This is a genomic window from Psychrobacter urativorans (assembly GCF_904846675.1).
In the GTDB taxonomy this organism is placed as follows: Bacteria; Pseudomonadota; Gammaproteobacteria; order Pseudomonadales; family Moraxellaceae; genus Psychrobacter; species Psychrobacter urativorans_B.
Genome location: NZ_CAJHBT010000006.1, coordinates 57,672 through 115,342 on the forward strand (window position 1 = coordinate 57,672; position 57,671 = coordinate 115,342).

The following is a 57,671-nucleotide window of genomic DNA, read 5'->3' on the forward strand; positions in this document are numbered from 1 at the left end:
CGCTGAATGCTTTGAAAAACTTACGCAAAATCTCTTGTTCTGATAAATGCTCAGCGCTTAACGAAAATAGCGTGGTTTTGTCACCTTGCACGTAAAATGCTGAGATACAGACAATGCGCTGTAGCGGTATGCGCATAAAATCGCGTCCGCTCTCTTGGATACGTATCGCTTGCAGCGCAGTCAGGGCATCAGCCTCATTTAAATCTGCTAATTGTGGATAAAGGCGGCGTGCAGCATCAATGTCAGCAACGGTCTCGATATCGAAAACCAGTACGGGATTGTAAGGTAGCGCATGAATCATAGCATTATCCTGATTTACCATTTATAAGGCTTATTTGCTAACGTTATCAGCAAGGTTGTTAACGTTGCTATCAATACCATCGGCAACACTGTCATCAACATTATATAAGCCCGTTGATAAATAACGGTCGCCGCGGTCGCAGACAATAAACGCAATCACGGCGTTAGGGTTAGCTTTAGCAATCTGTACGGCTGCCCACGCAGCAGCACCTGAAGAGACACCGGCAAAAACACCTTCAGTCTTGGCCAGTTTACGCATATAAACTTCAGCAATATGCTGGTCAATATCCATGACTTCATCGACTAAGTCTGCCTCATAAATACCAGGCATATAAGCGGCAGGCCAGCGGCGGATACCAGCAATAGAGGCTTCTTCATCAGGTTGCAAGCCGATAATTTGTACCGCTGGGTTTTGTTCTTTTAAATATTGTGACACTCCGGTAATAGTGCCAGTGGTACCCATAGAGCTGATAAAGTGAGTAATTTTACCGTCAGTCTGCTGCCATAGTTCAGGGCCAGTGGTGAGATAATGCGCTTGCTTATTATCTGGGTTATTGAACTGATCTAACACCACGCCTAAGCCGTCAGCTTGCATCTGTAGCGCTAAGTCGCGCGCCGCTTCCATACCTTCATCGACTTCAATTAAAGTGGCGCCATAGGCGGCCATCGCGTCTTTACGCTCTTGAGTAGAGTTAGTAGGCATCAAGAGGATGATAGGATAGCCGCGCATCGCAGCTACCATGGCTAGCGCAATACCAGTATTGCCACTGGTCGCCTCAATTAAGGTGTCACCGGGCTTAATATCGCCGCGCTGCTCGGCCTGATAAATCATATTAAAGGCTGGACGGTCTTTAACCGACCCTGCCGGATTATTGCCTTCCAATTTGGCAAGTAATTGCGCTCCATTAGTGATTTGCTCTTGTTCAGGCAAGCGCTGTAATCTGACTAAGGGCGTTTGACCCACGCAATCCGCAAGGTCGGTGGCTTGGGTAATGAAGTTAGCGTTTGTCATGGCGGTAGACGACATAAGGCATCCTTGTTGTTATCTTCAATAATAAGGTAAGGGTTAAAGAGGTGCTGTTAGCATCAAATAGAGGTAAATAAATACAGGCAAATAAAAATTACGTCATTATATCATTTTGTTTTTACCTGCGCTGATGGCATCAAGAGTTATTGGTAAATGGACAATATTTTAAAAAAGGATGAGTAAGCACATTGGTAGCATTTACCTTTATAAATACTGCTAAAATAGCCTTAATATTCTGAATGCCAGCTATATAGCCACAGCGGTATTGGATGCCATGTATCATTTGCACAAATGATATGGCAAAAACGTCAACGGAGTTCACATTTAGCATGGCATACAAAAAACGCTTTGATACCAGCAGCGCCTATGATCAGTTGATTATATTGGTGTTTTTGCCGATTTGTGTTTTGGCGGCAGTCGGTGGTATGTTGGTGTTTTATGAAACTATGCGCGCCAGTGAGTCGGAGCAAAAAGCCTTAGCGGAGGCTGTGTTGATTCGTTATAAACCGATGGTTACTGAGCTGATTCCGGCATTGCTTGAGCAAGAGCGCCAACAATTAAAAGACAATGAAAAAACAGCGGAGCAAATCGTCAATGGCGTGGCGTCTGCCAGTCAGTCCGCGCTCGAAACCAGTGTGAAGAATTCGCAGTTGCCAATATCGCAGGTGCACTCCGACCACTATATTAGCGCCCGTGGTGGCAGACTTAGCAGTGCCGTGCTCTCAGAAGGAGCGCTCGGTGGGGTAAAGACACCAACGGCATCTAGTACGGTAATCATTGATGAGAACCGTGCTAATTCTAATATTGCCCCACAGGGGGCAATGGCGACGCTGGTGGCCATTCGCGATAAGCTCAGCCGTATGCAATCTGAGCAGCACGTGCAGCGCATAGCCATCATCAATGAGAACAATCAAGTGCTAGCGACAGTGGGCTACGGCGTCAATGAAACTTGGCCAACGATAGATGCCACGCAAAATTTTTTATCGCAGCAAGCCACACCTATCGGTACCGCTTATGGCAGTGCATTGGGCGAGTTTGAGGGGCAACGGCTGTGGTTATTGGTCGATATGGACAATGAGCCATTATATATCGCCCGCTATCGTATCGCTATGGCGCTAGTGATTACTGGTCTATTGACTATTTTAATTTTATTGTTAAGTCTAAACATCTACGCCAAGCGCTGGATTGCGCCTATTTATGAGCTACGCCTGCAACTACAGCGAACCCATGTAGATAATTTATATAAGCCCATTCCGGTGGAATCTGATGGCGAGCTGAACTTACTACAGCAAGATTTGGTCAAGACTTTGCGGCGACTGCACTCAAGCTTTCAAGAACTAACAGACCACGCGGAACAAACCGAAGATGACTTGCGCCTCGCTTTTGATGAGATGGAAATGCAAAATATCTCCATTCGTAACTCCCGTGATGCGGCTATTTCAACCAGCCAATCTAAGTCAGCATTTTTGGCCAATATCAGCCATGAGCTGCGCACGCCACTGAACAGTATTGACGGTTTTATTAATTTGCTGGCGCGTCACGGTGAGCTGAACGCGGAACAAGATTTATACGTGCAAACCATTCGTAAATCCTCCGCGCATTTATTGGCATTGGTTAATGATGTTCTTGATTTTTCCAAAATTGAAGCGGGTAAATTGTTACTTGACCGTCACGAGTTTGATTTATATGACACTATTTATGATGTTGTCGATATGCTCTCGCCAGTGTCTGCAGAAAAAGGTCTGCGTGTTGCGGTATTATTTTATAACGATGTGCCGATGCGTATCAACGGCGATGCCTTACGCCTTAAGCAAGTGCTGACCAATATTGTCGGTAATGCCATCAAATTCACTGATAGTGGGGACGTGGTGGTGCGTGTCAGCTTGGATGATTATCAAGATAATTATCTCATGATTAGCGTCCAAGATAGCGGTAAGGGTATTTCTCTTGCCGATCAAAAAATGCTGTTTCAGAGCTTTAGCCAAGGTGATCCGTCTATCACCCGTCAATATGGTGGTACTGGATTAGGCTTAGTGATATCCAAGCAATTGACGCGCTTGATGGGCGGTGATATTGGCTTTTATGATAATGCGCAAGAAAATATTGCCAATCAAGGGGCGACATTTTGGTTTCGGATGCCCGCCCATGTTGACGTCTTAGAAGCGGCAACGGGTCAAACTATTGCGCTGCCGGTGCTTGCGCCACTAGCGAGCGCATCCGATGAGTTTCATGTATTGGTTTGGATTAACCATGCCGCGTCCCGTCAAGTGCTCAAAGCCAGCCTGCAAAATTTGCCCATTCATTTAACCCAAGCCAACTCCTTGCCAGGGGTCCTCGAATCGCTTAAAGAGCGCGGCAATTATTGGGATTGGGTGATTGTCGATAATGATACTAAAGATGACATGATGGCACTGCTCAAACAGATCCGTTTGCATTATCAAGGGAAACTTGCCGTCTTTGGCTATCAAGTTACCGCTGACCAAGCATTGCTCAACCGTTATCAAGCCAATATATTATATGAGCCATTAGATAAGCGCCAACTGTATGGCATGCTCGACACCCAAAAGAAAAGCCAAACGGTACAGAATCAAGCGCCGCGCTGGAATGGGGTGACGGTATTAGCGGTTGATGACCACTTGCCCAATTTATTAGTATTAGATGCGCTTCTTAGTGAGTTGGGTATTAACGTCATTACGGCTAATAGTGGCTTTGATGCGATTGAGCTGATTAGTAAACAACAAACCAAAAATATAAAAACCTCTAAAACCACTCCGCAAAACTTATCGAATAAAACTCAAATCTCTAAAGCAGAAGCCCGCGCACAAGTGAGTAAAGCGGCTACTAATTCTGGCAACAGTAGCAATAATAGTGAACAAAACGAAAGCTTGAACGATGATAAAAACAATGCTGATAAAAAACTGCATGCTAAAAATGATAGTGATAAAGATGATATCGACTTAATTTTTATGGACATTCAAATGCCGCGCATGTCAGGGCGCGCTGCTGCTGAGCAAATTCGTAAAATCGAAAACCCTGATAAGCGCATTCCTATCATTGCCTTAACCGCGCATGGATTATCTGATGAGCGTGACAAATTAATCACCAGCGGCATTGATGACTATGTCGGTAAACCCATTAGCCAGCCACAACTGCTACAAGTGCTACAAAAATGGCTAGGGCGCACGGCAACCTCACAGGCCAATACAGCAGCACCCACTAATTCTACGCCGCAGAAAATGCTACAAACTATGCCGCAATCACAATACGCTGCGCAAAATGCGTTGGCTCAAGACGACTCAAATCACAAGCTTGCCTTTCCAAAACTGTTAACAGAAAGTACGGCAGTCAATACCCTTGATAATGTAAGCCATGATTCCAGCACTAGCGTCGCGATTAGTACCAAGCCAAGTGCACGCCAAGCCGATAAAAATATGGCACGTCCGCTGTCGCTCAAAAAAATCCGTGATAACTATATGCGTGATATCAAGCCGCGTGACGACTATCTGCGTGAACCTAAACGCACGACTCAGCCACGCTATAAAAGCTTGCAATACCAAGACCAACCTCAAGACTCAGGGATTGAGGCAATGACTGAAGAGGAAAGTCAATCGTCAGACTATCCTCTATCAGATAGCCGCTTAAAAATCAGTGCTATAGACGATTTAGATATTTTAGATTGGCAAGATGCCTTGACGCGCTCAGCGAATAAACCAGATTTGGCCGCCACGCTTATTATTATGATGCTCGATAGCATTACTAGTGAAAAAGAGGCGTTAACCCAAGCATGGCAAGCACATGACCGCAGTGAGCTGGGTCAAATTTCCCATCGTATTTTGGGCGCAAGCCGCTATACCGGTGTACCGCAACTGCGACAAGCCAGTCAGAACCTAGAAGACAAATGCTTATTAAACAGTCAACACACCACGCCAGCACAATTTGCAATGCTCAAACCGCATTATGACGCCTTAATGCTAGCGCTGAGCAATTTACAGATGCTTGATTTGGGCCCTTATCCGCAGCTCAATTACCATCGTCTCAGTGAAGATGACATGACATGGAAAATGATTTAATGGTATTAACAAGTAGCTGTTTCATAAAATAGGGTGTTGATGAAGTAGGGAGGAGTTTAGCTATCAATAACACTTATTTATGAGGAACTGCTCCTAACTTTATGGTCAGTTATTGATAGGGCAGTGTTGATGTAAGCCTGCTAAGATTAATGAGTTATCGATAGTTGTCATTGTTATTTGTCTGCCCTACTATTCACCTACTACTGTTTTTGCTATTAAGGATTGTCGTCATGCACGCTGTTGCCACTCATCAGTATCAGACGCTACAAGTCAGCGTTACCGAAAATATCTTAACCATCACCTTAAATCGTCCGCACAAAAAAAATGCCATGAACCTTGAGATGATGCATGAGCTGATTAAAGTTGCGACACAGGTTAGCATGGATAAAAAACTACGGGCGGTCATTATTAACGGCACTGAGAATACCTTTTGTGCCGGTATTGATTTGGGTGATTTGAATCAACCCAAAAACCAAGCCTATGCCTTTTGGGAGCTGATTAAACCGTGCCAAAGTTTATTTCAACGAGTGTGTTTGGTTTGGCGTGATGTGCCAGTGCCCGCGATTTCGGTGTTAAAAGGTCACTGTCTTGGCGCAGGATTACAACTGGCATTGGCTTGCGATGTGCGTATCAGTCATCCCGATTGTAAGCTGTCAATTATGGAAGCCAAGTGGGGCCTAGTGCCAGATATGGGACTCACCCAATCGGCGCTGGGCGTGGTGCGTGCAGACGTACTAAAAGAGCTGGCGATGAGCGCTCGTATTATTGATGGAGAATGCGCTAAGCAATTGGGTCTCGTGAGCCATTGTAGCAATGCCCCGTTAGAGCATGCACAAATACTTGCTGCTGAATTTGCAGAACGCTCTCCCGATGCGGTGCTGGCTAGTAAGCGAGTTATTAATGCCATGTATCAGCAGTCCGCAATGACCCTTTATCAAGAAAAAATGTGGCAAGTAAAATTGATGCTCGGTCGTAATCGCAAGCTCGCCCTTAAAAAAGCCAAACAAAGCGCCACCACGTTTGTAAAACGGCAGTTCCGCTAAACCAATACGTTCTAGATTGGTTAATGCTAACGCTTTTAGATGAAAGCTGGTTGCTGAACTGCATATCTCTATTGAAATATCCGCAGGCAGTACGATATAACACTGTCTGTTATAACCTCATATTAATGGTCTGAAATATGTCTGCTCCAAAATCTACTCCGTCCCAGTCATCTACTGCTCAAAATCGAGTACGCTCAGCAGAATTACCCGTTGCATGGATTCTGATGCTTGGGCTCATTGTAGCCGTTGGCCCACTATCTATTGATATGTATCTGCCAGCACTGCCGGCAATGGCGGACAGCTTCGATGTACCGACTGCCTTTATTGCCAACTCCGTACCTGCCTATTTTGTAGGTCTAGTATTTGGGCAGCTGTTCTATGGACCCTTTAGTGACCGCGTTGGTCGGGTCAAGCCCTTATATATTGGCATGACCTTATATGTGATTGCCTCAGTGATTTGTGCCACGACCAATAATGAATATGTATTATTTGCAGGGCGTACGCTGCAAGCGCTCGGAGCTTGCGTAGGAGCAGTGGTTACTCGCGCTGCGATTCGAGATCGTCTAACCGCTAAGCAAACCGCAAAAGCATTTTCTATTATGGTGCTCGTGATCGGTTTAGCGCCCATATTAGCGCCATCGCTCGGTGCACTATTCCTGCGATTTTTTAGTTGGCATTCTATTTTTTGGTTTTTAGCAGCGTTTGGTCTGCTGAATCTGGTATTAACCAAATTCTTCTTCTTTGAGACCCTTACCGAGGAGAACCGCAACGTTAGGCCCGCTAAAGAAGTGCTCAGTCAATATTGGGATCTGCTCAAAGACCCGACCTTTAACTATCCGGCAATCGGCGGTGGCTTCTTGATGGGGGCGATGTTCGTTTATATTAGCGCCGCCTCTGAGTTATTAATGGATACGTATGGCATCTCATCGACCCATTTTGGCTGGATATTTGGGATGAACGCGGTAGGTTTTGTGGCATTGACTCAATTGAATCAATGGCTAACCAATCACTATCGTATTCTAAGTTTATTACGGTTTGGCGCGTTGATGCAGGTGACTGCTTCAGCTGGTTTATTTATTTTAGGACTTACCTTCGGTAGCGATTCTTGGTTGCCATTGGTTTTAATCTGTATCTTCTTTTGCATCTCTGGGTTAGGTTTAACGCAACCGAACGCAACTGCTATTGCGCTGGCCTTTCAAAAACGTCGTGCTGGGATGGCAAGTGCCCTACAAGGCTCACTGATGTTTTCAGTGGGTATTTTCGGTGGGGTATTATTGAATCTATTCCCAGTTAATCCTGTGCTTAAGCTTGGGGTCACGATGTTTGTGTTGATGAGTTTAGGTTGTTTATTAATTTGGCGCATAGACCGTAACTTAAATTTGGATGATGCTGAATAGTTAATCTAGCCAGTAATTAATCTAGCAATTGATTTAGTAACCAATTAATTAATAAAAAAGAGGGCGTGTTGAATATTCAATACGCCCTCTTTTTTTCTCAAATACTACCCATTTAATTTTGGAGTATTCGCTAAATAAATTTATGTCTCCGTATATCATTTTTACACCATTAACCTATGTTTATCTCACTTTATTTTTTAGCACAAATTAAGGTCTAAAAACTAATGGCATTAATAGAAAGTATTAAATAATAAGCAATTTAAAGTTTTGTATTAATATAATTATTGGAATTAAAAAATAAAAATAAGTTGATTTCTATCTGGTGTTTTGAAGATAAGTATTGCTTTCATGAAAATAGTTGAGTATTATCCGATGTAATATTATGTAATAATAGTTCATGAAAATGTAATTATAACTTGCTTTTATATTGCCTTGATTATTAATGAAGTACTTCAACGCTGTTCTTAAAGTCATGCTAGATAAGCTCTAAAAACAATTATTGCTCTTAAGCACGACCGCGATAAATCTCACCAGACTTATCTGTTGCCTTCGATTACACCCTATTTCTCTCCAGTCTTTTATTGCTGACTGCTCATTAATGTCGACTTATAATAAGTCAGCATTAATCTGATTGTCTGTAGTAATAATTTATTCGTCAAATATCGCTAATATTTAGTTATTAAAGTTGCTTTATAAGTTTTTTTTAAAAGACGAAAAATACAACAGCAGTAATTAAGATTGCTACAACAAATATGATACTGCCCGTCTCATTTTAAGGCAATTAAGGCGAGTAATAGGCAAGCTATCAATAATGCAGAATTTTCTAACCTCATCTCTATTCTTTAATTGAACAAGGAAGTTGATTATGGATGCACCGTTACCACCGAATTTAGAAATTCCTAAAAACCGTTATACCTCAATCATTGTTTCTGTTGTCATCTTCTTACTGCTAACGTCGGGGGTTTTGGCCACTAGTATTTATAACTCGCTTAAAATTCGTGATTTGCGAGCGGGCACTACCTTGAGTGCGAATCTTCGAAGCGATGTTCCAAGGTTAACTCAAGAAGTATATTTACTTAATATCATGCGGGAGCAACAACAGTCCATACCGGCGTTAGAGTTGCAAGCAGAAAAAATAACTGAGTTAACTGAAGATATTGATAAGGAAGTGACTACTCTCAATGAGGGTGGTAAGGTCACGATTCGTAGCGATGAAGATGTTTATGAACCTGCAACTCAACCTGATCAGGTTGAGTACGTTCAGAGTACCCTAAATCTGTGGACACCCTATAAGAACGCAGCGCTAAACTTTGTGAGCTCTGAGTCAATTTTAGATGTAAGCACTTTGGAGAATAGCTTTGGAGAGGCGACACAAAGTATTTATGACAATGCCACTGGTCTTACTAATAGTTTAGGTGATGAAAATGGTAGACGCGCTGGGTTCTTGAGAAACCTGCAAATCTTTGGTATTTCATTTGCGATTTTATATTTTATCGTGTTTGTACTGTACTTCGTCCGTAGATTGAAATCCTCTGATGAAGAGTTAATAACGGCGCGTCGTGAAACTCGAGAGATTATGGAAACCGTTAGTACAGGCCTGTTCTTGCTTGATAAAGACTTGAATATTGGTCAGCAGCATTCACGGGCACTCACTAACATTATGGGTACCAATAATTTGGCTGGCGAGAACTTTACCAATGTGCTGCGCGGACGCATCTCAGATAAAGACCTGAATACCACGCGTCAGTTTATTGAGCAGCTGTATAATCCACGCGTCAAAGAAAAACTAGTTGATTCTCTTAACCCACTGCATAAAGTTATGCTTCATAACACCTCAAGCGAGCAAGGCAGCGATAGCCGCTTTTTAGACTTTAAGTTCTCACGGGTTTATGAGAATAAAGATATTGCTCGTATTTTAGTAAACGTCAATGATGTCTCAGATGCCGTTTATTTAGAGCAGCGTCTTGAGAAAGAACGCACGCAAAATGACATGCAGATTGAGATGTTAACGACCATCTTAAATGTGAATCCAAAAATTATTAATGAATTTATTAGCAATACCAAAAATCATATCGATAAAATGAATAATGTTTTAAAAAATCCAGGCAGTTCACAATTTGAACTTGAAGGCAAACTCAATGCCATTTATCGAGAAATGCACAGTCTAAAAGGTGAAGCATCAGCGTTGAAATTGCATAGCTTTACTAAAATTGCCTCTGATGCTGAAGACAAGCTCAATGCGCTGCAAAATCAAGGCAAGCTATCGGGTAATGACTTCTTACCATTAGCAGTACATTTGGATGATCTGTTGAGTCTATCGAATACTATCGAAACCTTAGGCGTGCGTATCAGCCGTGCGACAGCACCATCATCGACATCGATTGCAGTAGATAACAATGCTCCAGAAGTAATGGGCAACATAAATCAGGCGATAGACCCCTCAATGAATGATGTAAGCGTTGATTTTGGCGATGATATTATTGATCTAAACGGTGGAACTGATGACAATCTATTAACCTACTATCAGGATTTTGCGCAAGATATTGCGAGCAGACAGGGTAAGCGGGTACAGCTAAATAGTGGCAGCTTGTCGCAAGTTACCATACCAGAGCGCCTAAAAACAGCAGTTAAAGAAATCAGTATCCAGCTGTTACGTAATGCGGTGGTACACGGTATTGAAACGCCTACTATCCGTCAAGCAGCTGGTAAGCCAGTCATTGGTAACGTTGGGCTTGAGATGCAAAGGACAGATCAGAACTTTATCATTACTTTGCAAGACGATGGACAAGGTATCGATTACGACGGTATTCGTGACAAGCTAATCAGTGAAGGCCGCTTTAGTGTCGACGAAGCGGACAAGCTTGATCGCCGTGAGCTACTAAACCAGCTATTCTCATCAGGATTTTCGACCAAAAACTCTACGGATGAAGATGGTGGTCGCGGTGTAGGTTTGGATATTATCAAAGCTCAAGTCCAAGAACATGGCGGTAAGCTCAACGTTAATAGCGAGCTTGGCAAAATGACACGTTTTGTCATTACCTTACCTAACGTTTAATTAAGGATAATAGATAAGTTATGCATAAGTTAATGATTGTTGATGACTCCAATATTATTCGCAACCGTATTCAGCGCGCGTATGATTCAGGGCAGTTTATGTTAGTTGCGACCGCAACCAGTGGCGTCAGTGCTATTGAAAAGTTCAATATTCACCATCCAGACGTTATCACTATGGATTTGACCATGCCACAAATGGACGGCCTGGAATGTATCGAAAAAATTATCGCCATTGACCCTGATGTACGCATCTTGGTAGTGTCGGCATTGTCCGATAAGTCTACTGGCATTGAGGCCTTGTCGTTGGGTGCTAGCGGGTTTTTATGCAAACCATTTTCAGCAGAAGAGCTTGTAGAGGCTTTGCAAGAACTCATGCAAGACTAATATCAGGCAGCGACCCAAGTAGATTTAATTATAAAAGAACAAAAACTATGAAAGAACAGAAGCTGCATATTTTTTTGAATATTATTACCCACTACTTTCAGCAGTTTGCTAATGAAGAGCTGATCGTTGATACCCCTTATTTGTTAGAAAACAAACAGCCAAAAATTCATGATTATACCGGTGTTATTGGTATATCCGGGGCACAAAAAGGGGTGGTATATTTTTCAGCGACTCGTGAATTATTAACTCGTATTCTAGACAGTATGGGGGAGACTGATAAAGGTGAAGACAACTTTGTCGATCTGGTCGGAGAGGTCGCTAATACTATCGCGGGCAATGCTCGTAAAGAATTTGGGGCAGGTTTTTATATTTCTGTACCAGTGGTATTTAAGGGCTCACCGCAAAGTATTATTTTACCTAAAGAGGAGCGTTCTTTTATCATCCCGGTCACGTGGCAAGGTCAAGTCGGGGAAATTGTAATTTGTTTGCAAGATTAAATACCGCCCCACAAATGATGAGCATGGATAATAAAATATTATGGTTAAAGTAGAAAAGTTAGGCGTATTCTTAAGCTCAATCAGCACCTTTTTTTTACAGATTGACAGCTCGCCAGTAGCTATCGATACGCCATATTTGCATAATAACAGAAATGCAGTAGGCTATGATTATAGCGGTATTATTAAAATATCAGGGCCGCTGGATGGCTGCGTTTATGTCAGCGCCTCTAGTAACATGCTACGTGAAGTCATCAAAGTGATGGGTGAGCCTGACTCATCACTTACGATGATGAAAGACTTACTGGGCGAGATGGCCAATACTATCTCAGGTAATGCTCGTACTGAGTTTGGCGCAGATTTCATTATCGCACCGCCAAAGATTGTTGATGGCGCCCCCAGCACTTCTCATTTACCAAAAGAGCGTTATAGTTATATCACCCCGTTCAGTTGGCGCGGGCATCATGCAGTCATTGGTATTTGTATTGCTTAATCTTACGTCAATAATTTGCAATCATTGCTGTAAAGCTAATAACTTGGAACTAAAAATGTGACTACAAAAAGCGACGTTTATATGTCGTTTTTTTGTGTGCGCTAAATAAAGCATTTGTTTTATCCATTATTGTCCATATATAGATAGAGTAGGCAGCGAGAACCGTTCTCGATGACTTGCGCTTTCCATAATAATCTTATACATACCCTAACAAATCGCTAGAGCTTGCTATACGTTCTATGATAAAATACAGCGCAGCTATTTCTATAATTTAGTTTATACTTACTTCTTAGTTTTAAGCTTTGATTTTAAAACTAAACTCAAATAATAGCTCTAATATATTTTAACCAACCAATGACACACACATCATGGCAAAAAATTGCTGGGTGTTCGGCGACTTGATTAATTTGCAACCGTACGGTCTCAGGCTAGTAAATAAAGCCTGGATCGTTAGCAGATGCGTGTCGCTGAATAGGCAGTTTTTGTGATGTGGAGGCATAACCCAACCAACAGGACATTTTACATGGCTAATCAAAATCCAACACAAGTATCAATGCGCGACTTATTACAAGCCGGCGCTCACTTTGGTCACCAAACACGTTTCTGGAACCCAAAAATGGGTCCTTATATCTTTGGTGCGCGTAACAAAATTCATATTATCAATCTAGAGCACACCGTAAAAGCCTTCAACGAAGCGCTAAACTACGTAAACGGCCTAGCTAGCAAGAAAAACCAAGTATTGTTCGTTGGTACTAAACGCGCTGCTAGCGGTATCATACGTGAGCAAGCTTCCCGCGCTGGTATGCCTTACGTTGACCATCGTTGGTTAGGTGGTATGTTGACTAACTGGAAAACACTACGCCAGTCAATCAATCGTCTAAAAGAGCTTGAAAAACAAGCAGAAGACGGTACTTTTGCTAAGCTTACTAAACGTGAAGCGTTAGAGCGTACTCGCGATATGGAAAAACTTGAGCGTTCACTAGGCGGTATTAAAGACATGGGCGGCCTACCTGATGCTATCTTTGTTGTCGACGTGGATCACGAAGCAATCGCCATTAAAGAAGCAAAAAATCTAGGTATCCCAGTTATCGGTATCGTCGATACCAACTCAAACCCAGATAACGTTGACTACATCATTCCAGCCAACGACGATGCTATCCGCGCCGTATCACTTTATGTGACTGCTATGGCTGATGCGATTATCGCTGGTAAAGAGTATGCACAGACTCAAGCCAGTGGCAAAGCTGATCAAGAGCAAGCGCCTGTTGCTGCTGATAAAGAGCCAACGCCTGTTGCTGAAGACGCAGCACCAGCTGATGCTATCGAACAGCCAGAAGAAGCCCCTGCGGTAAAAGCACCAGCCGAAGCACAAGCTGATCTATAGGAGTTAGCAACTGACGGTATAAAAAAGGATGCCTTGATAGTTGGCTTATCAGCATCCATATATACCGTTAGTAAGCAAGTATAAACAGATAATAGGCATGATGTAGTTTTACTCGTCATGCCTTCTTGTTAATACGTCACACAGAATTTAAGCATCTCCTAAATTTAAGCATCTCCTATACGTAACAATACTGAGGTAACTCTTATGACACAAGTAAAAGTATCTGCCAAAATGGTAAAAGAATTGCGTGACCGTACTGGTCTGGGCATGATGGAATGTAAAAAAGCCTTAGAAGAATCAAATGGTGATGTCGAAACTGCCATTGACAACCTACGCAAGTCGGGTCAAGCAAAAGCAGCTAAAAAAGCGGGTAATATTGCCGCTGATGGCGCTATCATTATCGCTCAAGGTGATAACAAGGCATTCCTACTAGAAGTTAACTGCCAAACTGACTTTGTAGCAAAAGACGATAGCTTCACCGCTTTTGCAGAAAAAGTGGCTAATATTGCGCTAGAAAACGACACGACTGATGTTGCTGCTATCGCTGAATTGCCTTATGGCGATGGTCAAACTGTCGAAGAAGCTCGCGTATCTTTGGTTCAAAAAATCGGTGAAAATATTCAGATCCGCCGTGTTGAAACGCTTGAAGGCGCTAACATCGCATCATACCGTCACGGTCTACGTATCGGTGTGGTGGTATCATTTGAAGGCGGCAATGCAGACACCGGTAAAAACCTCGCTATGCATATCGCTGCATTCAACCCTGTTGCAGTAGATGATCAAGACGTAGCGGCTGATGTACTGGCACGCGAAAAGGACATTATCGAAGCCAAAGCAAAAGAATCTGGCAAACCTGATAACATCGTTGAAAAAATGATTGAAGGTGGCCTACGTAAGTACCTAGACGAAGTCACTTTACTACGTCAGCCATACGTTATGGACAATGACAAAAAGGTCGGTGACGTATTGAAAGCTGAAGGCGTAAAAGTGCTGGGCTTTAAACGTTTAGAAGTCGGCGAAGGTATTGAGAAAAAACAAGAAGACTTCGCGGCTGAAGTTGCGGCTACGCAAGCATCAGCTAACAAGTAAGTCTTGATTGAATCTTTATAGCATAAAAAAGCCCGTTAAGTAAATAACGGGCTTTTTTATGTCTGTCGTTCAAGCATTTTCTGCTCGGTTTAGGTGCTCTAAATTAGCGTAAGGCGGCGTAAGCTGAATTGGCATAACTGGCGCTACTGCCATTGCTGCTAGTGCCATAACTGACGGTTTGCATCGCACCGCCATCGACACTCGCATTGCTAGCGCTCATGGTATTGCCAGACAGTGCTGAATCATTCTTATATAAACTATTATAGCGGCTCATGACTCTCTTAACATAATTGCGCGTTTCTTTGAACGGCGGTATACCTTTATACTTATCGACGTTACCTTCACCGGCGTTATAACCGGCTACTGCAAACTCTACATTGTTATTAAAGCGGCGCATGAGCCAAGCAATATATTTGGCTGAGCCTTCGATATTTTCGGCTGGATTCCATGCATTGCTGACTTTAAAGCGCCGCGCCGTCGCTGGCATCAATTGCATAAGACCTTGGGCACCAACAGGGGAGCGGGCATTAGGATTAAAGGCCGACTCTGTATGCATCATGGCTTTTAATAGCCCAGGATCAACGCCATGGCGTGCTGATGAATCACGAATATAGGAATCATAAGCATTGCGGCTACCACTATTACTCGCAGCGCTATTACCATAATTTCTAGCTACACTGCTACCATAGTTATTTGAGTTTTTATAGTAGGTAGTTTTTACTTTTTTAGTAAACTTATCAAAACTACCGCTGGGATTGACATTAGTGAGTAGTACTTGACCGACCTTATCTTTATATATGTACATATTACCAGCTTGCGCGCTTACAGCTACCGTAGATAGGGCAATAGTGGTTAATAAAATAGGAGACAGGCAACGACTAAATAAGGTGGCAATATTTATCATAGAGAGTTCACTTTTTATCGGATAATAGCAAATAGCTTTGCTTATAGGCGCATCAAAGCGGTTATCGTGATTGTCTGTATGAATGCCATTTCCCGACAAAAATCACATTTAACAAGAAACCACTTACAATAGATACAAAAAATAATACTGGCTTACTATAGCATAAAATGAATTTTTGCCCCACAAGAATAATTGGGAATACTACTAAAGCTACTTTTTAATTGTAAAAAAGTTCAAAGAAATCAAAATGCTAAGGACATTGGTTCTAAGGTTAAGTCTAAAACTGTTAGTTGTTATTCATGTTAGCTAGCGTCATAAAGGATAATTAAATGAGGCTAAATAAGCTTAATTAAATACCTGTCGCACTAATAAATATTGGCACCCAAACAGCAGTGAGTAGGCCATTAACTGCCAAACCAAACGCCGCATAGCGTCCAGCAGTAGGACTAATTTGCCAAGCTTCAACCGTACCAAAAGCATGAGCTGCAAGTCCTAATGCCAAACCTTTTGCACGATCGTCACTGATACCGCGAAATAAGAATCGTGCTAAAGTTGCACCTATTAGACCGGAGACAATAATAATTAGGTTGGCCATCGCTAATGGTGCTTTAATTAAACTGGCCACACTCAGACCAATCGGCGTGGTCACTGAGCGCGTGGCAAACGCCAGTATAGTGTCGTGGCTGAGTGAGAACATATAAGCCAATGACATCGGTAATAATGCGCCAACCACACTAGCAATCAATACAATGAATGACAGACGCTTAACGGGTAGACCTTTAAAATTCATGGCAGCAAGCGGTATTGCAAGCAGCACAGTTACGTAACCTAAGAGATAGTCAAATATCGGTTTGGCAACGCTGTAGTAATTATTATAATCCCACTGAAAAATAAACAAAAATACGATGACCAATACTATAGCGGTGATGACCATCGGCAGGCCCGGCAGCCGCCGCGCCAGTATACGTGCAGAAACGTGTGCCGCTAGCGTTAATAATATCGCAGCGATGGTGGTAATAATCACATTACTAAAGCTCATGACTACCCCTTCTGTTCAGAGACATTATCAGCATCAGGATCAGCCGTGTTACTCAACCAGTGGTTGGCGAGTATTCCTAGACCCCAAAGAGGTATCAGTGTACTGATTGCCATGGTTAGCATGACGCCCCAAAGCTCATCGCCTAAGGCAAAGAGCAATATGCCTGCACCAGCTGATACTGGCAAAAACGCAAAGCCGCTATCTACCAATAACATATTACTCGCTTTAGTCAGCCAGCTTGGTAAGCCTTTAATTAGTCGCCATGTTATCAAAATCAAAAACATCGCCACCATACCAACCACATTGGCCGCTTTTGCGATGCCCAATAAATCACAAACGACGACCGCTGATTCACGCACTACAATGACTATAATCAGCGTCAATATTAAAGCAATCCATAATGGCAGTTCGGAAGAATAGGTAGGCTTCATAAGCATTCCTTGCCAAGTTGACAATCAGTGAGAGAGTTTATAAACCTATAAGATAGGGTGTAACGTCATTAGCGCAGAAGGCCATGGTTTAGAGTATTGTATTGATTATAGATAGTAAAGAATAAAGAGCAATCAATAAAGACTTACGTTGACTTTGTTCGCTCGTTTTCTTTGATTATATAGCGTATAGGGCAGCGAATAAACCTACTTTCGGGTAAGATTTGATAGCAAAGTTAGGACCGAATTGAGGTTTTAAGCGCTATTGATATAAAAATATATTTAATTGGTAATGAAAAATACATTAAAAAATGGATTGAATACGTTAGCCAAAGTTCAGCTCGTACACTCAATCCATCATTAAATAAAGTTACCATTTAGGCTTAGGGATAACTTGCTGTATTGGTATCGTTCTCAGAACTAATATCAACCTCAGTATCAGCCATTCTTTATTCTGCTAAATAACCATCATCGGTTAGTAGTTCTTCAACCTCATCTGTATCGTTTTTCTTATCTTTATCGCCTTTTTCAAAATGCTCTAAGATTGGCAATAATAGTGTTGCTTGGGCTAATGGCAATACATCTAATGGTGAGATATTTGATTGACCTAATAGCTGTTGTAGTCTATCGCTCGGCAGACGAATGGTTAAGCACTCGTGCCCCGTATCGTCATAACTTTCTTCCAAGATAACACCCAGCTCATATAAGGTATTTTTGAACTGACCAGCATTATAAGGTAGGGTCAAATCAAAGGTAGTTAGCGTACCGGTCAGCAGTTGTTGTACCGCCAATGATAGCTCTTCCATACCGAGATTGTCTCTAGATGATACATAAACGCGATTGGGCTGGCCCTCGCTAGCATAACCTATGTGTGCAGGCTCATCAGTCAAATCAATTTTATTATAAATATTGAGGACCGGCACATCATTATCAATCTCAGCCAACACATCCTTGACCGCTTGGATTTGCTCATGCATATCCTCACTGGCGGAATCAATAACGTGCAATAGCAAGTCAGCCTCTAGGGTCTCCTCCAAAGTGGCATGAAAGGACTCGACCAATTCATGGGGCAAGTGACGTACGAAACCCACGGTATCGACCAAAACCACTCGACCAACGCCTTGCCAATCCAAGCGCCGTAAAGTGGGGTCCAAGGTAGCAAATAGCTTATCAGCGGCGTAAATATTCTCATCGACTAAGCGATTAAATAATGTCGATTTGCCGGCGTTGGTATAGCCGACTAATGAGATAGTAGGTACGTCTGACTTTTGTCGTCTTGCTCGACCTTGGGCGCGGGTTTGCCTTACTTTATCAAGTTTGGTTTTAAGCTGTGTTACGCGCACTTGCAATAAGCGACGGTCAGTTTCAAGCTGGGTTTCACCAGGGCCACGAAGACCGATACCCCCTTTTTGGCGTTCCAAATGCGTCCAACCCCGTACTAGGCGGGTTGATAAATGGTTGAGCTGTGCGAGCTCTACTTGCAGCTTACCTTCATAGGTACGCGCACGCTGAGCGAAAATATCTAAAATAAGACCAGTACGGTCGAGGACGCGGCATTGAATCAGTGCTTCAAGGTTACGTTCTTGCGATGGGGATAAGCTGTGATTAAAAAGGACGATATCAGCATCATATTCACTGACCAATTCAGCGATCTCTTGCGCTTTACCGCTACCAACGAAATATTTGGCATCAGGTCGTAGACGCGAGCCGGTTACCAGCGCCAAACGATCTGCGCCTGCTGAGTCTGCTAACAGCTCAAATTCGCCTAGATCATCAGGATCTTGCATTTGGCGGATGTCTAAATGTACTAAAATGGCGCGCTCGCCACCTTCATGTCTTTCAAAATATTCCAAAGAGTATCACCTATCAATTAAGTAAATTAATTATAAAAGTAGCATTCAGTTAACAACTTATATATGGCCTTATTACTTGATATTAAAGGGTGTTCGTGCAATTAGCGATAGTTTTATGTTACAGCCTTTATTAATGGATAGGCTGTTATTAAAGGGTATGGTATTAATGCTACGGCATTGACTATAGAGATTTGCAGACAATACTTCTTAAGGTTATAAAATAAGGCAAATGTAAATAAAGAATAATAACGGTCAGGAAGCTAAAACCAATGAGCAGAAACTGAGTGAACAAATCGTCACTGATTAGTAGAATTTTGCTATACTTATGGCGTTTTTTACAGATATTCAACCGCGAGGGATACAGATGCGCGACTCTAAGTCAGGCTTTTCGCTTAAACAACAATTAGGCCGTGGTAAGAAAATTGCTGGCATGACCACCACTATTGCGGGTGGTATGCGCACAGCAAAGCGTATTGGTGCTTTTCGGGAACCACCACGTGAAAAGCTACCGCGCTATATCCAAACCTTTTGTCGTAAGATGGCAGGTTCCTTTGGAGTCAAAGTGGTGCCGGTCGAGCCCGTACCGCAGCATCATGGTTTGTGGGTGTCTAATCATGTGTCGTGGATGGATATTCCGGTAGTGGGTAGCGTCAGTCCTGCTTTTTTCTTATCAAAAGCTGAGATTGGCGATTGGCCAATATTTGGTAAGCTGGTTCATGCCGCAGGGACGCTATTTATCCAGCGTGGTTCCGGAGATGTGGGATCGGTAGCCACGCAGATAGCCAGCTTTTTGACGGAAGGCTATTCGGTGATATTCTTCCCAGAAGCCACGACCACTGATGGCAAAAAGATTAAGCGTATTCATGGTGTGCTGTTGCAAGCAGCGATAGATGCTAAAGTACCGGTTCAGCCATTGGTGCTGTGCTACGTCAATAAAGACGGCACCCTTAGTGAGGAGCTGCCTTATTATGGCAAACTGACTATGAAAGCTAGCATTAAGCGCGTGCTTGATAGTAAAGATGTGACCGCCTATGTATTGCCGCTTGAGCCATTAGATCCAAACGGTCATACAAAAAGCGAGCTGACCAATTTGTTACAAAAACGTATGCAAGATGGCCTAGCAGAGTTGCATGCGCGGGTATTAATTACACCTGTTAATGTACCAGCATCCATTTTATAATCTGTGCCATAAACTATCGGGCTGGTTATAAAAAACAGCTAAGTTGAATAATAAAAAAGGCGTCAATCATAACGATTGACGCCTTTTTGTATGGTGTTAATTCAATACAGCTTTCAAGAAAGCAGCTTTTATACTAAAGCGCTTAAGGCGATGGGTTCGGCTGAGTAGCATGTACCGCTTCGATAGCCTCTAACACCTCTGCATCTAAGGTTAAATTGATGCTATCGATATTAGATTTTAACTGTTCAGTACTAGTGGCACCAATAATAGTACTAGTGACAAATGGGCGTGAACTGACAAAGGCTAAGGCCATCTGCGCCATATCTAATCCTGCATCAGCGGCAATCTTGGCATATTGAGCAGTTGCCAACTTCGCTTCTTCATTAATATAACGCTCATAGCGATCATATTCGGTCAAACGTGCGCCGGCAGGACGTCTACCATCGAGATATTTACCAGACAATACCCCAAAGCCAAGTGGTGAATAAGCCAGTAGCCCAACATTTTCCCGATGGGATATCTCAGCCAAACCGACTTCGTATAAACGATTCAATAAACTATATGGGTTTTGGATAGTAATTGGTGCGATTAAGTTGTTTTTATCCGCCTCCCACAGATAGCGCATAATGCCCCACGGGGTATCGTTTGATAACCCATAAGCACGAATACGACCTTTTTTAATCTCATCGTTTAAAGCCTGAATGGTTTCTAAAAATGGGGTCAAATCATCTAGCGATTGTCCAGCCATGTCGCTGTCATAGCCACGCTGTCCAAAAAAGTTGGACTGCCGTTCAGGCCAATGTAGCTGATAGATGTCAATATAATCGGTCTGCAGACGCTGCAAGTTATCATCAATAGCACTGCTGATTTGCTTGATATTAAAACGGCTTTGCCCGTCACGTAAAAAGCTCATCGGTGACATTTTGCTGGCGAGTATGACTTTATCGCGCTGTTTATTTTTACTAAACCAAGTGCCTATATAACACTCAGTATCGCCCTGTTTGTCTTTATCCGGTGGTGACGGGTACATCTCGGCCGTATCCCAAAAGTTCACACCTTCGCTCAGCGCCATATCCATCTGCGCATGTGCCTCCTCTTGGGTATTCTGCTGTCCCCATGTCATCGTCCCCAGACAAAGTTTGGAGACCTCCCCATTGATTTGCGGGAGCGTTTTATACTGCATGCGGATCTCCTTTTTAGTCTTAAATAAATAGTTTTATACTAGTCGTTATTCTAAAAATGGTTTGGTCTGTTATTAGCAGCACTTAAGTCTTAGCAGCATTTGAATATTAGCTTTATTTAAGCCATTACATTAATTGCACACTGGTGACTCCAGGCGGGGTAACTTTAAATATTTGGACTTTAAATAATACCGACTGTCCTGCCAGTGGATGATTAAAATCCACTTCGACCTCATCGTCATCGATCGCGCTAATGGTACCGGGCAAGGTGTTTTTGCCTTTATCCTCAAACTCAATCAACATACCAATCTCTGGATTATCAGCGACCAGTGCAAATTGGGTACGACTGAATGTTTGGATATTGTCAGGATTCCACTCGCCAAAAGCTTGTTCAGGATCAAGGTGCGCGCTGCGCGTATCTCCAGCCCGCAGGTTCATTAGTACTTGCTCAAACCCAGGCAATAAACTCTCATCACCGATGGTTAGGGACACTGGTACGTCACGGCTAAAAGTTGAATCAATAACAGTACCGTTTTCAAGTGTGACCTCAAAATGCAACTTAATAAGGCTACCGTAAGTAATGCGCGTGTCTTCATTAGGGTTGATAAACTGAGATTCGGTCATGGTTATAATGCCATCTATTGGTGAGGTTGAGGAGGCAGTGCCTGAATAATAATATGAGAAATGATAAGCCATTTTATGAATGATATAAGCGCAATTAGTGTAACTTCCGTGGTTTCATTTAAGCCATATTATTCAAATAGTGTAACATGTTGAGCAATATAGAATAATTGCTTGAGGACATCATGACAACCAAACAGCAAGGGCATATCAAAAAATGGCAAGACGACAAAGGCTTTGGCTTTATTGAAACTGAGGCGGGCGAGTCGGTATTTTTTCATGTGAGTGAGTTTAAAGCCCGTCGTCGGCCTAATGTCGGTGAGCAGGTTGTTTTTATCACTGCTCCAGACAAGCAAGGTCGACTTCAGGCGAAGCAAGTACAAGAGCTTGGCTTTGTACAGCAACAGATGGCGCAAAAGAACAAACAGATTCGTAAGCGTAATTCACAACGTAGACAGCAATCAGACTTTGAGGCTGGACAAAAGAAACGTTTATTTCTTGGGGTTGGGTTTTATGCGGTATTGATATTATTAGCAATTATGAACAAACTTAGCTGGCTAGTGGTCGGCTGGTATGCAATATTAGGGCTAATAACTTATATGATGTATGCTAAAGACAAAGCCGCTGCCCAAAGGGATGAATGGCGTACATCTGAATCGACCTTACACATTTTAAGTGCGCTCGGCGGCTGGGTTGGGGCAATGGTTGCTCAGACTTATTTGCGTCATAAGTCACAAAAGCCTGAGTTTCGGATGACATATTATCTGACGGTGGTGATTAACTTGGCAGGGTTGTTGTTTATTTTAGCGGGTGGGGATTTAGAAGGGTTGTTGTAGATAATACGTAGGGCGGGTTACGGATTCTCTAACCCTACAGACTTCAAGTTTTTCGGTAATAATAAAAAACCCGCTATAGAATACTATAACGGGTTTTTTATTTGCACCAATTTATACCAATTCACATCAGCTACTACGCTTTTTTTCCAAAAATAACATATCAATGATAATTAAAGCCACACCGATACTAATACTCATATCCGCAATATTAAAGATAGGATAATGCCAGACATCAGCGTTATGAATATGGATAAAGTCGATAACGTGACCATGCAGCAAACGGTCGATTAAGTTACCAATTGCACCGCCAAGTACCAATGCCAGACCTACGGATAATAGCTTGGCTTGGCGTGGGGCTTTGATAAGATAACCGATTAAGAATATTGACATAATGAGCGCAAGACCGGAGAAAAACCACTTTTGCCAGCCGCCCGCATCTGCTAAAAAGCTAAACGCTGCGCCATAGTTATATGCTAGCGTCCAATTGAGGAACGGCTCTACGACTGGCACTGGATCTTGAAAGTTTAGCTTGGTTTCCGCCAGCCATTTTGTCCATTGATCAAGACCAAGTACGATAAGAGATAGCAAATACCATGCCAAGGCGCGTTTGCCATTTGCAATAAGCTTAGGCGTTTTGATTAACCGACCTTTAGGAGTCGATGAGCTGCCAGTCGTCACATGAGCAGGTCTAGGCGCCTCTTGTCTATCATCAGAGCTATCCTCTTCATGCGAAGTATCAGCTGGCTTCTCATCTACTTCCTCAACTAGCTTTTTATCCAACGGCTCATCAACCTCGACGATATCTAAGTCAGTTTTATCGTTACTTTCTTCTTCAAGCAACGTATCAGTTGATTTCTCAACTACTTCCCCACCTAGATTTTTATCCAAATGCTCATCATCTTTGACAGTGTCTAAGTCGGTTTTAACGTTGTTATCTTTGTCATAGTGGGTACGGCGCTCACGCGTGTTAGGCGGCGTGTTAGGCATAGTGACGCACCTCGCCGTTACCGAACACGTTAATGACACAGCGTGCGCACAGTTCTGGGTGGGCGTCATCGATACCGATGTCATCACGAACATGCCAGCAGCGTACACATTTGGTACCATCGGCAGCGCTAACCTCCACGATTAAGTCGGCTAATTCATCCATACTATTTTCTGGGTTATTTTCGTTCTTACCTTCATTCTTATTTTTATTAATATTAGCAGGCGCAGCACTCATTGGCTGCAAGGTTGCGCTACTGGTAATTAATACAAAACGCAGCTCTTCACCTAATTTGGCCAAACTGTCATGCATCGTGCCATCGGCATAAAGGATTACATCTGCTGATAAATTCGCATTGATGAGTTTGTTGCCACGGGCAGTTTCGATATGTTTATTGACTATATCTTTGGCAGTCATGATGCGCTGCCAGTCATCAGAGCTAATGGCACTCAGCTCAAATTCTGGTAACTCGTACCACTTTTGGGTAAAGACATAACTATCTGAAGAATCATCATCCGTACCGTGCAGCACTTCCCATGCTTCTTGCGCAGTGAAAGATAAAATTGGCGTAATCCAGCGAATCAAAGCTTGGGCGATATGATGAATGGCGGTTTGTGCTGAACGGCGCGGCATGCCATCGGTCTGCGTGGTGTACTGGCGATCTTTAATAATATCTAGATAAAATCCACCTAAATCTTGCGAACAAAACGCAGTAATGTGCTGAGTGACTTGATGAAAGTCCATCGCATCATAAGCATCGATGATTTGTGCTTGTACCGTTTGCGCACGCTCAATGATGAATTTATCAAGGCTGACCAATTTGTTGATATCTACGCTATCGGTTGTTGGATTAAAGTCATCGGTATTGGCCAATAAAAAGCGCAAGGTATTACGGATACGGCGATACATATCGATGGCGCCTTTGAATACTGTTTTACCTGCATTCATCTCATAACGATAGTCGCTAGAAGCAATCCATAAACGCAGCATGTCCGCGCCAGTTTTATTAATCTCTTCTTGCGGCGTGATGATGTTGCCAAGAGATTTACTCATCTTGCGGCCATTTTCATCGACCACAAAACCGTGAGTCAAGACTTGCTTAAATGGCGGGCGTTGATACATCGCCTCAGAAGTTAGCAATGAGGTCTGGAACCAACCGCGATGTTGGTCGGAGCCTTCTAAATATAAATCTGCAGGATTGGTTAATTCATCACGCTGCTCAAGTACCGTAAAATGCGTCGTCCCTGAGTCAAACCACACGTCAAGAGTATCCGTCGCTTTATCATAATCAGCGGCCTCGCTACCTAAGAAGTCCTCACAGCTGGCATCAAACCAAGCTTCAACACCGCCAGCAGCGATTTGCTGTGCAGCAACTTCCATAAGCTCTAAGGTATTAGGATGCAGCTCACCCGTTTCTTTATGGGTAAAGAACGCAATCGGTACGCCCCAGGTACGCTGACGGGAAATACACCAATCTGGACGACCGTTCAGCATAGATTCAATACGATTTTTGCCCCATGTTGGTGTCCAATTCACTGATGGAATGTCAGCGAGTGCGCGCTCACGTAAGCCTTCAACTTCCATATTAATAAACCACTGCGGCGTCGCCCGAAAGATAATCGGGGACTTATGACGCCAGCAATGCGGATAGCTGTGCTCAATTTTGGTATGGCTCAGTAGATGATCGTTCTCATGTAAAGTCGCGATGATTTTTGGGTTGGCTTTATAGATATGCTCACCGGCGAATACCGCCGCAGTGCTTAAATAAACGCCAGTACCGCTGACTGGGTTTTCAACCGGTAAGTCATATTTAAGACCGACAATATAATCGTCTAAACCATGACCGGGTGCGGTATGTACTAAACCAGTACCACTGTCGGTAGTGACATGGTCGCCTAAGATTAATGGCACTTGACGGTCTTCAATAAGTGGATGCTGAGCATGCAGGCATTCAAGCTCGCGGCCTGTTACGGTCGCGAGTACGCCTTGATTGCTTAACTCTAGTGCCGTCAACGCCGTGTCGATAAGGTCAGTGGCTAATAACAAGTTGCCCTTTTCAGTAGCAACCACGCTATAGTCATGTTCAGGATGCACGGCAATCGCTTGGTTGGCAGGCAATGTCCAAGGTGTTGTCGTCCAAATGACTGCGGCAATGCTATCTTTTATCTCAGCGAACGCCGCGACCTTTTCGGTATCTAATACATCAAAGCTAACATAAATCGCGTCGGAGACTTTGTCTTGGTATTCAACTTCCGCTTCCGCCAATGCTGAGCTACAGTCCAAGCACCAGTTGACCGGCTTCATACCACGCGTGACATGACCGTTATCATAGATTTTAGCCAGTGCTCGCACGATATTGGCTTCTTGTGAGAAGTTCATGGTCAAATAAGGATTATCCCAATCCCCAAAAATACCTAAACGTTTGAAGTCTGCTTTTTGCAGCTCTACTTGGCTACTGGCATATTCGCGGCAGAGACCACGAAATTCTGTTGCCGAAACCTTTTGGCCGACTTTACCGACTTTTGCTTCGACCTTTTGCTCAATCGGTAGACCGTGGCAGTCCCAACCGGGAACATAAGGCGCATCAAATCCTGACAAGGTTTTGGACTTTACAATAATGTCTTTCAACACCTTATTGACGGCATGACCTAAGTGAATCTGACCGTTGGCATAGGGAGGGCCATCGTGCAAAATATATTTAGGCGCGCCTACGCGGGCCTGACGAATCTTGCCATAGACGTCGTCCACCTCCCATGCGCTTAGCCAATCAGGCTCACGTTTGGCCAGATTGGCACGCATTGGAAATACGGTATCGGCCAGGTTAAGGGTGTCTTTATAATCAAAGCTGGGCTTATCAGTAGCGTCTTTATTCATAGGTTTGTCAGTCATAGAAAGGTTCTTTATTTGAAGGATAGAGTTTGATTCGAAGAAGGGTGTTTGGTTTGCAAAAATCGATATGAATAGTAAATTAACAATAGAACAAATATAGGATAAAAAATCGGTCTATAAAAATGAGTGGCCAAAATAAGCAATTATAACGAAGCTATTATATGACAAAATGAGTAGGGTAAAAAGAGCTGTAGCACCGACTCTATATTTAAGTAGGATTTAAGTAAAAAAATGTACAACTGTACTTAACAACGGTTCGATATTGTGCTAACTTATTAGTTGTTAATAAAAGACTATGTAGTCTTAATAGTTATATGAATCCATAGCAGTCATTATATCTGATTATCATATTTTTAATATAATGACTAGCTACAGCCATATAAATTATGCTATAAACTAAGAGTAAATGACAACCGCGCTATTATTGACCATTATCTTATCATTAAATGAGGGTTAACGCTTATCATCACAAGAGAGTGTTGAATAACCTCTGTTATTGTCAGCTCTGTGATATTAGATGTGCTATAAGGTATAGCAAGCATATTGATAAATTGTCCATTTACAAACATATTTTCAAGATATCACTATCATCGCAACACGGTAATACCTTCAGTAAGACCATTAGCAGTAACCATCTAACAGCGATACTCTAATACCATTTTCCAAGCCGTCACTATCAGCAGATTAATAACACTACCTGCAATAGCGCCGCCCAGTAATCTTTAGTAGCCAAGCTACCACATACCTTTAACCATAACTATTTTGGCATTATGAAGCTGCCTTGGTATTGCGCGCATTATAAATGCTGCCTGACTATTTATTAATATCGATTAGTAACTTCAGTCATTAATAAGCACTGATTACTAATATCAACAACAATAATCATAGATGTACCTAAACGTGCTGACCCTATCGGTCACAGCCATAAGTAATGTTTAACGTTTCTGTTTATAGATTAAAAATTATTCACCGTATTTGTACTGACATTTAAAAACCAAATTATAAGTTCAGAGTTAAATTATAAGTCTTACCTAAAACAACAACCACGCAAGGAGCAATAATGAGAGTAGGTATCCCAAGGGAAGTTAAAAATAACGAAAACCGTGTAGGTTTGCCACCAAGCGGCATTAGTGCCTTAGTTGATGGCGGTCATGACGTTTATGTTGAGACCAATGCGGGTCTCGGTTCACAGTTCACCGATGCTGATTATAAAGAGGCAGGCGCGACCATCGTTGAAAACGCTGCAGAAGTATGGGATGTTGAGCTGGTCGTCAAAGTCAAAGAACCTCAACCTGAAGAGTATTCATATCTAACCGAAGGTCTGATGCTATTCACTTATCTACATTTGGCCAATGAGCCTAAACTTGCCAAGGTATTGGTCGATAATAAGGTGACAGCGATTGCTTATGAGACGGTTCAATTAGCAGACAATTCATTGCCGTTATTAACGCCCATGAGTGAGATTGCAGGGCGTATGAGTACGCAAATTGGCGCACAGTTCTTGCAGTCTTTTTATGGTGGTAAAGGTATCTTACTTGGCGGCGTGCCTGGTGTCCAAAGAGGCAAAGTTACCATTATTGGTGGCGGTGTATCAGGTACTGAAGCGGCCAAAATAGCCATCGGTCTTCGTGCTGACGTGACTATTTTAGACCTAAATCCTACACGTCTTAAGCAGCTGTCTGAGATGTTTGGTAGCGGTGTACAGACATTGATGTCAACCAAAGCCAACATTGCTGATAGTGTTAAAGACAGTGACCTTGTGATTGGTGCGGTACTGATTCCGGGCGCAGCAACACCGAAACTGGTATCTGAGGAGATGATCAAGTCAATGGGTGATGGCGGTGTGGTCATTGATATTGCCATTGACCAAGGTGGCCTGTTTGAGACTACTGACCATATGACCACTCACGATAATCCTACCTATACCAAGCATGGCATTATTCACTACGCAGTTGCGAATATTCCTGGTGCCGTCCCACGCACCTCAACTATGGCACTGTCTAACGTTACTTTACCGTACGTGACTGCGCTGGCTAATAAAGGCTTTGAGAAAGCTTGTAATGACAACGAAGCACTCGCCAAAGGCGTGAATACTGCTAAAGGTTACGTCACCTATAAAGCAGTTGCAGAAGCGTTGGATTATGATTACAAAGAGCTTAGCTCGTTAAATAAGTAGCCTATTCTTAGGTGATTTACGCTTAAGTGATCAGAGCTAACAATACTAACTAAAGTTAATGTTGTTAGAAGCCTGTGAAATGATTGTTTATCCCAGTATGACTATTGGTATAAATTTTCACTTAGCAGGCTTTTTTTATTACAACATATTGGTTCTAACACTACCATACTGAACTCAGCCACAATCTAAGTTTAAGTGACCATAACGGTTGAATACCCGTTAATCCTTGGGTCATCTCGCCGTCTTTTAAAATCACATACGATGGGGTGACTTGTCCTTGCCAATCAGCGAAAATTTCCCCCTCTTGATCATTGACTGTAGTGAAGTTATAGTTATGTTCGTTTAGATAGTTATGTAGCTCTTGATCGCTACCTGACTTTATAGCGATAGTGACCACTGGATAGCTTCCTGCGGCCGAAAGAGAGTTCACCGCTGGTGAGGTAGTGCGGCATATCGGACACCACGTTCCCCAAAAATATACCAGCGTTGGTTTATCTGCACTGAGGCTTGCCAAATCAACCATTTGCCCTTGGTAATCAGTCAGTTGCAACTGTGGATTGGCTGGCATGACCGGCTGACGCCACCAGTTAATCGCGGTATAAATAATGACAAACACTATGCCATATAACAGCACGGTCTTGAGCACTGATAGCAGCTTTTGCATTGGGCTTTTTTTTAATTCTAGCTTAGCACTGGTGTTGTCATTAGGATTGTCTATATTGGCTTTAGAATTACTATCAATAGTCATAGCATCTACTTTTTTAAGTGTATTGTCTTTGGTTAATCAGTTTTTAGATAAAAATAAACGGCTGAATCATCAGCCGTTTTATCAAAATAGTTACTATTAGAGTAGGAACTTCTTAGTAGAGAATCCACAATGCATTTAAGGTTTTTGGGCATGACCTTGTAGCGGATCTCCAGTGAGGACACTGCCAGTATTTTCTCGGCGTTCTTCATCAGTTAGCTTACTAGCGGAGACTTTCGCTTTTTTCTTCCATTTAAGACTGAATAAATCATCACGGCGATCAATTAGATTGTGTACTGACCCTTCGTTACGGACGTGGGTGAGCTTATCTAGATTGACGTCGGAGAAAAATACCATTTCAGTATTGGCAGTGGTTTCCGCCATAATAGCATCATGCGGAAAAGCAAAGTCTGATGGCGAAAAAACTGAGGACTGCGCGTATTGAATATCAAGGCTTTCAACTTGTGGCAAGTTACCGACTGAGCCGCACACCATAACATAGCATTCGTTTTCTATAGCACGCGCTTGGGCGCAGTGACGCACGCGCAAATAGGCATTTTTGGTATCCGTCCAAAAGGGTACAAACAAAATATCCATATCATCAAGTGCCAGCAGACGAGCCAGCTCTGGGAACTCAACATCGTAGCAGACTAAAATGCCAATTCGTCCAGAATCGGTATCGAACACTTGCACTTGATCGCCGCCTTCAATGACCCACGCGCTACGCTCATGCGGGGTGATATGAATTTTGCGTTGCTCCTCGACGGTACCGTCGCGACGGCATAAATAACTGACGTTATATAAGGTGTCGTTTTCATCTAACAGCGGCATAGAACCCACGATAACATTGACGTTATAGCTGACTGCTAAATGCGAGACTTCATTTTTAAACCACTCGGTATAACCGGCTAAGAAGCGAATAGCAATGTTTTGGTCCGTGGATTCGCATAGTCCCATTAAGGGCGCATTAAAGAACTCAGGTAGGCAAGCAAAATCTGAGTTGTAATCGGCCATGACATCAACAAAAAACTCGACTTGTTGCAGTAGCTCTTCAGGAGATTCGACCTCACGCATCTGCCACTGAATACCGCCAATCCGAACCTCAGACTTACGAGTATTGGGCTTATAATCTTGCGGCTCGTAATAAATATTTGCCCACTCAAGTAAGGTTGCAAAGCCTTTAGACTGTTTGTCATCAGGTAAATAAGCGGTCAAAATTCGCTTAACAATAAAACCATTGGATAGCTGAAAGGACAAGGCTGAATCATGAATTTCACGGGATTCAACAGCATCAATATATTCGCCTGGTGTTAAGTCTTTATGGTTATAATAATTAGGAATCCGGCCGCCAGCAAGAATAGCGCGGAAGTTCAACTGTCGGCACAGCTCTTTACGGGCGTCATAAAGACGGCGGCCAAGACGATAACCGCGATATTCAGGATCAATGAGGGCATCTAACCCATAAATGGCATCACCTTTGGGATTGTCTTTGATAATTTCCTTTAGCCCAATGAGATCATCATAAGTATGCGGATTAGAAAATCTAGCATAATCAACCCGCACCGAGAGTACCATACCAATCAATTGATCATGATCAAACAAAGCAATTTGCCCCTCTGGAAAAGCATCAATTAAGGTGTGAATGGTGTTTTTCGACCACGACCCACCCAAGTTGGCATAAACGCGATCCATTAATTCTTTTAATTGAGGATAGTCTTTCTTCTTAATTTCAGCAATTGTAAGATGAAAGTCATCGATTTTTTCTATTTTGCTCATAGTAATCCTGTATTAGCGGTGTGATGGCGCTAGATGGGCATCGCTGCTGTTGATTTCTTTAAGTTATCAGCTCTAATAAGTATAGAGAACCGTATTATAAACGCAAAAATCATCAGTGGGGTTATGGTCGGTAACAGCTGCTGCTAGACTTCAAGCTATTCCGTAATAAGCATCTAAGTTGTGGACTTAAAACGATATCAATAGTGTCACATTAAGGTTACAATATTTCAGCCATTACAATAGTTTGTCGCGTCTAGCGCCTAACTTCTCGCTTAGTTTATGCAGAAGATCTAAATCTTTGCTTATGGTTGTTATGATAACAAGCTTGGCGCGCAATAAAAGTGCAACGTAGTAACCGTTTGCTATGATTTTGTGAGCACTGGCAGTGCCATTTTATGATGGCGCCAATTTTATCGTGTTAACTTGAATATTTTATACTTATTCATTTAGGTTTTGCGCCGCTGAAAATGGCAGCTGATTAGGATTATTTTTTTTATGCCTTTAGGTCATATTGATACGGTAAGTACTTTAGAAGAACTAGACGATACGGCGCTGGTACAGCTGGTATATGTAAGTAGCCTCACTTTAAAGGGTCGGTTGAGTACGTCGATTTTTGCTGAGCTTGAAGGTCATGCCCGCGCTTATAATGAACAGCATAATATTACTGGCATTTTGTGCTATGGTAATGGCCATTTTTTACAATGTATTGAGGGTAACAAAGTACAAGTGTTAACGCTACAACAGCGGATATTCACCGATAAGCGGCATAAGAATTTAAATATTCTGTTAGTACAGGCTATTGATACCCGCAGCTTTTTTGATTGGCGTATGCGGTCGCTGTTTTTGGAGCGCTGGCTGTGGTCACCTGCGACCAAGCAACAAGCCACTCAGCTGTCACCGTTTTTACCGTTCGCGCCCCATGGGTGGTCATCTAAGCGAACTGAGCAGTTTTTACAGACTATTAAGACCTTTGATACGGCGCCGCATATCAAAGCGGCTGGCATTACCTATAATGCCTTGGGTAATATGGTCAGTCATATCGTCGCACCGCATCAGGCATTTTTAATGGTACAAGCCGTCTTAAGCGTGTTGATTGTCGTCGCTATAATATTACTGTTTTTATAATATAATATTTTATTTACCCTATAATTTCATTTACCTTATAAGAAGTGCAATAGAGAATGACGCTCAGTAGTGATACTGGCGTCATTTTTTCATTCAAAAAAGTGATTTAAGCAATTTTCTGACTCAATTTTGATAGGTAATGCCACTTATTACATATCAAAAATCTTGCCACGATTCATAATGTTATTAGGATCAAAGACTTGTTTGACATCCTTTAAATATTCAATTTCAATTGTACTGCGGCTATAGTGTAGATAAGGCTTTTTGGTCATGCCGACGCCATGTTCAGCAGATACTGAGCCACCATATTTTTGCACCGTTTCAAAAACGTATTGGTTGACCACCTGACATTCCGAAAAGAACTTATATTTACTCATGTTTTCAGGTTTAAGAATATTTAAATGCAAATTACCATCGCCGATATGACCGAACCAACAAACCTCAAAGTCGGGATAGTTACTGCTGACAATGTGGTCAATCTCGTCTATAAAATCAGGAACAAGGGTAATAAGCACTGAGACGTCATTTTTATAAGGGGTAAATACTGAGATGGTCTCAGATATATATTCGCGTAGTTTCCAGAGTTCTTCAGCTTGCGCGATGCTTTGACTCATGACCCCATCGACGACCCAACCTTGTTCCATACAGTGCTCAAAAATTGCCATCGCCTTATCCATAATGGGCTCATAAGGCGCTTCAAATTCTAACAAAGTATAAAACTTAGTACGCGATTCAAACGGCTCTTGCACTAGTCCATGCGCCATCAACTTATCAATCGCTACGCTGTCAAAGAATTCAAAAGCGGTCAGGTCAATTTTTGCTTGAAAGGCTGAGAGTATATTCATAATGTCAGTAAATTTATCCATACCTAGCACCATGACCGTTAAGTCCTGCGGTAGGCGCTCAAGTTTAATCTGCGCATGAGTGACCAAACCTAAAGTTCCCTCACTGCCAATAAATAATTGACGTAAATCATAACCAGTGGCGTTTTTGACCATCCCGCGATTGAGTTGCAATATATCGCCTTTACCGGTGACTACGGTCAGCCCCATAATCCATTGGCGGGTCATACCATAACGAATGACTTTGATACCACCCGCATTGGTGCCGATATTACCACCCATTTGACTAGAGCCTGCGGAAGCAAAGTCGACAGGGTAATATAGGTCTTTGGACTCAGCGAACAGTTGCAGCTGCTGGGTGACCACGCCAGCCTCGATTTCTACCAACCGATCAGCCGGATAAAAAGTACCGATATGGTTCATTTTATCCATACTAACAACAATCTCGCCATTGGCTGCCACTGCACCCGCTGATAATCCTGTACGGCCGCCACTTGGCGTCAACACCACATTGTGCTCATTCGCCAGTAGCACAATCACTTGAACTTGCTCGGTTGATTTTGGGAAGACAATAGCGGCAGGCGCAGGCGCGAAATGCTTGGTCCAATCTTTGCCCCAGTGCTCTAAGCTTTCGCCATCCGTCTTGATTTGAGAGCTATCAAATTGATGTACGTCGATAAGGGTGCTTAAGATTGCTTGGACGGCGACACTGTAATCATTTGCCATAGTAGATTCAGTCATGATGGTCTCAGATAGTAAACGTAACGTGATAAAGTAGTTTACCGTTAATATTATCCTACTGCTAGCCCATCTCTGATGGAACGGTAAAGCTCAGCTGGCTATCATGGTATAAAATAGTAACTATTTATTTAAGGGTATCCTCTAACAACCGCGCTTGATATTGTGTAAGATAAAAGGATTATTCCGTTTTATTCATCGCAGACTATTTATCAAATAGTTATAGGAAAGGTCTCACATGGCGCTATCATTACAAAAAGACAAAATCCGGTTTTTATTGCTTGAAGGTCTGCATGAGAATGCCCTAAAAGTTTTAGAAAATGCGGGCTATCAAAACATCGAGAATCTGAGCCACGCGCTAGATGAAGATGAGTTGATTGAGAAGATCAAAGACGCTCACTTTATCGGAATTCGTTCACGCACTCAGTTGACTCGCGCTGTGCTTGAGCACGCGCACAAGCTGATTGGCATTGGTTGCTTTTGTATTGGTACCAATCAAGTCGACCTTGAAGCAGCTCGTGAGTTAGGTATTCCGGTTTTTAATGCCCCGTTTTCAAATACGCGTTCAGTAGCAGAATTGGTATTGGCAGAAGCCATTATGCTGTATCGCGGTATTCCTGAAAAAAATGCCACTGTCCATCGCGGCGGCTGGGGCAAGTCGGCCAAGAATTCGCATGAAGTGCGCGGTAAAACCATCGGTATCGTCGGTTACGGCTCTATCGGCTCACAGCTATCAGTGTTAGCAGAAAGCTTCGGAATGAAAGTCATCTATCATGATGTGGTCACTAAACTACCATTGGGTAATGCGCACCAAGTTAGCAGCCTAAAGGAGCTATTGGGACAAGCTGATATCGTGACTTTGCATGTGCCTGATGAACCTAGCACCCGTTATATGATGAAAGCGGCGCAGTTTGCACAGATGAAAGAGGGCAGCTACTTCATCAATGCGGCACGTGGTACTTGTGTTGAGATTGATGATTTAGCCGCTGCGCTTGAATCGGGTAGAGTGTTGGGCGCTGCCGTTGACGTATTCCCAAAAGAGCCGAAGTCTGCTGATGAAGAGTTTGAATCTCCATTACGTAAGTTTGATAACGTCATCTTAACGCCGCACATTGGTGGTTCAACCCAAGAAGCACAGGCTAATATCGGGTTAGAAGTGGCAGAAAAATTCGTTCGTTATTCTGACCAAGGCGATACGGTGACGGCGGTGAATTTCCCCGAAGTTTCTATTCCCTTCAAAGAAGGCACCCATCGTCTCTTGCACATTCACCATAACGTTCCTGGTGTTCTGTCACAGATTAACCGACTGTTTGCTGAGTCCCATATCAATATTTTGGCACAAAGCTTGATGACTGAAGGCAGTGTTGGTTATTTAATGATGGATGTCGATTATCATGACTCAGATGCGGCGCTTGTCCAGCTCAAAGATGTGAAAGAAACTATTCGTATTCGCACCTTATATTAATACTGATATAGCTAAGATTCAGACACAGAGTTCTAATGAGCTGTGTTTTTCAAAAGGCTATTAACAGAAGCTGATACTATAATTCCGATGTCAATTATAAATAGTGTTTGGTTTGAACGAAGCAAGCCTATCTTATAAGTCGTAGCAGACAATTTATAAGATTGTCTGCTATTTTTTTGTCGTTTGAGTAAGCTTAATGTTGCTGTCACTACATTCCATATACATTTAGGTATACAGGTTAACATCACCTTCATTGTAAAGTGCACTTGATAAGTTATACTACATAGATAAGTTCGTTATCAAATCAGTTATTGATGTTAATAGTTCTTATTGATTCTGATGTACAACCTAATTTATGTTTATTGACTCGACCATTATTACTGCTAATAATAATTAAGAGACTGTCTATTAAAAAGGTATGGCCATTAGAAAGATATTGGTTTTATCAATGACGGGTTTATAATATATGAATCATTTAACGGTAAAAACTGTATAGAATATATACATATAACTCTTGTATTAATAACCAAATCTAACAAATCAACTAAATTAAGGGACGCTTTATGAAAATGAACATAATGAAAGCAGCCGCACTTGGTGGCGTATTGGCCATGACTGCAACTGCTGGTTACGCTGCTGACCAAAGCGCTTATCAATTATCAAGCCATATCTTAGATATCAGTACCGGTAAACCTGCGGCAAACGTTGATGTACGTTTGATGAAGCAAGTTAATGGTAGCTGGAAACTTCTTGATACTCAAAAAACGGGTAATGATGGTCGTATTGGTGAATTTTTGCCAAACCAAGGTAATATTGACAACGACGGTACTTACAAGCTTATCTTTGAAACCTCTCCATACTTTTCTACTCAAGGTGTAGAAACATTCTACCCGTACGTAGAAGTGAACTTCAAAGTTGAAGGCGATAAGCACTATCATGTGCCAATCACTTTATCAGCATATGGCTATAGCACTTACCGTGGTAGCTAAGTCTTAGTAAAAAAGCCTAGTTTTTGAATTTTAGAATAAAAAAAGAGATACTCCATTGAGCATCTATTTTTTTATGGCAGATAGTTTTACAGTCAAAATATATTTATAAGAAGCAATTAAAAACTTAACCTGATTTGGCTTTATTAGCCGCATCAGCTCGGCGGCGTGCTTCAATCTTAGCGGCTTTACGCTTCTCAATTACGTCAATGACTTCGCTACCGATATGCACTTCACCGCGCTTTTTGGCGAGCTGCATTTGGTACTCACGCTCACGGAAACGTGCTTTTTGCTCGTCCGTTGCCTTGTCAATACAATGCGGGCAAGACTCGCCTTTGATATAAGCGCTGCTCTTCATATCAGCTGCTGTGATGGGCATACGGCAAGCAAAGCACTGCTCATACTCGCCTTTTTCTAAGTTGTGATTGACCGATACGCGGTTGTCAAAAACGAAGCAATCGCCTTCCCACATGGATTCATCGCTAGGCACTTCTTCTAGATATTTTAAGATACCACCTTCTAGATGATAAACCTCATCAAAGCCTTGCTCACGCATAAAGGCGGTTGATTTTTCACAGCGAATGCCACCGGTACAGAACATCGCTACTTTTTTGTGCTTGCTCGGGTCCAGCTCTTTTGCCACGTAGTCTGGGAACTCGCGGAAGGTTTCGGTATTGGGATTGACTGCATTTTTAAAGGTGCCGATTTGTACTTCGTAATCGTTACGGGTATCGATTAGGATAACGTCAGGGTCTGAGATAAGGGCATTCCAGTCGCTAGGTTTGACATAGCGTCCAACCGACTGTAACGGGTCAATATTCTCCACGCCCATCGTGACGATTTCTTTTTTAAGCTTGACCTTAGTGCGATAAAATGGCTGCTCATTAGTATAAGATTCTTTAAATACAAAGCTACCAATCGCTTCAATAGTACGCAAATAATTAAGGACCTTATCAATACCGTGGCGCGTGCCAGAAATGGTGCCATTAATGCCTTCAGCCGCGATTAATAACGTGCCTTTAACTTCATTGTCTAGCATGGTATTCAACATTAGCTCACGATACTGCTCAAAGTCGGCAAAGCGCGTGAACTTATAAAGGGCAGCCACCACGATATTATTGGTGACGTTATCGTATTCGCTGGCGTGGCTCGGTGTTTTTGAGGCTTTAGGCGTATTTGCTGTATTGTGTTGGGTGCTACTCATAACGTTCTCCTGCTGGCTAAGTCGTAAACCTAGTGCAATCGTTTATTAAAAATGTGTTTTTTAAAAGGTTTCTTTATTTAAAGAAGGATTCATAACATTGGCGTAATTGTGGAATTGACAAAATGCTGGCGCAGTGTAGCAAATTTTGGGTCTTTTTTGGGTGTTTTCTATACTCAGTGACATAGATATATCAAACAATAAAAACCCAGCAATCGGCTGGGTTTTTATTAGCATAAGACTGAAGCTATCACTTATTTATTTTGAAACCAGCGATCCGCTTGGCTACGAGCCCTGACGATATCTGAGTTTGATAAGTTAAGCGCCAATTGACCGATTTTGCCACGTGCTTTGCTACGTACTTTGTCATCTAACATGCCATCACGAGCAGCTAAGTCATACCATTTATAAGCATCGACTAGATTTTTTTGTTTTTCATCTAACAAGGCAAGAGTATAACTGGCACGATTGTCACCGCGCATTGCTGCTTTTTCTAACCAGCCGCGTGCTTGCTGCAAGTTGGGCTGCACGCCTTCACCGCGTAGATACATGATAGCGAGATTGAGCTGGGCGGGGGCAACGCCTTGCTCTGCTGCGCGGGTATACCATTGGACAGCTTGCTGTGTATTCTGAGCCAGACCTTGACCTTTTTGTAAGCGTTTGGCTAAGTAGAACTGCGCATGATCGCTACCTTGATTGGCACGAGCAGTCAGCTCACTAACAGGCATCAGCTCAAAGCGTGAGGTATCTAGTGGCACATTCGCCACCAAGTCAGCATTGGCCAGACCAGCACAAGAGAATAAGGCGGTAAACAATGCGGCTTTTAACAATTTCATGGCAGCTCCAAAAGCAGGCGGTAGATAGGCAGGGTTTTATGCGATGTGATTAAGATAACAACTAATGGAGTTAATCATCATGTTGTCACATCTGTCTACGAGTAATGTATTTAGTGTTAAAAGAGGTGTTTACTCTTAAAATAGTGAGGCTGTTTGCGTGATGGGCTGCTATATTATTTATTACTATTAGTAACAAAATTAGGTCAAAAGCCATTATACAAATTCATGCCAACACCATAGATAAACGGTAGCAAAGGCACTATCGTTAACATTATTTTTCTAGCTTACCACTCAAACTTACGAAACTCAAATACTAATTACGCGGCTTAACAGCAATTTACGACTTATAGTCTGTAACAAAATCAGATAGTTACTGAGCGGTAAGAAAACCAGTACAAGAGGTTAAAGATTGGCAAGCTTATATAGAGGAGCTCATGGTTACACGATAGATGGCAACATCTGCTAATAGATTGGGCGCTTGCCGAATTAAGGTGGTCATCAGTGCTGAATGACCTTTATCAGAGTCGCTAACGGCAAAGCGATTAATAATATGAATATCATTCTGCGCGCACAGTTCTTCAAAGTCCTTAAAGGTACACAGATGAATATTAGGGGTGTTGTACCACTCATAGGGCAGCGCCTCTGAAACGGGCATCATGCCTTTTAGCCCCAGATGCAGGCGGTTTTGCCAATGGGCAAAGTTGGGGAAGGTGATCACCGCCTCACGGCCTACTCTTAGCATGTCGAGCAGTAACGTATCGGGTGATTTGACCGCTTGCAAGGCCCGCGCCATCACTACCGTATCGAAGCTATTGTCCGCAAAGCGTCCGAGACCATCATTGAGATCTTGCTCGATAATGGATAAGCCGTTGCCAATGGCCTCATTAATCTTATCGCTGTCAATTTCTAGTCCATAACCACTGACGCCCAGCTTCTGTTGCAAATGAGCGAGGAGCTCGCCATTACCACAGCCCAAATCGAGCACGTGTGACTGCGGGGCGATCCAGCGTTCAGCCAACTGATGATCCATTCTCACAAGCGTTCTCCTTTTGCAGTGCAGCTATTAGTCATAAATGGCGCGGTTAAAAAGCCTTTAACAGCACCCATATAGCGCGGAATATCGAATAAAAATGAATCGTGACCGTGCGGTGCATCGACATTGATATAGCTGACTGGTTTGCCCGCTGCCATAAGGGCATCGACGATTTCTTCTGAGCGCTCGGGTGCAAACCGCCAATCGGTGGTAAATGATACGATTAAATATTGGCACTGGGTATGCGCAAAGGTTGCTTTGAGCTCGTTATGAGCATTATCATTATCTGAATCTTTATCGAAATTATCATTCGTAGCTACAGCGTCATCACAGTTATTAGCAGAACGTTCATGATCAGATCTCTTGTCTGATGTAGGTTCTAAAGTGCAATCACGAGTAGGGTCAAAGTAATCTAAGGCTTTGGTCATCAGCAGATAGGTATTGGCATCGAAGTTTTCGCTAAAGCGTTCTCCTTGATAGCGCAAGTAACTTTCGACCTGAAACTCAACGTCATAGCCGTACATAAATTTGCCGGACTTAAGATCGCGACCAAATTTAGCCTTCATCGCATCGTCAGTGAGATAGGTGATATGGCCAACCATGCGTGCCAATATTAAGCCGCGACGTGGATAAGTGCCCGCTTGTAGGTAGCGTCCGTCTTTAAAGTCAGGGTCCGATAGAATTGACTGCCGCGCCACTTCATTAAAGGCAATATTTTGCGCTGATAGTTTAGGCGCGCTGGCGATAACCACACAGCGTTTGAGCCGGTTTGGATAATTAACCGACCATTGTAGCGCTTGCATGCCGCCCATTGAGCCGCCAACAATCGCATGCCAAACCTCAATGCCTAAGCGGTCTGAGAGCATCACTTGGGTCTTTACCCAGTCTTTAATCGTGACGAGTGGAAAGTCAGGGCCATAGGCGCGTGGCGTGGCATTGTCGTCTTCAGTACGATTTGGGTTAATGGTCGTAGGGCCTGTAGAGCCAAAACAGCTGCCAATATTATTGACGCAAACCACAAAGAAACGATTGGTATCAATGGATTTATTGGGGCCAATCATATTGTCCCACCAGCCTAATTTCTTATCATCCGCATGATGACTGCCTGCTGCATGATGACTGCCGGATAAGGCATGACATATCAATATGGCGTTTGATTTGTCATCATTCAGAGTGCCATAAGTCTCTACCACCAAATCAAATGAGGGAAGGGTGCGATTACACTCTAAGGTCAAGGGTTCAGCAAAGTGAAACGTTTGGGGCGTGACTATTCCGACTGAGCCCACTGAGCCCACTGAGCCAATTTGATGGGCAGGTAAATCAGGGTGGGATGGGTCACTGGTAATATCAGGACGTGCTCTCAAAGCTACCTCGCAAGACGACAGTCATCAATAAAATAAAAGCAGTACGGCAAAATGCCGATACGCTATGCCTGCCTATTGTATGGCGATGCGCGTATGAGCACAACCTCCATACCCGCTGTTTATTTTTGCGCTTATATTAATAACCCATTAGCCGCTTTTGCACTGCGTATATAGACGATAAAATGCTACACTAATACTAGCCTACCAGCGGTTGTGTCGATATAGTTCAACCACTATCATTAACATGAATCGTTGAGCTTAAATTAAGCACTGTTAATGATGGCTTAATAACGGTCAATAGTGGTTTAATACTGCTAGAAACACAATGCCCAAAATTCTTTACCCCATACCTTCCAATAACTACTTATAAAATGTGCCATTATGAAACCTGAACTGCCCCCACGTATTGCCGTCTTATTGATTAACCTTGGTACACCTGACGAACCTACTGCCCCTGCGGTACGGCGTTATTTACGTCAGTTTTTATCAGATCAACGGGTGATTGAGATTCCTAAACTTTTATGGGCGATTATCCTTAATTTATTTGTATTGCCCAGTCGTCCTAAGCGTGTGGCAAAGGCTTATGCCAGTATTTGGGATGGCGACTCGCCAATGCGTAATATTCTAAATGAACAAGTAGCGATGCTAGAGCCGCGATTGGCTGAACGTGCTGAGCCGTTTCGAGTGTCTGTCCATTCTGCGATGAGCTATGGCAATCCAGGTTTGTCTGATGTCATGGATAAGCTGCGTGGCGAGGGCGTCGACCACTTTGTAATGTTGCCCGTATTTCCACAGTATTCAGCAACTTCAACGGGCGCGGTCTATGATGCGATTACCAAATGGACGCTCAAGCAGCGTAATTTGCCTAACATCACCATAGTGAAAGATTACTTCGCACATCCACTTTATATTAAAGCACTCGCGGACAGCATTCGCCGCTTTCAAGCGGTTCACGGCAAACCTGAAAAGTTAATGTTTAGTTTTCATGGTATTCCGCAGCCGTATATGGATAAAGGCGATCCGTATCCTAGGCGTTGTAAATGTACTGCCGCACAAGTGGCGCAGGAGCTAGGACTGCATGAGGATGAATGGATTATTAGCTTCCAGTCACGCTTCGGTAAGCAAGAGTGGGTCAAGCCTTATACCGACGTGATATTAGATGAGTGGGCTAAGTCTGGCGTGAGCTCAGTACAGATTCTCAGCCCCGCATTCTCAGCGGATTGTTTAGAGACGCTAGAAGAATTGGCGATTGAAAACCGTGAGAACTTCATTAATGCTGGCGGGAAAGAGTATCATTATATTCCCGCACTCAATGCTGATGAAGCTCATATTGATTTGTTAGAAGCCATGAGCGCGCCATTGGTACAAGGTTGGGCGGGCACGCTTGATGGTTGGGCGTAGGCAGGCGAGTTGTATCTCTCATACCGATAAAAACACCGAACATAATGTTCGGTGTTTTTTTGTCTTTTAAGCGATAAAACAGTTTAAATATAACTATTTAAGCCATGCTGAATGCCAGTTTCTAGCCATTGATTTTAAGTCGCCATTTAGCTACAAATCTTCGATGTCGCTGTGTTCAGTCGCATCTTTATCCGCGACATCAACGATAGTAGGATAATCGCTGTCATCTAAATTGTCTTGGACTAATAGGTTTTCAGCACTTGCTTCATCGATATTTTGGCGATGCATTGGGGTCAGACCTTGAGTGGCATCAGTACCTACTTCTGAGTTGCTAAATCCTGCGCTATTGTCAATCACATCATCATTGTCGATGGTGTGTAGCATAGGATTGTCCAAATCGACTTGTTGGTTATTGTCGCCATCAATACGATCCATCTCTTCAGGGAGTGGGGTTTTTGAATTGTCCATGATGTATTCCTTAGTTTTTATTAGGTTCTGAATGATTAAAAAAGTCGTAGTTGAGGCTATTAGAATAAATCTGCACCAACCTATATGTGCTAACCAGAAAAGATGTGCTAACCGAAAAAGTTAATACAATTTTAAGTTATTTGTTCAGAGTATGATTATTTGTTCAGAGCCTAACTATTAGAAAGTCTGTTTATTGATTTTTTTCATCATCATTGATACTACTAGTAGTTAGAGGCCACAGATAGTAGTAAGGTGTCACATGATGTTCAAAAAATGTAAGATTGATAACCGCATTCAAGATTAAGATAAGAAAAACGGCCACCAGTATAGGGCAGCCGTAGTTAGGGTGTTGTATTAGACAGTATTACTCTTCATTTATACTGTTTGTTTCTGCTACTTTTTTTTCATTATTTACTTTCGCTCACAGTGTCAGAACTTACTTCGTTCCCACTCTGCTATTAACCCAGCGCAAAATTGGATCAGGCGAAACTTGTGAGAGCTTTTGTAATACTTTGGCTGGCATACCGATAGGGTAATGGGTACGTGATAGCTTACGATTAGGGCTACAGCTCAGTTTGCATAATTTTTTAGCGACATCATCAACCGTCAGATTGATACCTAAACGATTGATACTGGTGACATTTATATCTTTGGTCATGTCGGACTTGACCCAAAGTGGCATCACGTCGATAACCTTGATACCCAGCTCAGCGTACTCAATATTTAGCCCTTCTGTTAAGCCGCGTACAAAGAACTTACTGGCAGCATAAGGAGCTACTTCAGACTGACCATAAATGGCAGAGGCTGACGATAAATTGATGATTTTACCATTTTTGGCCTCCGATAAATAAGGGGCTAGCTTATGACAGCCAATGAGTACGCCTTTACAGTTGATATCAATCAAGGATAGTTGCTTATCTAAATCAGTCGTTGGTAGCGTGCCACTGACCAAGATACCAGCGTTATTAATCAGTACATCAATGCCGCCAAATCTATCAACCATATGCTCAATAGCAGTATCCCATGTCTCAGGCTCAGTCACATCGAGATGACCTTGGACGATACGCTTATCCTTTAGCGCTTTTTTAAAGACTTTGTCCTTAAGCGCACGCTCAAGCTCGTCGGTATCAATATCAAAAATACCCACGCTATGACCTTTTGCCAGCAGTCGCTTGGCAGTTGCTAGACCGATACCGCGTGACGCGCCCGTGATTAATATATTCATAATGTCTCACTTGATAGTTATCAATAATGATTGAATTGAGGTGCAACGCCAGATGGTAGCATTCAGCTACGCCTTTATTTAGCACCGTGGTCTTTTATTTTTTAGTATAGCAAACTATGAGTAAAAGACTATTAATAAGAGAGATGAGTTAGCTCCTCCTGTTATCCATTTGTATCTGCTTACCTGATTGAGGCAGGGCGCGGGGCAATAGTTACAGTTTGCAGTGTCACTTGTTATCAGTTGATACCCCAAAACCTAGCTTACTCGGTGCTTGTGCTTCAAAATATGCTAATTTAAATGTCCACAAATAAATAAAAGCAATAGCATAAATTATATCCTCGCTTAGCTCCTCAACCATCTGACCAAAGGTTTCAGGGAATACAATAGCGTGCTCCCCCATATATTGTAGTGTCGCCAACATGGCTACGACAAGGTATAGCCATACGGGAGTACGTTTTAGAACTGCCCAGAAATAACGCCATGAATAGATCAAAAAGCCGAGAGCAATGATATAAATGCCCAAAAGCACCATGTCTTCCCACCAATCATAAGATTGGCTCAGAAGCATAAAGTCACTTGGAACTAATATGTCAGACAAGTAGCTCAACTCACGACGAATAACCGTAAAAAATATCAAGACTGCGACTAACCAAAAATAACGACCTTGCTTGACGCGACTCTGTATCGAATACTGCGCGCAAAGTAGCAAGCACACCATTAAGAGGATATTACCGATAATTTCAATAATGCCATATTCAGTAAAAATGGTAATCTCTCCGTATATAAAAATGAGTATAAAATAATTATAAGAAACAAAAAAGTGAGCACGGTGGCTCACTCTAAACCATAAGTTATCCTAGGGAAAAGAATAACTTAACATCGGTTTGTTTCTTTTAGTTCTAAAGGCTAATGAGCCTCGTCCCAATTGCTACCAATATCAGTCTCAACTAATAATGGTACGGCAAAATCAACGTTCCAACCTGTTTCCGCTGCCGTGACTGATAATACCTCTTGCATGGCATTGGTAATCAGCTGGCTAATCTGGTCAGCATGGTCACTATCGACTTCGAACACCAATTCATCATGAACTTGTAGTAGCATTTTCGCTTGGGCTTTTGGTAACACCTTATCGACGGCAATCATCGCCAGTTTAATAATATCTGCCGCTGAGCCTTGTAGCGGGGCGTTAATGGCAGCGCGTTCAGCACCTTGTTTGACCATGCGATTGCTATGATTAATATCAGGGGTATAAAGCTTACGGCCTAAAATGGTCTCGACATAGCCTTTATCATGGGCGCTGGCACGAGTATTTATCATATATTCTTTAACGCTGGGGTAGCGATTAAAGTACATATCGATATACTCTTGCGCCTCGCCGCGGCTCATCTGTAATTGCTTGGCAAGTCCAAAGGCGCTCATACCATATAGCAGACCAAAGTTAATGGCTTTGGCATTACGGCGTTCGGTGGCGCTGACATCCTCGACACTTTTCCCCAATACTTCAGCGGCGGTAGCGGTATGAATATCAAGACCGTCATTAAAGGCGCGAGTCAGGTTCTCATCACCAGAAAAATGTGCCATCAGTCGCAATTCAATTTGCGAGTAATCCGCAGCTAAAATAACGCGCCCTTCTGGCGCGATAAAGGCTTGGCGAATTAGGCGACCGGTCGTTGTACGAATAGGGATGTTTTGCAAATTAGGATCTGTTGATGACAGTCTGCCGGTACTGGTCAATGCTTGATGATAACTGGTATGCACACGGTCAGTCTTAGAATCGGCAACATTATCAAGCGCATCGGTATAGGTATTTTTAAGCTTCGCTAAACCACGATATTCTAAAACGATATCGACTAGTGGATGGTCAATCTTGGACAATACCGCTTCGCCGGTTGAGTACTGACCAGACTTGGTCTTTTTACCACCTATGACGCCTAGCTTATCGAATAGCATTTCACCGAGCTGCTTAGGAGAACCCAAATTAAATGCTTCGCCTGCCACTTTATAAGCACGTTCTTCTAGCGCTATAATTTCTTCATCAAAGCGTTTGGATAATTCATTTAAAAATGGACGCTTAATCAAAATACCTTCAGCTTCCATTTGACACAATATCTCAGCCGTTGGAATCTCTAACTCATGTAGCAATTTTTGATTATTTTCATCATCGTCAAGTTTTTTGCTAAAAATATCGAACAGCTGATAAGTAATATCGGCGTCTTCACAAGCGTAATCACTAGCAATATCAATAGCGACTTGATCAAAGCTGACTTGTTTAGCGCCTTTATCGGCGACATCTTCAAAGCTGATGGTTTGGGTCTGCAAATAATGCCGTGCTAAGTCATCCATGCCATGACGAGTAATAGCAGCATTAATCACATAGCTGGCAAGCATGGTATCCATTGCCCAGTTGTTAGGCTTATCATGAATGCTGCCTACTAAGTCAATATCATAACGGCTTAAGATATGGGCATCATATTTAAGATGTTGACCGATTTTGCCTATATTTGTATTTTCTAATATGGGTTTTAGACGTGCTAATACGGTATCACGATCAAGTTGTTTAGACGTTAGCTCATCGCCTTCCAAGTTATGAGTCAAGGGAACATAATAAGCTTCGTGTGCCTGCGTAGCAAAAGACAATCCAACCAATTCAGCTTGACGCCAATACACACTGGTAGTCTCAGTATCGATAACAAAGTGCGGAGCGTTCTCTAACTGCGCAACTAAGCTGTCAAAGGCGGGCATATCCAAGATGGTATGCCAGGCTTTATCATGATTTTTACTGTTTTTGATATTATCAATTTTGGTTGATTGCAGCGACTTAGCGATTTGCGCTTGTGATTCGGTGTCTGCTTGAGTGGCAGCAACGCCTTGTGAGCCTTGGCCATTAGCCGGATGATTGGGGTGATCGAGGGATGCTAGCTCATTTTTAAATTCAAGCTCGCTGTATATATTGCGTAGCTCATCAATATGAGCACAAGGGTCAGTATTGATTTTTAGCTCGTTCCAATCGTGAGCAATATCCAAATCGGTAACGATAGTCGCAAGCTGTGCATTGAGTGGAATTTCATCGGCATGTTCGATTAGACTCTTTGCACCGCGGCCTTTAATGGTCGCGAGGTTTTGCAACATATTATCGATCGTGCCATATTCATTAAGTAAATCTTTGGCAGTCTTTTTACCAATACCGGGCACGCCTTTGATACCGTCAGAGGAATCGCCCATTAAGGTTAGGAAATCAATCATCTGATTGGGGTTGATACCAAATTTATCGACCACCCCTTGGCTGTCTGTCACTTTCCCTGTGAAGCTATCTTCTAAAATCACGCAGTCATTGACCAGTTGTGCCATATCTTTATCACCGGTTGAGATGACGACATGATGACCCTTTTCAACAGCGCGGTGAGCAAGCGTACCAATGATATCATCGGCTTCTGCGCCTTCGATACGCAGTAGCGGAATACCCAAGGCCGTCACTAAGCGATGCAGATAAGGAATTTGCTGGGACAGCTCGATATCCATCGGTGGGCGCGCCGCTTTATAATCTGTAGACAAATGATGGCGAAAAGTGGGCGATTTGGTATCAAAACAGACCGCCATATGGGTCGGATGATAGCGACGCATGACTTTTAGCAGTGCGTTTAACGTGCCACGAATGGCATTGGTATGTTGACCTTGTGTGGTTATCATCGGCGGTAAGGCATGATAAGTACGAAACAGATAATAAGAGCCATCGACTAAGATAAATGGTGGCTTGTCTTTGTCCACATGGCTGGTATCCATGGTCGCCACATTAGGCATAGTATCAAAGCTGGGCAGGGTATCTGGGTCAAGGGCTAGATGGGAGTTGTGGTCATTCTCGGTCATAAAAGTCACTTATTATTAGGTATCAGATAAATTAAGTATCAGATAAAAAGATGCCCCCATTATAACGATAAAACTGCTGATTGCCGAACTTCTCAATGCTTATGAGGGTTATCGCTGAAATGTCGCCAATAAAATCAAGTTATAAGTGCCGCCCATAAAAAAACCCAGCGTGTGCTGGATTCTTTTAAATAGCTTTTAGCGAGAGTGCGCTTAGCGTTTTTATCTATTTGCGCGCTTACTTCTAATTCTAATTATTTTACTTCTGAAGTCACTTCGCTATCGATATTATCGTGGGTGGCTTTAGAATACGGGCACACTTTATTAGCCTTTTCGACCAGCTTTTGGAACTCATCTGCTGATAGTTCGGTATTTTCAGCGCTAACGTGAATTTTGACCGCTAATTGAAAATCGAGGCCTTCACCTTTAAATAATTCTACCGATACTTCAGTTGTGGAGTCAAACTTTGCTTTTTCTGCTTGTTTGACCGCAGCTAGCGCCCCATCAAAGCAGGCCGCATAGCCCATTGCAAACAGTTGTTCTGGATTATTGCCTTCTTCACCAGAGCCGGGCGCTACCATGTTGATAGTCAGATCGCTGTCTTTAAGGCTGGCATTACCTGTACGACCGCCAGTAACCGTTGCTGTAGTAGAATATAGTGTTTTCATAACATGTCCTTTTCTATGAATTTTTTATAATCAATTTTAATAACTAAATTTTAAATAGCTCATTAAGCATAGCAAATCATGCGCTTAGCTCTATATAGCCGTAGTAAATGTATGATATGGATTTGTAAGTAAGACTTACAGTTGGCAAAGGGTAGTACAAGCTCGATATATAAGTTATAGCAACACTGGTGTAATATACATAAAACGCTCTGTAAATATAAATAGCAGAATACCTTGTTAATAAGGATACGTCTTAATGAAAAAAATAAACAAGCAGATACTTGTGCCTATCAGTCTCTCCTTACTAACGATCACGCTCGCTGGCTGTAATGATGATGATAATGCTATTTTTGGTTCAGGTAGTAGTAATGAGTTCACAGTCAGTAGTTTTGATAAAGGTATTGATCGTCAAACCAATAGGGAAGCGGTAGTACGTATCGATAGCAGATACCGCACAGGCGAGCGTGATGTTAAATCGACCAATATTGTAGGTAATTATAATAATCAAAATATCGATGATTTAGAGACATCTGTGGTTCTGGCAAACCAGTTTGACGGTACATTAGAAGATAAAAATATTGAAGTGAATAGCCGCACCGTTAAACGTCCTGTCTATGAGAAAAATAACAACAAGCAGTTTAATTATGAGACCACTTATAGAACAATTTCCTTATCAGGTGTTGATGCGCGCGACTATACTGCTAGCAACAACTTTGGTAGCAGTCGCGGCATTTTTACTGATTTGAATAATTACCCCAAAATCCCTACCAATCTTAGCTTCCCAGCTGGTTCAGTGTGCTACATTCCAGTAACCACCAGCGACCGCTCATTTTTCATCTTTAGTACTAAAGACAAAACAGGCTACCAGACGCTTGGTAAGTGGACTGAGAACGCAGAAAAACGGTTTAGTGATAACCGTCAATCTAGTACCACCACGCTCAATATTGGCTCAGGTAATAAATATAAAGCAGTACAGGTGAAGTTCTTTGCGGTCGATAATGATCCAGAATATTTGTCTAATGGTATAGATTACGATGGCAGTATTTATAATGCTGATTTCATTGATAGCACCCAGTCTCGACCTAATGAGGACAGTCTTCGCGGCGTCGTCGATTGCACCTTGGTGAATGATGTGGCGGCTGATTTTTTGGAAATAGAGATTAAACGCTATTATTAAAAATATTAAAAAACATCAAAAAATCCTTTTAATGTCGGTTCTTTTAGACTCATGCCAGTTATCAACTACCTAGAAGATAAAAACTCTGAGATAATCGTTGAGAAAGTAGAGCTTAATGAGTTCACAACGTATGATTGGGCAGATGTTCGTTCTTACCTTAGAATGTCAAGGCATTCTCTCTTTCTGCCCAGTGTTTCTCTGAACGAAATACGTTTTATTGTTAGGTTCCCTTCCACTGCATTACCGTCGCCACTCGGGTGCCCACTGAATAGAAAGTAAGATCAGATTCGGCTCCGAACACCTAACCGTCCGAAACGAAGCATTGGTCTTAGAAACGAACCATGTCCACGGGATCATTCATGCGCTGCTTTCCATGCACTCATTCCTCCAATATAAATGTCGAGCTTATCGAAGCCTCGGCTTGCCAGCCATCCTGCCGCTATCGTGGCCCGTTCGCCACTGGCGTATAGTGGCGTATAGTGGCGATTGCTGTCGAGTTCGTGCCAACGTTCATTGAGATGGCCGACATAGATGTGCTGGGACGCTTCGATCGCAGTGGTAGCCCGTTCGTCAGCGTCGCGGACGTCGAGTAGTGTCCAGCCTTTAGTGTCATTAAGGCGATTTTCAACCTCAGTTGTGCCAATCATCGGGGTTTGCTGCATTTCCTCCCCCTGCTTGGCAGCGGAGACTACGCCGACATAGCCACCCAAGACATTGTCGAGGGCGATTCGTACCAGATGTTCCATGGCAGTGGCAAGCTGTTCCTTATCGGATGCGATCAGCGCCAAGCTTTTTCCTTCACGGAAGAACCATCCAGCAAAAGCGGAGATCATGTCCACGGGTAGGCTCATCGCCCCAGGCAGATGACTGGAAGCATAAGCCATCGGCTCACGAATATCGACTAGATGATCAGCGTTGCAGTTATTAAGTTGCTGGAGCGAAAGGCTGCGCGGCCGGGTGACAGCTGGAGGCGCCTCGCCGCCCTCCATATTGAGTCGCTCCATCAGCCGAAAATAGGGCGGCTGGTAATGATTCTCGCTCACCTTGAGGCGGATGAATGCGTCGCGGTCCGCAATTTGCAAACGCGGGTTGTTCAATCTCTCATGGTCGACGGTGGAAAATTCGCGCTCTGCCATGCTCGATCCGCAGGACTGATCCAGCACCGTGTGCGGGGTAGACAATAGCCTGATCGCCTAGCGCCAGGATCTTTCGTAGCGAGTCGTAGGGCAGACCTGCAACCTCCTCGCGTCGGTCGGGGTAGAAGTCAGTGCGTCCGACATCCCCTATGAACAACGCATCGCCGGTGAATACGCCGACAGCTTTGTCTGGATAGGCTGTGTCGAACACGGCATAAGCAAGGTGATCGTCGGTGTGGCCGGGCGTTTCCAGTACGCGGATTTCAAGCTGGCCGATGGCGAAGCAATCGCCGTCGCGCACCGTCTGGGCATAGACAATGGGCCTTTCTGGGTTCGGCCCGTGTAGCACAACTGCGCCAGTAATTTTCGCTAGGATCGGCGCACCGGAAACTAAGTCTTCATTGCGATGAGTTTCGAAAATGTGGGTGATTTCTAACCCTTCTGCACGCGCTTTATCCACGTAAATCGCGCAGTCGCGACGTGGATCAATCACCGCAGCCTGACCGCCTGATCCCACTAGATAAGATAAGTGCGAAAGTCCCGGTGTTTTAATTTTTTCCAACAGCATAACCGTCTCCTTAAACGAACATTCTCGGCCTTTTCGGTAAAAAGGTTATTATGATAAATGCTAGCTGATCATATTTGGAATATCAAATAAGTTTCTTCTATACAATATTGAGCCTATAGACAGTGTCAATAAAGCATTTGTAAAATAAAGGGGAATAGTGTCTTGACCGTAAATTCGCGCCTCAGAATGCATTCTATCTACTGCTATTTCCTTCCAAATTTCAATGATAAGTTATTCATTATGAGGGCAGAGTCTACACCTTTGTCACTCAACATTAATAATATTGCTTCTTTGCAGTCAAGGTGAAAGGGCAATCCTCAAGCAGTAATGAATCCTACCTTGTAGGTTCTGCTAGATTCAAGCGGTGCATCCTCGCATGCCGCCTAATTTTGGGAACTCAGGGCTTTAAGCCGTCCATATCAATTCTAGGTGTGGTGCGAGATAACCGTGTAGATCACTCATTTACAGGAGAGTAAGGTTAGCTTTCATACGTCGACTTCCTTGATATAGATTTCGTTAGTAGCCGAATTTGTACGCGATTTTGGTAGTGTTTCGCCAGTAGTTCCGGCTTTGGCCTCGGCATTCTGTTCAGCAGAGGCTTTACTCTTGACGACACCTGCACGCAGGCGTCCAGCGTTTGCAATGACCATCAACGAACTAGCTGCCATCGCGGCCGCTGCTGCGAGCGGCGGTACCGTGCCGCCAACTGCAAGACCGAGCGCTAAGACATTATAGGTTACAGAGAACACAAGGTTTTGGCGCAGTATGCGGCGAGATTTTTGAGAAATTGCTATCGCTTCACCCACCGCGGTCATACCACCTTTTGCGATAACCACATCAGCTAGGGCTATCGTCGCTGGTGATGCATCAGTAGCCGCTATACCTACATCAGCGCGCACAATGGCAAGTGTGTCGTTAACGCCATCCCCGACGAAAGCAGTCGGGCCTGGTCCTGCCTCGACGAGTGTTGCCTTATCCTCAGGTGTGCAGGCAGCGCGAATCTCATTTTGTTTTAGTCCGGCTATGGCCCCAACATGCGCACAAGGAGCGGGCGCATCACCGCTTGCCATTCCGAGTATAAGACCGGAGGCTCTGAGTTGTGAAATCGTTGACGCTGCGTCGGGACGTAGCGTATCCCCAAGAAGAAATGTAGCCGCCCACTCGCCATCGGTCGCCATATAAACGGCAGTCAAACCTGTCTCGTGCTCTTCTTCAGGTAGGGTGATGCCATTACGAAAAAGAAAGCCGCGACTTCCGACCATCACCTCTGTGGCATCAACGGTGGCTTTGACCCCATCGTCAAACCGCTCAGACTTTGTTGCAGTTAATAGTTTTTGATCTTGCGCTGCTCGTCGTAGCGCCTGAGCTACCGGATGTATAACCTCGTTTTCAGCTGCTGCTACAAACGCTAATAAGCGTGCGCGATCGAGCCCTGAGCGCAGTTGCAGCTCTCGGAGTACTGGCCGACCTTCGGTCAGCGTGCCTGTTTTATCAAAAAGTACACGCCGCACCGCACCGAGGCTTTCCGATGCTGCATGTGTCCGGAAATGGATACCTGATGCCGCTGCCGCTCCGGTTGCAGCCAAATGCGAGACGGGTGCAGCAATAGCTACTGCACAAGGGCAGGCGATAATTAACACAGACAATGCTCGAAGGCTTGCTTCTTCTCCCGATAAACCCATGGTAAGCCCCACAAGCAGTGTGAGGGTAGCAAGCGTAATTGCGAGCGGTACAATAACCCGTGCCAGTCTATCTGCCAACCGGTGAATTTCTGGACGTGCGTGCAGTGCGTTCGCAATGTCGACACCCATAATATCGATCCGCCGTACGCCCACCTCTGCGGTAACGGAAACTTCAATCATGCGTGAAAGGTTGACGAAACCGGCTTCGACTGTGCCACCTTTGATGATAGCGCGCGGCGCAGATTCACCCGTCATAATACTGGTATCAAAGCTACTGTCGCTGGCAACCAGTTGACCGTCGAGTGGTACACGTTCACCAGCTGCAACCCGAACGCGATCGCCCGCGCGAATCTCCGAGGCCAAAACCTCGTGCACGTTTCCATCATCGCCGACACGGCGTGCTGTTTCGGGCAATGCTGTACGTAAGGCAGCAATAGCACGGCTGGACTGCCGCAGTGTCGCCATCTCCACCAGACGTGCCAATGTCAAAAGCACAACCAGCATTACTGCTGTATCAAACCACACCTCCGATCGACCTACAGAAAGCGACCAGACTGATGCGATCACGGCTCCTGTGACTCCCAGACCGACGAGGCTATCCATTCCTGGTACGCCTACACGTGCCGTCCGCCAGCCAGCCAGCAGAATAGGTGCACCGGCCCAGACCACGACTGGCAGCGCCATCGCTCCGGCGGCCATGGCAAGCGCACGTCCCGTTGCACCGGCGGCTATGTTATCAGGGTTCAGGTAGAGTAAAATGGACAGCACCATAGTCCACATGCCGAAGACAATTGCCACTACCAGTCGAGTGGCGACCCGACGCATTTCTGCGACGATTCTATCTTCCATTCCGTCGCCCGTGTCAGGCGGCGTCAAGCGGTAGCCCATAGCTGAAACCTTGCGCGCCACTGCACTAAGGTCGGTACCCTTGTCCCATGAAAGCGCAACGGATGCACCGGCAAAGGAAACCTCGGCGCTCGTCACACCTGGGACTTTGGTCATTGCACGGCTCACTGCGGCTGCACAACTTGGGCACCATAACCCATCGATGCCGATTATACCCCGATCTAGACCGTCCAGTGTGGCAGGATCGAATGCTGGCATAGTATCCATTGACTATTGCTCCGGTACAACGATGCCCGTGGCAGATGGGGCATTAGCGTGGTCAGCATTCACACCTTTACCAATGATCCGGCCGCCGACTTCACGACCATAATAGCCCTTATGATCGTGGAATTGCTCAGCCGATTCTGCGACGCTCATTTCTCCTGGTTGACGTGGGTCGGGCGGACGTTCGTGGCTGTTGACGTAAGCTGCAACGTCCCACGCCTCTTGCGCGCTCAGCGAGTAGGGCTTGCCCAATGGCATATTGGCATGAATAAATCCTGCAGCTGTATTTACCCGGTGCATCCCAGCTCCCCAGTTATAGGAGTCCGGGCCCCATAGCGGCGGAAACGCGTAGCGGCCGTTCATGTCCTGCCGTCCTTCGCCTTCGTCACCGTGGCAAACCGCGCATTGCGTCTCGAATACCTTTTTACCCCGTGCCGGATCGTAACCAGCCTCAGGTTCGTCCGGTACTGGGAAACCGGAGCCTGGCAAGTCGACCCGATTCGGCGCACCAGTTGCTAGCCAGTGAAAGTAGCTTTCCAAATCTTTGTAAATTTGATGTCCTGACGGCGGCGGGCCACCAGCCGGTCCTGCAGGGGCATTCATGGAATAAGTAAAGCAGCCGTTTACCCGATCCTCCATAGTATTAATCATCTCGTTCTTGCCGCGATAGGTCGGGTACATACCAGCCGCTGCCCACATAGGCGCGGAGTTCGCCTCCCTTCCCGCGTTGAGGTGACAGTTCGCGCAAGCAAGCGAGTTCCCCACGAACTCTGTGGCGTTCGCTCCTGGGTTAAGGAAAATCTCGCGGCCACGCCTGATTGATTCGCCAAATTCATCGTCCGGAATCTCATTATCGGCGGGCGGTAAAAAAAAGCCGTCTGAATCCGTCGGAATGTTCAGTTTTGCAACACTTTCATCCTGCTCACCCAATTCATCGCTTGTTTTGAGAAATGTTTCGCGTGCTTCCTGCGACTGTTCACCGGCTTGCTGCGCGTCGCCTACTTCTTCGGCGGTACCGAGAAACCACGCTGCTGCATCTATTCGATAGAGATAAGCGCCTCCAAGCACAAGGATCAAAGCGCCAAGCCCCGCGTAAAGCCAGCGTTGGACGGCGTTACCGCTCCGCGTTTCCTTTTCATACTGTTTTTCAGACATTTTCGATCCTCCTAATCAGCATCGGGGTTGCGGGACTGCGGTGGTGGCAGCGTCGCGAGATAGTCCGACACTGCACTCATATCTTGTTCCGAAAGCGACTGCGCTATAGAGTGCATGAGACCAAGCGGCGAGTTGACCCGATTCCCTTCTTTCCAAGCGGCAAGTTGTGTGTGTGTATAAGCGGGATGTTGACCCGCGATCGCGGGGAAAGTTTCCCCAACGCCCCATCCGAGCGGTCCGTGACACGAGAAGCAGGATGGCAGGTCAACTGTCCAATCGCCAGCCAGCGTCAGTTCTCGGCCGCGCTCTAGGTTGCCACCGAGAGAAGCTGTAGCCGAAGGAGCTGTCTTAAGCGCGGCATAATAGGTGCCAAGTGCAGCCATTTCCTCATCTGTCAGCGTTGATACGACATATTGCATGTTGTCATTGATACGTGCACCGCTCTGATAATCGTGCAGCTGCTTTACGAGATAGCCCGCTGACACGCCAGCCAAGCGGGGAATGTTCTGAGCGCCTTGGCCGGTGTCTCCATGACAAGAAGCACAGGACCAAGATGCATCGGCAGACTCTCCACTCCCATCGATCAGAGCCATGACGCTTTTTGGGTCGGCTTTTGCCGCAGCGGCTCCATAGCTTTCTGCTGCTCGCCAGTCGATCATCGCTCCATCCTCTGTAGGTTCTTTTTGGGTGGTTCCAGTCAGAGCGATTAAAAGAGCAACTAAAAGAGCACTTGAAATGGCAATAAGAATTATTGATACAACCATTTTCATTGTGTTTCCTCCTGAGCTTCTTCAGCTTGATCAGGCACTGCCATTTGGGCCTTTGCCTGGTTCTCAGCAACCGCTGTGTATTCTATGTCAAAAGCATTGTGGAGTTCGAACCCTCCTTGCCACGGGTAATCAATCTTGCTTTCAAGCGCTTTGCGGACGGCTGCAACTTGGTTTGATGAAACTGCATCAGCTTTGTTTGACCATTTGCTACGGATATGAGTCAGGATAAGGGCAATCTCCTCATTTTCGAGGGTCGCGTGAAAGGTGGGCATCCGTCCGTCATAGGTTTCGCCTTTGACCTCAATGAGACCTGTGATGCCACGTAGTAGGATCGCAGTTGGTACCTCTGCATTGGCTACGACGTACGGTGACCCGTCAAGCGGAGGAATCGCGTTCCGTACACCCGATCCGTTCGCCTGGTGGCAGGTCGCGCAATAGGTTCCAAAAAGCGCTGCGCCCTGTGCAGCCAAAAGCTCGCCTTCAGCCTCTCGTATTTCGGCAGTGTTCGCATCGGCGGATGAGACTCCTTTATCCTCTGCAGCTCGTACCAGTTGTGCGTCTTTACCGTCTTCAGTTGCCTGCGCATCAAAATAAAGCGTCACTCCGCCGGATATAGCAAGCGCGATGGCTATCGCAATGAACGGCCAGGGTACTGGGTTTTTGGGTTCGGTAGGTTTGAAATCATCATCGATGTTACGCGCAGCCGATCCAAAATCCTTGGTAAATTTATTCTTGGGTCGTTTCATTTTTCCATCCCCCTGTCTTCTGAATAACCATTGTCGCGTAATTCAGGGTTAGCGACGGGATAAGTCCGATCAAGGCTGACGAGGTAGTCTACAAGATCAAGCGCTTCGGGCCGCGCTACAACGACCTTACCTGCTGGGCGATTCTCGACAGGAAGTCGCACCACAACATCGCTCGCTTCAGCCTCTGTTTTGGTCTCAAATAAGAAGGGGTAACTTGGCATGATTGAGGTCGGGTGGATTGCACGCGGCTGATAGAGATGGGTCAGATGCCAGTCACGGCTGGGCATTCGTGCGCCGATGTTGAGCAGGTCTGGTCCGGTGCGCATAGTGCCTAAAAGATGGGGCGTGTCATAGGCGTAGTCTGAAGCAGTGGAAGGACGGCCCCATCCGCGTTGGACATCAGGTCCCTGCTCGGGTGCACGTGGCTGCTGACTGTGGCAATATACGCAACCGAGATCTACATAGGTCTCCCGTCCGCGTAGTTCGCTCTCAGTATAAGGCTCGAGACCGGGCGTGGCTGCTGCCGAGCGAATTTCGTCGCCAGGCAGGATGACAAGGAATACAGTCGCAAAAGCCAGAATAGCCGCAACGAGTAACATAAGGGGCATAACACGGTTCATTTTGGTCTCCTCACTGGTTCTGGTTCGGTTGTGTGCTTTCCTGACTCTCGATCAATCCAGGGCCTGCTTTCCATTCAACACCTCGGCCTACAAGGATCGCAATCATATTGGCCGCAAAAGCGAAATGTCCAAGCACCATCAAGGAT

47 protein-coding genes (2 of these 47 cut by a window edge) are annotated in these 57,671 nt (G+C 44.1%); 17 read left to right on the forward strand and 30 right to left on the reverse strand.

From position 1 onward, the window contains the following. Window positions 1–301: the 5' portion of a 3'-5' exonuclease gene (locus JMY06_RS04700; protein WP_201616631.1), read on the reverse strand. It extends 533 nt beyond the left edge of the window; 301 of the gene's 834 nt are visible here — the first part of the coding sequence; it begins with the start codon at window positions 299–301; the stop codon falls past the left edge of the window. A gap of 30 nt (window positions 302–331) precedes the next feature. Beyond that, window positions 332–1,327, reverse strand: a complete 996-nt coding sequence (gene cysM / locus JMY06_RS04705) for a cysteine synthase CysM (protein WP_201616633.1) — start codon at window positions 1,325–1,327, stop codon at window positions 332–334. Window positions 1,328–1,656: 329 nt separating this feature from the next. Here cysM and JMY06_RS04710 point away from each other — a divergent pair, with 329 nt between their 5' ends. The 9 genes from JMY06_RS04710 (at window position 1,657) to tsf (ending at window position 14,735) form a co-directional block, all read left to right on the forward strand. Beyond that, window positions 1,657–5,397 (forward strand): ATP-binding protein, encoded by a 3,741-nt coding sequence (locus tag JMY06_RS04710; RefSeq protein WP_413786885.1) that lies wholly within the window; start codon window positions 1,657–1,659, stop codon window positions 5,395–5,397. A 230-nt stretch (window positions 5,398–5,627) separates the two neighbouring features. Next, entirely contained in the window at window positions 5,628–6,440 is an 813-nt protein-coding gene (locus JMY06_RS04715) for a crotonase/enoyl-CoA hydratase family protein (protein WP_201616635.1), read from the forward strand. Window positions 6,441–6,577: 137 nt separating this feature from the next. Continuing rightward, the gene (locus JMY06_RS04720) at window positions 6,578–7,837 is read left to right on the forward strand and encodes a multidrug effflux MFS transporter (RefSeq protein ID WP_201616637.1); all 1,260 of its coding nucleotides are present in this window, start codon (window positions 6,578–6,580) and stop codon (window positions 7,835–7,837) included. 865 nt (window positions 7,838–8,702) lie between these two features. Further along, window positions 8,703–10,892: an ATP-binding protein gene (locus JMY06_RS04725; protein ID WP_201616647.1), complete on the forward strand. Its 2,190-nt coding sequence runs from the start codon at window positions 8,703–8,705 to the stop codon at window positions 10,890–10,892. Between the two features lie 20 nt (window positions 10,893–10,912). Continuing rightward, entirely contained in the window at window positions 10,913–11,275 is a 363-nt protein-coding gene (locus JMY06_RS04730) for a response regulator (protein WP_201527954.1), read from the forward strand. A 47-nt stretch (window positions 11,276–11,322) separates the two neighbouring features. Further along, window positions 11,323–11,772 (forward strand): chemotaxis protein CheX, encoded by a 450-nt coding sequence (locus tag JMY06_RS04735; RefSeq protein WP_201616649.1) that lies wholly within the window; start codon window positions 11,323–11,325, stop codon window positions 11,770–11,772. Window positions 11,773–11,812: 40 nt separating this feature from the next. Continuing rightward, window positions 11,813–12,262, forward strand: coding sequence for a chemotaxis protein CheX (locus JMY06_RS04740; protein WP_201527956.1), 450 nt, complete (start codon window positions 11,813–11,815; stop codon window positions 12,260–12,262). A gap of 523 nt (window positions 12,263–12,785) precedes the next feature. Further along, window positions 12,786–13,646 (forward strand): 30S ribosomal protein S2, encoded by an 861-nt coding sequence (gene rpsB, locus JMY06_RS04745; RefSeq protein WP_201527957.1) that lies wholly within the window; start codon window positions 12,786–12,788, stop codon window positions 13,644–13,646. 204 nt (window positions 13,647–13,850) lie between these two features. Then, window positions 13,851–14,735, forward strand: coding sequence for a translation elongation factor Ts (tsf, locus tag JMY06_RS04750; RefSeq protein WP_201527958.1), 885 nt, complete (start codon window positions 13,851–13,853; stop codon window positions 14,733–14,735). A 103-nt stretch (window positions 14,736–14,838) separates the two neighbouring features. Here the strand turns inward: tsf and JMY06_RS04755 are convergent, their stop codons facing one another. The 4 genes from JMY06_RS04755 to hflX all read right to left on the reverse strand — a co-directional run bounded on the left by JMY06_RS04755 (window position 14,839) and on the right by hflX (window position 18,959). After that, window positions 14,839–15,639: a lytic transglycosylase domain-containing protein gene (locus JMY06_RS04755; protein ID WP_201616651.1), complete on the reverse strand. Its 801-nt coding sequence runs from the start codon at window positions 15,637–15,639 to the stop codon at window positions 14,839–14,841. Window positions 15,640–15,988: 349 nt separating this feature from the next. Next, window positions 15,989–16,678, reverse strand: coding sequence for an LrgB family protein (locus JMY06_RS04760; RefSeq protein ID WP_201616653.1), 690 nt, complete (start codon window positions 16,676–16,678; stop codon window positions 15,989–15,991). A 2-nt stretch (window positions 16,679–16,680) separates the two neighbouring features. Then, on the reverse strand, window positions 16,681–17,109 hold the full coding sequence (locus JMY06_RS04765) for a CidA/LrgA family protein (RefSeq protein WP_201616655.1): 429 nt from the start codon (window positions 17,107–17,109) through the stop codon (window positions 16,681–16,683). Between the two features lie 446 nt (window positions 17,110–17,555). Continuing rightward, window positions 17,556–18,959, reverse strand: coding sequence for a ribosome rescue GTPase HflX (gene hflX / locus JMY06_RS04770; protein WP_201527962.1), 1,404 nt, complete (start codon window positions 18,957–18,959; stop codon window positions 17,556–17,558). Window positions 18,960–19,323: 364 nt separating this feature from the next. Here hflX and JMY06_RS04775 point away from each other — a divergent pair, with 364 nt between their 5' ends. Beyond that, the gene (locus tag JMY06_RS04775) at window positions 19,324–20,139 is read left to right on the forward strand and encodes a lysophospholipid acyltransferase family protein (RefSeq protein ID WP_201616657.1); all 816 of its coding nucleotides are present in this window, start codon (window positions 19,324–19,326) and stop codon (window positions 20,137–20,139) included. A 142-nt stretch (window positions 20,140–20,281) separates the two neighbouring features. Here the strand turns inward: JMY06_RS04775 and JMY06_RS04780 are convergent, their stop codons facing one another. Further along, window positions 20,282–21,322 carry an NADP(H)-dependent aldo-keto reductase gene (locus tag JMY06_RS04780; RefSeq protein ID WP_201616667.1) on the reverse strand — a complete coding sequence of 347 codons (1,041 nt, stop codon included), beginning with the start codon at window positions 21,320–21,322 and terminating at the stop codon, window positions 20,282–20,284. A gap of 124 nt (window positions 21,323–21,446) precedes the next feature. Next, entirely contained in the window at window positions 21,447–21,944 is a 498-nt protein-coding gene (locus JMY06_RS04785; protein ID WP_201616669.1) for an FKBP-type peptidyl-prolyl cis-trans isomerase, read from the reverse strand. A gap of 182 nt (window positions 21,945–22,126) precedes the next feature. Between JMY06_RS04785 and JMY06_RS04790 the strand changes: the two genes are divergently transcribed. Continuing rightward, window positions 22,127–22,777 (forward strand): DUF1294 domain-containing protein, encoded by a 651-nt coding sequence (locus JMY06_RS04790; protein WP_201616671.1) that lies wholly within the window; start codon window positions 22,127–22,129, stop codon window positions 22,775–22,777. A 126-nt stretch (window positions 22,778–22,903) separates the two neighbouring features. Here the strand turns inward: JMY06_RS04790 and lspA are convergent, their stop codons facing one another. Continuing rightward, complete coding sequence (gene lspA, locus JMY06_RS04795) at window positions 22,904–23,557, reverse strand: signal peptidase II (protein ID WP_201616764.1); 654 nt, start codon at window positions 23,555–23,557, stop codon at window positions 22,904–22,906. A gap of 199 nt (window positions 23,558–23,756) precedes the next feature. Beyond that, a complete protein-coding gene (gene ileS / locus JMY06_RS04800) occupies window positions 23,757–26,636 on the reverse strand; it encodes an isoleucine--tRNA ligase (RefSeq protein ID WP_227672172.1) in 2,880 nt (959 codons plus the stop codon). 1,075 nt (window positions 26,637–27,711) lie between these two features. Here ileS and ald point away from each other — a divergent pair. Beyond that, window positions 27,712–28,827 carry an alanine dehydrogenase gene (gene ald / locus JMY06_RS04805; protein WP_201616682.1) on the forward strand — a complete coding sequence of 372 codons (1,116 nt, stop codon included), beginning with the start codon at window positions 27,712–27,714 and terminating at the stop codon, window positions 28,825–28,827. 160 nt (window positions 28,828–28,987) lie between these two features. On the opposite strand, the gene JMY06_RS04810 is transcribed toward ald, so the two are convergent. Continuing rightward, complete coding sequence (locus JMY06_RS04810; protein ID WP_227672173.1) at window positions 28,988–29,491, reverse strand: protein disulfide oxidoreductase; 504 nt, start codon at window positions 29,489–29,491, stop codon at window positions 28,988–28,990. A 219-nt stretch (window positions 29,492–29,710) separates the two neighbouring features. Then, window positions 29,711–31,348, reverse strand: coding sequence for a carbon-nitrogen hydrolase family protein (locus JMY06_RS04815; RefSeq protein ID WP_201616686.1), 1,638 nt, complete (start codon window positions 31,346–31,348; stop codon window positions 29,711–29,713). A 495-nt stretch (window positions 31,349–31,843) separates the two neighbouring features. Here JMY06_RS04815 and JMY06_RS04820 point away from each other — a divergent pair, with 495 nt between their 5' ends. After that, a complete protein-coding gene (locus tag JMY06_RS04820; protein ID WP_201616688.1) occupies window positions 31,844–32,473 on the forward strand; it encodes a BLUF domain-containing protein in 630 nt (209 codons plus the stop codon). A gap of 149 nt (window positions 32,474–32,622) precedes the next feature. Here the strand turns inward: JMY06_RS04820 and JMY06_RS04825 are convergent, their stop codons facing one another. Further along, the gene (locus tag JMY06_RS04825) at window positions 32,623–34,056 is read right to left on the reverse strand and encodes an FAD-binding oxidoreductase (RefSeq protein ID WP_201616690.1); all 1,434 of its coding nucleotides are present in this window, start codon (window positions 34,054–34,056) and stop codon (window positions 32,623–32,625) included. A 235-nt stretch (window positions 34,057–34,291) separates the two neighbouring features. Here JMY06_RS04825 and serA point away from each other — a divergent pair, with 235 nt between their 5' ends. Next, window positions 34,292–35,518 (forward strand): phosphoglycerate dehydrogenase, encoded by a 1,227-nt coding sequence (gene serA / locus JMY06_RS04830; RefSeq protein WP_201616692.1) that lies wholly within the window; start codon window positions 34,292–34,294, stop codon window positions 35,516–35,518. 563 nt (window positions 35,519–36,081) lie between these two features. Continuing rightward, on the forward strand, window positions 36,082–36,507 hold the full coding sequence (gene uraH / locus JMY06_RS04835; protein ID WP_201527981.1) for a hydroxyisourate hydrolase: 426 nt from the start codon (window positions 36,082–36,084) through the stop codon (window positions 36,505–36,507). A 124-nt stretch (window positions 36,508–36,631) separates the two neighbouring features. Here the strand turns inward: uraH and JMY06_RS04840 are convergent, their stop codons facing one another. The 4 genes from JMY06_RS04840 to metX all read right to left on the reverse strand — a co-directional run bounded on the left by JMY06_RS04840 (window position 36,632) and on the right by metX (window position 40,869). Beyond that, window positions 36,632–37,708 carry a rhodanese-related sulfurtransferase gene (locus tag JMY06_RS04840; protein ID WP_201527983.1) on the reverse strand — a complete coding sequence of 359 codons (1,077 nt, stop codon included), beginning with the start codon at window positions 37,706–37,708 and terminating at the stop codon, window positions 36,632–36,634. A gap of 251 nt (window positions 37,709–37,959) precedes the next feature. Continuing rightward, window positions 37,960–38,541 (reverse strand): tetratricopeptide repeat protein, encoded by a 582-nt coding sequence (locus JMY06_RS04845; protein WP_201527985.1) that lies wholly within the window; start codon window positions 38,539–38,541, stop codon window positions 37,960–37,962. Window positions 38,542–38,959: 418 nt separating this feature from the next. Continuing rightward, on the reverse strand, window positions 38,960–39,577 hold the full coding sequence (gene metW / locus JMY06_RS04850; protein WP_201616694.1) for a methionine biosynthesis protein MetW: 618 nt from the start codon (window positions 39,575–39,577) through the stop codon (window positions 38,960–38,962). Beyond that, entirely contained in the window at window positions 39,574–40,869 is a 1,296-nt protein-coding gene (gene metX / locus JMY06_RS04855) for a homoserine O-acetyltransferase MetX (protein ID WP_320157847.1), read from the reverse strand. The genes metW and metX overlap by 4 nt, the downstream gene beginning before the upstream one ends. Before the next feature lie 450 nt (window positions 40,870–41,319). Here metX and hemH point away from each other — a divergent pair, with 450 nt between their 5' ends. After that, entirely contained in the window at window positions 41,320–42,339 is a 1,020-nt protein-coding gene (hemH, locus tag JMY06_RS04860) for a ferrochelatase (RefSeq protein WP_201616696.1), read from the forward strand. A 150-nt stretch (window positions 42,340–42,489) separates the two neighbouring features. On the opposite strand, the gene JMY06_RS04865 is transcribed toward hemH, so the two are convergent. The 5 genes from JMY06_RS04865 to JMY06_RS04885 all read right to left on the reverse strand — a co-directional run bounded on the left by JMY06_RS04865 (window position 42,490) and on the right by JMY06_RS04885 (window position 48,561). After that, a complete protein-coding gene (locus JMY06_RS04865) occupies window positions 42,490–42,807 on the reverse strand; it encodes a hypothetical protein (protein WP_201616698.1) in 318 nt (105 codons plus the stop codon). A 436-nt stretch (window positions 42,808–43,243) separates the two neighbouring features. Continuing rightward, window positions 43,244–44,032, reverse strand: a complete 789-nt coding sequence (locus JMY06_RS04870; protein ID WP_201616707.1) for an SDR family NAD(P)-dependent oxidoreductase — start codon at window positions 44,030–44,032, stop codon at window positions 43,244–43,246. A gap of 226 nt (window positions 44,033–44,258) precedes the next feature. Further along, a complete protein-coding gene (locus tag JMY06_RS04875; protein ID WP_201616709.1) occupies window positions 44,259–44,870 on the reverse strand; it encodes a hypothetical protein in 612 nt (203 codons plus the stop codon). A gap of 68 nt (window positions 44,871–44,938) precedes the next feature. After that, window positions 44,939–47,896 carry a DNA polymerase I gene (gene polA, locus JMY06_RS04880; protein ID WP_201616711.1) on the reverse strand — a complete coding sequence of 986 codons (2,958 nt, stop codon included), beginning with the start codon at window positions 47,894–47,896 and terminating at the stop codon, window positions 44,939–44,941. A 251-nt stretch (window positions 47,897–48,147) separates the two neighbouring features. Beyond that, window positions 48,148–48,561 (reverse strand): Ohr family peroxiredoxin, encoded by a 414-nt coding sequence (locus JMY06_RS04885; RefSeq protein WP_201616713.1) that lies wholly within the window; start codon window positions 48,559–48,561, stop codon window positions 48,148–48,150. 256 nt (window positions 48,562–48,817) lie between these two features. Here JMY06_RS04885 and JMY06_RS04890 point away from each other — a divergent pair, with 256 nt between their 5' ends. After that, window positions 48,818–49,738, forward strand: coding sequence for a hypothetical protein (locus tag JMY06_RS04890; protein ID WP_201616715.1), 921 nt, complete (start codon window positions 48,818–48,820; stop codon window positions 49,736–49,738). Between the two features lie 353 nt (window positions 49,739–50,091). Here the strand turns inward: JMY06_RS04890 and JMY06_RS11875 are convergent, their stop codons facing one another. The 8 genes from JMY06_RS11875 to JMY06_RS04925 all read right to left on the reverse strand — a co-directional run. Next, window positions 50,092–50,874, reverse strand: coding sequence for a rhodanese-like domain-containing protein (locus JMY06_RS11875; protein ID WP_265087872.1), 783 nt, complete (start codon window positions 50,872–50,874; stop codon window positions 50,092–50,094). After that, the gene (locus JMY06_RS11880) at window positions 50,840–51,442 is read right to left on the reverse strand and encodes an MBL fold metallo-hydrolase (RefSeq protein ID WP_265087873.1); all 603 of its coding nucleotides are present in this window, start codon (window positions 51,440–51,442) and stop codon (window positions 50,840–50,842) included. The genes JMY06_RS11875 and JMY06_RS11880 overlap by 35 nt, the downstream gene beginning before the upstream one ends. A 485-nt stretch (window positions 51,443–51,927) precedes the next feature. Next, entirely contained in the window at window positions 51,928–54,237 is a 2,310-nt protein-coding gene (locus tag JMY06_RS04900; protein ID WP_320157845.1) for a cation-translocating P-type ATPase, read from the reverse strand. Between the two features lie 3 nt (window positions 54,238–54,240). Continuing rightward, window positions 54,241–55,389: a c-type cytochrome gene (locus tag JMY06_RS04905; protein ID WP_201616719.1), complete on the reverse strand. Its 1,149-nt coding sequence runs from the start codon at window positions 55,387–55,389 to the stop codon at window positions 54,241–54,243. A gap of 11 nt (window positions 55,390–55,400) precedes the next feature. After that, window positions 55,401–56,159 (reverse strand): c-type cytochrome, encoded by a 759-nt coding sequence (locus tag JMY06_RS04910; protein WP_201616721.1) that lies wholly within the window; start codon window positions 56,157–56,159, stop codon window positions 55,401–55,403. Then, window positions 56,156–56,905, reverse strand: a complete 750-nt coding sequence (locus JMY06_RS04915; RefSeq protein ID WP_201616723.1) for a c-type cytochrome — start codon at window positions 56,903–56,905, stop codon at window positions 56,156–56,158. Before JMY06_RS04915 ends, JMY06_RS04910 begins: the two co-directional genes overlap by 4 nt. Then, window positions 56,902–57,525, reverse strand: a complete 624-nt coding sequence (locus JMY06_RS04920; protein ID WP_201616725.1) for a cbb3-type cytochrome c oxidase subunit II — start codon at window positions 57,523–57,525, stop codon at window positions 56,902–56,904. Before JMY06_RS04920 ends, JMY06_RS04915 begins: the two co-directional genes overlap by 4 nt. A gap of 10 nt (window positions 57,526–57,535) precedes the next feature. After that, window positions 57,536–57,671: the final stretch of a cbb3-type cytochrome c oxidase subunit I gene (locus tag JMY06_RS04925; protein ID WP_201616727.1), read on the reverse strand. It continues 1,478 nt past the right edge of the window; only the last 136 of its 1,614 coding nucleotides appear in the window; its start codon lies off the right edge, out of view — the gene reads right to left on this strand; it ends in the stop codon at window positions 57,536–57,538.

What these genes read in the sequence shown, in the direction of transcription:
- JMY06_RS04870 (WP_201616707.1), bottom strand. Translation starts at nt 44,032, where the DNA reads ATGAATATATTAATCACGGGCGCGTCACGCGGTATCGGTCTAGCAACT.
- JMY06_RS04730 (WP_201527954.1), top strand. Translation starts at nt 10,913, where the DNA reads ATGCATAAGTTAATGATTGTTGATGACTCCAATATTATTCGCAACCGT.
- JMY06_RS04715 (WP_201616635.1), top strand. Translation starts at nt 5,628, where the DNA reads ATGCACGCTGTTGCCACTCATCAGTATCAGACGCTACAAGTCAGCGTT.
- cysM (WP_201616633.1), bottom strand. Translation starts at nt 1,327, where the DNA reads ATGTCGTCTACCGCCATGACAAACGCTAACTTCATTACCCAAGCCACC.
- JMY06_RS11880 (WP_265087873.1), bottom strand. Translation starts at nt 51,442, where the DNA reads ATGCTGTTGGAAAAAATTAAAACACCGGGACTTTCGCACTTATCTTAT.
- JMY06_RS04865 (WP_201616698.1), bottom strand. Translation starts at nt 42,807, where the DNA reads ATGGACAATTCAAAAACCCCACTCCCTGAAGAGATGGATCGTATTGAT.
- JMY06_RS04885 (WP_201616713.1), bottom strand. Translation starts at nt 48,561, where the DNA reads ATGAAAACACTATATTCTACTACAGCAACGGTTACTGGCGGTCGTACA.
- JMY06_RS04720 (WP_201616637.1), top strand. Translation starts at nt 6,578, where the DNA reads ATGTCTGCTCCAAAATCTACTCCGTCCCAGTCATCTACTGCTCAAAAT.
- polA (WP_201616711.1), bottom strand. Translation starts at nt 47,896, where the DNA reads ATGACCGAGAATGACCACAACTCCCATCTAGCCCTTGACCCAGATACC.
- uraH (WP_201527981.1), top strand. Translation starts at nt 36,082, where the DNA reads ATGAAAATGAACATAATGAAAGCAGCCGCACTTGGTGGCGTATTGGCC.
- JMY06_RS04785 (WP_201616669.1), bottom strand. Translation starts at nt 21,944, where the DNA reads ATGACCGAATCTCAGTTTATCAACCCTAATGAAGACACGCGCATTACT.
- JMY06_RS04735 (WP_201616649.1), top strand. Translation starts at nt 11,323, where the DNA reads ATGAAAGAACAGAAGCTGCATATTTTTTTGAATATTATTACCCACTAC.
- serA (WP_201616692.1), top strand. Translation starts at nt 34,292, where the DNA reads ATGGCGCTATCATTACAAAAAGACAAAATCCGGTTTTTATTGCTTGAA.
- JMY06_RS04900 (WP_320157845.1), bottom strand. Translation starts at nt 54,237, where the DNA reads ATGGATACTATGCCAGCATTCGATCCTGCCACACTGGACGGTCTAGAT.
- JMY06_RS04810 (WP_227672173.1), bottom strand. Translation starts at nt 29,491, where the DNA reads ATGCAAAAGCTGCTATCAGTGCTCAAGACCGTGCTGTTATATGGCATA.
- ileS (WP_227672172.1), bottom strand. Translation starts at nt 26,636, where the DNA reads ATGAATAAAGACGCTACTGATAAGCCCAGCTTTGATTATAAAGACACC.
- rpsB (WP_201527957.1), top strand. Translation starts at nt 12,786, where the DNA reads ATGGCTAATCAAAATCCAACACAAGTATCAATGCGCGACTTATTACAA.
- JMY06_RS04920 (WP_201616725.1), bottom strand. Translation starts at nt 57,525, where the DNA reads ATGAACCGTGTTATGCCCCTTATGTTACTCGTTGCGGCTATTCTGGCT.
- JMY06_RS04740 (WP_201527956.1), top strand. Translation starts at nt 11,813, where the DNA reads ATGGTTAAAGTAGAAAAGTTAGGCGTATTCTTAAGCTCAATCAGCACC.
- JMY06_RS04725 (WP_201616647.1), top strand. Translation starts at nt 8,703, where the DNA reads ATGGATGCACCGTTACCACCGAATTTAGAAATTCCTAAAAACCGTTAT.
- JMY06_RS04825 (WP_201616690.1), bottom strand. Translation starts at nt 34,056, where the DNA reads ATGACTGAATCTACTATGGCAAATGATTACAGTGTCGCCGTCCAAGCA.
- ald (WP_201616682.1), top strand. Translation starts at nt 27,712, where the DNA reads ATGAGAGTAGGTATCCCAAGGGAAGTTAAAAATAACGAAAACCGTGTA.
- JMY06_RS04755 (WP_201616651.1), bottom strand. Translation starts at nt 15,639, where the DNA reads ATGATAAATATTGCCACCTTATTTAGTCGTTGCCTGTCTCCTATTTTA.
- JMY06_RS04905 (WP_201616719.1), bottom strand. Translation starts at nt 55,389, where the DNA reads ATGTCTGAAAAACAGTATGAAAAGGAAACGCGGAGCGGTAACGCCGTC.
- hemH (WP_201616696.1), top strand. Translation starts at nt 41,320, where the DNA reads ATGAAACCTGAACTGCCCCCACGTATTGCCGTCTTATTGATTAACCTT.
- JMY06_RS04840 (WP_201527983.1), bottom strand. Translation starts at nt 37,708, where the DNA reads ATGAGTAGCACCCAACACAATACAGCAAATACGCCTAAAGCCTCAAAA.
- JMY06_RS04710 (WP_413786885.1), top strand. Translation starts at nt 1,657, where the DNA reads ATGGCATACAAAAAACGCTTTGATACCAGCAGCGCCTATGATCAGTTG.
- tsf (WP_201527958.1), top strand. Translation starts at nt 13,851, where the DNA reads ATGACACAAGTAAAAGTATCTGCCAAAATGGTAAAAGAATTGCGTGAC.
- JMY06_RS04815 (WP_201616686.1), bottom strand. Translation starts at nt 31,348, where the DNA reads ATGAGCAAAATAGAAAAAATCGATGACTTTCATCTTACAATTGCTGAA.
- JMY06_RS04915 (WP_201616723.1), bottom strand. Translation starts at nt 56,905, where the DNA reads ATGAAACGACCCAAGAATAAATTTACCAAGGATTTTGGATCGGCTGCG.
- JMY06_RS04845 (WP_201527985.1), bottom strand. Translation starts at nt 38,541, where the DNA reads ATGAAATTGTTAAAAGCCGCATTGTTTACCGCCTTATTCTCTTGTGCT.
- JMY06_RS04910 (WP_201616721.1), bottom strand. Translation starts at nt 56,159, where the DNA reads ATGAAAATGGTTGTATCAATAATTCTTATTGCCATTTCAAGTGCTCTT.
- JMY06_RS04790 (WP_201616671.1), top strand. Translation starts at nt 22,127, where the DNA reads ATGACAACCAAACAGCAAGGGCATATCAAAAAATGGCAAGACGACAAA.
- JMY06_RS04775 (WP_201616657.1), top strand. Translation starts at nt 19,324, where the DNA reads ATGCGCGACTCTAAGTCAGGCTTTTCGCTTAAACAACAATTAGGCCGT.
- JMY06_RS04760 (WP_201616653.1), bottom strand. Translation starts at nt 16,678, where the DNA reads ATGAGCTTTAGTAATGTGATTATTACCACCATCGCTGCGATATTATTA.
- JMY06_RS04820 (WP_201616688.1), top strand. Translation starts at nt 31,844, where the DNA reads ATGCCTTTAGGTCATATTGATACGGTAAGTACTTTAGAAGAACTAGAC.
- JMY06_RS04780 (WP_201616667.1), bottom strand. Translation starts at nt 21,322, where the DNA reads ATGCAGTATAAAACGCTCCCGCAAATCAATGGGGAGGTCTCCAAACTT.
- JMY06_RS04765 (WP_201616655.1), bottom strand. Translation starts at nt 17,109, where the DNA reads ATGAAGCCTACCTATTCTTCCGAACTGCCATTATGGATTGCTTTAATA.
- JMY06_RS11875 (WP_265087872.1), bottom strand. Translation starts at nt 50,874, where the DNA reads ATGGCAGAGCGCGAATTTTCCACCGTCGACCATGAGAGATTGAACAAC.
- JMY06_RS04890 (WP_201616715.1), top strand. Translation starts at nt 48,818, where the DNA reads ATGAAAAAAATAAACAAGCAGATACTTGTGCCTATCAGTCTCTCCTTA.